The sequence below is a fragment of the Bradyrhizobium sp. USDA 3256 genome (assembly GCF_054058275.1).
Map to the genome: position 1 here is coordinate 2,778,618 of NZ_JBSSAE010000002.1, position 56,604 is coordinate 2,835,221.

At 64.9% G+C, this 56,604-nt stretch carries 54 protein-coding genes (2 of these 54 running past the window's edge); 22 read left to right on the plus strand and 32 right to left on the minus strand.

Annotation, left to right across the window (positions count from 1 at the left end; all coding sequences use genetic code 11):
- The 10 genes from purF to ACVWY5_RS14635 form a co-directional block, all read right to left on the minus strand.
- Positions 1-585, minus strand: partial view of an amidophosphoribosyltransferase gene (gene purF, locus ACVWY5_RS14590; protein ID WP_028335146.1) — the beginning only. Its footprint begins 942 nt before the window's first position; 585 of the gene's 1,527 nt are visible here — the first part of the coding sequence; its start codon is at positions 583-585; its stop codon lies off the left edge, out of view.
- 34 nt (positions 586-619) lie between these two features.
- Complete coding sequence (locus ACVWY5_RS14595) at positions 620-1,255, minus strand: CvpA family protein (protein WP_026192677.1); 636 nt, start codon at positions 1,253-1,255, stop codon at positions 620-622.
- A 204-nt stretch (positions 1,256-1,459) separates the two neighbouring features.
- Complete coding sequence (gene radA, locus ACVWY5_RS14600; protein WP_028335147.1) at positions 1,460-2,929, minus strand: DNA repair protein RadA; 1,470 nt, start codon at positions 2,927-2,929, stop codon at positions 1,460-1,462.
- Between the two features lie 96 nt (positions 2,930-3,025).
- Positions 3,026-3,640 carry a hypothetical protein gene (locus ACVWY5_RS14605; RefSeq protein ID WP_028335148.1) on the minus strand — a complete coding sequence of 205 codons (615 nt, stop codon included), beginning with the start codon at positions 3,638-3,640 and terminating at the stop codon, positions 3,026-3,028.
- A 172-nt stretch (positions 3,641-3,812) separates the two neighbouring features.
- Positions 3,813-4,100: a hypothetical protein gene (locus ACVWY5_RS14610; protein WP_028335149.1), complete on the minus strand. Its 288-nt coding sequence runs from the start codon at positions 4,098-4,100 to the stop codon at positions 3,813-3,815.
- Positions 4,101-4,552: 452 nt separating this feature from the next.
- The gene (locus ACVWY5_RS14615; RefSeq protein WP_028335150.1) at positions 4,553-5,278 is read right to left on the minus strand and encodes a sulfite exporter TauE/SafE family protein; all 726 of its coding nucleotides are present in this window, start codon (positions 5,276-5,278) and stop codon (positions 4,553-4,555) included.
- 285 nt (positions 5,279-5,563) lie between these two features.
- Positions 5,564-6,334 carry an exodeoxyribonuclease III gene (locus tag ACVWY5_RS14620; protein ID WP_028335151.1) on the minus strand — a complete coding sequence of 257 codons (771 nt, stop codon included), beginning with the start codon at positions 6,332-6,334 and terminating at the stop codon, positions 5,564-5,566.
- Between the two features lie 30 nt (positions 6,335-6,364).
- Positions 6,365-7,669, minus strand: coding sequence for an alanine racemase (gene alr / locus ACVWY5_RS14625; RefSeq protein WP_028335152.1), 1,305 nt, complete (start codon positions 7,667-7,669; stop codon positions 6,365-6,367).
- Positions 7,670-7,717: 48 nt separating this feature from the next.
- Positions 7,718-9,220, minus strand: a complete 1,503-nt coding sequence (locus ACVWY5_RS14630; protein WP_028335153.1) for a replicative DNA helicase — start codon at positions 9,218-9,220, stop codon at positions 7,718-7,720.
- Positions 9,221-9,512: 292 nt separating this feature from the next.
- The gene (locus tag ACVWY5_RS14635; RefSeq protein ID WP_321176887.1) at positions 9,513-9,635 is read right to left on the minus strand and encodes a hypothetical protein; all 123 of its coding nucleotides are present in this window, start codon (positions 9,633-9,635) and stop codon (positions 9,513-9,515) included.
- A 184-nt stretch (positions 9,636-9,819) separates the two neighbouring features.
- Here ACVWY5_RS14635 and ACVWY5_RS14640 point away from each other — a divergent pair, with 184 nt between their 5' ends.
- Positions 9,820-9,990: a hypothetical protein gene (locus tag ACVWY5_RS14640; protein WP_321176886.1), complete on the plus strand. Its 171-nt coding sequence runs from the start codon at positions 9,820-9,822 to the stop codon at positions 9,988-9,990.
- 20 nt (positions 9,991-10,010) lie between these two features.
- Here ACVWY5_RS14640 and ACVWY5_RS14645 read toward each other — a convergent pair whose 3' ends face one another.
- On the minus strand, positions 10,011-11,264 hold the full coding sequence (locus ACVWY5_RS14645; RefSeq protein ID WP_028335154.1) for an SAM-dependent methyltransferase: 1,254 nt from the start codon (positions 11,262-11,264) through the stop codon (positions 10,011-10,013).
- A gap of 258 nt (positions 11,265-11,522) precedes the next feature.
- Here ACVWY5_RS14645 and ACVWY5_RS14650 point away from each other — a divergent pair, with 258 nt between their 5' ends.
- The 3 genes from ACVWY5_RS14650 to ACVWY5_RS14660 all read left to right on the plus strand — a co-directional run bounded on the left by ACVWY5_RS14650 (position 11,523) and on the right by ACVWY5_RS14660 (position 13,634).
- On the plus strand, positions 11,523-12,479 hold the full coding sequence (locus ACVWY5_RS14650; RefSeq protein WP_028335155.1) for a hypothetical protein: 957 nt from the start codon (positions 11,523-11,525) through the stop codon (positions 12,477-12,479).
- A 91-nt stretch (positions 12,480-12,570) separates the two neighbouring features.
- Positions 12,571-13,176, plus strand: coding sequence for a TetR/AcrR family transcriptional regulator (locus ACVWY5_RS14655; RefSeq protein ID WP_028335156.1), 606 nt, complete (start codon positions 12,571-12,573; stop codon positions 13,174-13,176).
- Positions 13,173-13,634 carry a PaaI family thioesterase gene (locus tag ACVWY5_RS14660; protein WP_028335157.1) on the plus strand — a complete coding sequence of 154 codons (462 nt, stop codon included), beginning with the start codon at positions 13,173-13,175 and terminating at the stop codon, positions 13,632-13,634. The genes ACVWY5_RS14655 and ACVWY5_RS14660 overlap by 4 nt, the downstream gene beginning before the upstream one ends.
- Before the next feature lie 49 nt (positions 13,635-13,683).
- Here the strand turns inward: ACVWY5_RS14660 and rplI are convergent, their stop codons facing one another.
- The 4 genes from rplI to rpsF all read right to left on the minus strand — a co-directional run bounded on the left by rplI (position 13,684) and on the right by rpsF (position 16,143).
- Positions 13,684-14,286: a 50S ribosomal protein L9 gene (rplI, locus tag ACVWY5_RS14665; protein WP_028335158.1), complete on the minus strand. Its 603-nt coding sequence runs from the start codon at positions 14,284-14,286 to the stop codon at positions 13,684-13,686.
- A 51-nt stretch (positions 14,287-14,337) separates the two neighbouring features.
- Positions 14,338-15,306: a hypothetical protein gene (locus ACVWY5_RS14670; protein WP_028335159.1), complete on the minus strand. Its 969-nt coding sequence runs from the start codon at positions 15,304-15,306 to the stop codon at positions 14,338-14,340.
- Positions 15,307-15,432: 126 nt separating this feature from the next.
- Entirely contained in the window at positions 15,433-15,672 is a 240-nt protein-coding gene (gene rpsR, locus ACVWY5_RS14675) for a 30S ribosomal protein S18 (RefSeq protein ID WP_016844287.1), read from the minus strand.
- A 6-nt stretch (positions 15,673-15,678) separates the two neighbouring features.
- The gene (gene rpsF / locus ACVWY5_RS14680; protein WP_028335160.1) at positions 15,679-16,143 is read right to left on the minus strand and encodes a 30S ribosomal protein S6; all 465 of its coding nucleotides are present in this window, start codon (positions 16,141-16,143) and stop codon (positions 15,679-15,681) included.
- A gap of 338 nt (positions 16,144-16,481) precedes the next feature.
- On the opposite strand from rpsF, the gene ACVWY5_RS14685 reads away from it, so the two are divergent.
- The 9 genes from ACVWY5_RS14685 (at position 16,482) to gmk (ending at position 25,224) form a co-directional block, all read left to right on the plus strand.
- The gene (locus ACVWY5_RS14685; RefSeq protein ID WP_028335161.1) at positions 16,482-17,198 is read left to right on the plus strand and encodes a TetR/AcrR family transcriptional regulator C-terminal domain-containing protein; all 717 of its coding nucleotides are present in this window, start codon (positions 16,482-16,484) and stop codon (positions 17,196-17,198) included.
- Positions 17,195-18,220, plus strand: a complete 1,026-nt coding sequence (locus ACVWY5_RS14690) for a fatty acid desaturase family protein (protein WP_028335162.1) — start codon at positions 17,195-17,197, stop codon at positions 18,218-18,220. The genes ACVWY5_RS14685 and ACVWY5_RS14690 overlap by 4 nt, the downstream gene beginning before the upstream one ends.
- A gap of 265 nt (positions 18,221-18,485) precedes the next feature.
- Complete coding sequence (fabD, locus tag ACVWY5_RS14695) at positions 18,486-19,439, plus strand: ACP S-malonyltransferase (protein WP_028335163.1); 954 nt, start codon at positions 18,486-18,488, stop codon at positions 19,437-19,439.
- A gap of 21 nt (positions 19,440-19,460) precedes the next feature.
- Positions 19,461-20,198 (plus strand): 3-oxoacyl-[acyl-carrier-protein] reductase, encoded by a 738-nt coding sequence (fabG, locus tag ACVWY5_RS14700; protein ID WP_028335164.1) that lies wholly within the window; start codon positions 19,461-19,463, stop codon positions 20,196-20,198.
- A gap of 289 nt (positions 20,199-20,487) precedes the next feature.
- Positions 20,488-20,727, plus strand: coding sequence for an acyl carrier protein (locus tag ACVWY5_RS14705; protein ID WP_002716125.1), 240 nt, complete (start codon positions 20,488-20,490; stop codon positions 20,725-20,727).
- A gap of 96 nt (positions 20,728-20,823) precedes the next feature.
- The gene (gene fabF, locus ACVWY5_RS14710) at positions 20,824-22,089 is read left to right on the plus strand and encodes a beta-ketoacyl-ACP synthase II (protein WP_028335165.1); all 1,266 of its coding nucleotides are present in this window, start codon (positions 20,824-20,826) and stop codon (positions 22,087-22,089) included.
- A gap of 127 nt (positions 22,090-22,216) precedes the next feature.
- The gene (gene mltG, locus ACVWY5_RS14715; protein ID WP_016844279.1) at positions 22,217-23,467 is read left to right on the plus strand and encodes an endolytic transglycosylase MltG; all 1,251 of its coding nucleotides are present in this window, start codon (positions 22,217-22,219) and stop codon (positions 23,465-23,467) included.
- Positions 23,468-23,679: 212 nt separating this feature from the next.
- Positions 23,680-24,567, plus strand: coding sequence for a YicC/YloC family endoribonuclease (locus ACVWY5_RS14720; protein ID WP_028335166.1), 888 nt, complete (start codon positions 23,680-23,682; stop codon positions 24,565-24,567).
- Positions 24,568-24,570: 3 nt separating this feature from the next.
- Positions 24,571-25,224: a guanylate kinase gene (gene gmk / locus ACVWY5_RS14725; RefSeq protein WP_028335167.1), complete on the plus strand. Its 654-nt coding sequence runs from the start codon at positions 24,571-24,573 to the stop codon at positions 25,222-25,224.
- A 59-nt stretch (positions 25,225-25,283) separates the two neighbouring features.
- On the opposite strand, the gene ACVWY5_RS14730 is transcribed toward gmk, so the two are convergent.
- The 8 genes from ACVWY5_RS14730 to lptF form a co-directional block, all read right to left on the minus strand.
- Positions 25,284-26,351 (minus strand): hypothetical protein, encoded by a 1,068-nt coding sequence (locus ACVWY5_RS14730; RefSeq protein WP_051376202.1) that lies wholly within the window; start codon positions 26,349-26,351, stop codon positions 25,284-25,286.
- A 291-nt stretch (positions 26,352-26,642) separates the two neighbouring features.
- On the minus strand, positions 26,643-27,701 hold the full coding sequence (locus tag ACVWY5_RS14735) for an alcohol dehydrogenase (RefSeq protein WP_028335168.1): 1,059 nt from the start codon (positions 27,699-27,701) through the stop codon (positions 26,643-26,645).
- A 19-nt stretch (positions 27,702-27,720) separates the two neighbouring features.
- The gene (gene rsmA / locus ACVWY5_RS14740) at positions 27,721-28,575 is read right to left on the minus strand and encodes a 16S rRNA (adenine(1518)-N(6)/adenine(1519)-N(6))-dimethyltransferase RsmA (protein WP_028335169.1); all 855 of its coding nucleotides are present in this window, start codon (positions 28,573-28,575) and stop codon (positions 27,721-27,723) included.
- Positions 28,576-29,577, minus strand: a complete 1,002-nt coding sequence (pdxA, locus tag ACVWY5_RS14745; protein ID WP_028335170.1) for a 4-hydroxythreonine-4-phosphate dehydrogenase PdxA — start codon at positions 29,575-29,577, stop codon at positions 28,576-28,578. It abuts the gene before it with no gap.
- Between the two features lie 17 nt (positions 29,578-29,594).
- A complete protein-coding gene (locus ACVWY5_RS14750; RefSeq protein ID WP_038377610.1) occupies positions 29,595-30,542 on the minus strand; it encodes a SurA N-terminal domain-containing protein in 948 nt (315 codons plus the stop codon).
- An 82-nt stretch (positions 30,543-30,624) separates the two neighbouring features.
- Complete coding sequence (locus ACVWY5_RS14755; protein ID WP_157346447.1) at positions 30,625-33,048, minus strand: LPS-assembly protein LptD; 2,424 nt, start codon at positions 33,046-33,048, stop codon at positions 30,625-30,627.
- A gap of 77 nt (positions 33,049-33,125) precedes the next feature.
- Entirely contained in the window at positions 33,126-34,223 is a 1,098-nt protein-coding gene (gene lptG / locus ACVWY5_RS14760) for an LPS export ABC transporter permease LptG (protein WP_028335173.1), read from the minus strand.
- The gene (gene lptF, locus ACVWY5_RS14765) at positions 34,220-35,386 is read right to left on the minus strand and encodes an LPS export ABC transporter permease LptF (protein WP_028335174.1); all 1,167 of its coding nucleotides are present in this window, start codon (positions 35,384-35,386) and stop codon (positions 34,220-34,222) included. Before lptF ends, lptG begins: the two co-directional genes overlap by 4 nt.
- A 370-nt stretch (positions 35,387-35,756) precedes the next feature.
- Here lptF and ACVWY5_RS14770 point away from each other — a divergent pair, with 370 nt between their 5' ends.
- The 4 genes from ACVWY5_RS14770 (at position 35,757) to ACVWY5_RS14785 (ending at position 39,406) form a co-directional block, all read left to right on the plus strand.
- The gene (locus ACVWY5_RS14770; RefSeq protein WP_028335175.1) at positions 35,757-37,259 is read left to right on the plus strand and encodes a leucyl aminopeptidase; all 1,503 of its coding nucleotides are present in this window, start codon (positions 35,757-35,759) and stop codon (positions 37,257-37,259) included.
- Between the two features lie 15 nt (positions 37,260-37,274).
- Complete coding sequence (locus ACVWY5_RS14775; RefSeq protein ID WP_028335176.1) at positions 37,275-37,727, plus strand: DNA polymerase III subunit chi; 453 nt, start codon at positions 37,275-37,277, stop codon at positions 37,725-37,727.
- A gap of 101 nt (positions 37,728-37,828) precedes the next feature.
- Complete coding sequence (locus ACVWY5_RS14780; protein ID WP_051376203.1) at positions 37,829-38,383, plus strand: hypothetical protein; 555 nt, start codon at positions 37,829-37,831, stop codon at positions 38,381-38,383.
- Positions 38,384-38,440: 57 nt separating this feature from the next.
- On the plus strand, positions 38,441-39,406 hold the full coding sequence (locus tag ACVWY5_RS14785; protein WP_431014454.1) for an IS481 family transposase: 966 nt from the start codon (positions 38,441-38,443) through the stop codon (positions 39,404-39,406).
- A 132-nt stretch (positions 39,407-39,538) separates the two neighbouring features.
- Here the strand turns inward: ACVWY5_RS14785 and ACVWY5_RS14790 are convergent, their stop codons facing one another.
- From ACVWY5_RS14790 to ACVWY5_RS14800, 3 genes are all read right to left on the minus strand, one after another.
- Positions 39,539-41,401, minus strand: a complete 1,863-nt coding sequence (locus ACVWY5_RS14790) for an ABC-F family ATP-binding cassette domain-containing protein (protein WP_028332363.1) — start codon at positions 41,399-41,401, stop codon at positions 39,539-39,541.
- A 107-nt stretch (positions 41,402-41,508) separates the two neighbouring features.
- On the minus strand, positions 41,509-41,679 hold the full coding sequence (locus ACVWY5_RS14795) for a hypothetical protein (RefSeq protein ID WP_167350433.1): 171 nt from the start codon (positions 41,677-41,679) through the stop codon (positions 41,509-41,511).
- Between the two features lie 223 nt (positions 41,680-41,902).
- A complete protein-coding gene (locus ACVWY5_RS14800) occupies positions 41,903-42,166 on the minus strand; it encodes a hypothetical protein (RefSeq protein WP_018271306.1) in 264 nt (87 codons plus the stop codon).
- Positions 42,167-42,512: 346 nt separating this feature from the next.
- Here ACVWY5_RS14800 and ndk point away from each other — a divergent pair, with 346 nt between their 5' ends.
- Complete coding sequence (gene ndk, locus ACVWY5_RS14805) at positions 42,513-42,935, plus strand: nucleoside-diphosphate kinase (protein ID WP_016847423.1); 423 nt, start codon at positions 42,513-42,515, stop codon at positions 42,933-42,935.
- A gap of 112 nt (positions 42,936-43,047) precedes the next feature.
- The gene (locus ACVWY5_RS14810) at positions 43,048-43,887 is read left to right on the plus strand and encodes a TerC family protein (protein ID WP_028332362.1); all 840 of its coding nucleotides are present in this window, start codon (positions 43,048-43,050) and stop codon (positions 43,885-43,887) included.
- Positions 43,888-43,970: 83 nt separating this feature from the next.
- On the opposite strand, the gene ppx is transcribed toward ACVWY5_RS14810, so the two are convergent.
- The 4 genes from ppx to ACVWY5_RS14830 all read right to left on the minus strand — a co-directional run bounded on the left by ppx (position 43,971) and on the right by ACVWY5_RS14830 (position 49,131).
- A complete protein-coding gene (gene ppx / locus ACVWY5_RS14815; RefSeq protein ID WP_028332361.1) occupies positions 43,971-45,473 on the minus strand; it encodes an exopolyphosphatase in 1,503 nt (500 codons plus the stop codon).
- Between the two features lie 12 nt (positions 45,474-45,485).
- Positions 45,486-47,690, minus strand: a complete 2,205-nt coding sequence (locus ACVWY5_RS14820; protein ID WP_028332360.1) for an RNA degradosome polyphosphate kinase — start codon at positions 47,688-47,690, stop codon at positions 45,486-45,488.
- Positions 47,691-47,822: 132 nt separating this feature from the next.
- On the minus strand, positions 47,823-48,500 hold the full coding sequence (locus ACVWY5_RS14825; RefSeq protein ID WP_028332359.1) for a P-loop NTPase family protein: 678 nt from the start codon (positions 48,498-48,500) through the stop codon (positions 47,823-47,825).
- 88 nt (positions 48,501-48,588) lie between these two features.
- Positions 48,589-49,131 (minus strand): CDP-alcohol phosphatidyltransferase family protein, encoded by a 543-nt coding sequence (locus ACVWY5_RS14830; protein WP_028332358.1) that lies wholly within the window; start codon positions 49,129-49,131, stop codon positions 48,589-48,591.
- Between the two features lie 160 nt (positions 49,132-49,291).
- Between ACVWY5_RS14830 and purM the strand changes: the two genes are divergently transcribed.
- Positions 49,292-50,365, plus strand: a complete 1,074-nt coding sequence (purM, locus tag ACVWY5_RS14835) for a phosphoribosylformylglycinamidine cyclo-ligase (RefSeq protein ID WP_028332357.1) — start codon at positions 49,292-49,294, stop codon at positions 50,363-50,365.
- Entirely contained in the window at positions 50,362-51,012 is a 651-nt protein-coding gene (gene purN / locus ACVWY5_RS14840; RefSeq protein WP_028332356.1) for a phosphoribosylglycinamide formyltransferase, read from the plus strand. The genes purM and purN overlap by 4 nt, the downstream gene beginning before the upstream one ends.
- Before the next feature lie 77 nt (positions 51,013-51,089).
- Here purN and ACVWY5_RS14845 read toward each other — a convergent pair whose 3' ends face one another.
- On the minus strand, positions 51,090-51,293 hold the full coding sequence (locus tag ACVWY5_RS14845; protein WP_016847412.1) for a cold-shock protein: 204 nt from the start codon (positions 51,291-51,293) through the stop codon (positions 51,090-51,092).
- Positions 51,294-51,647: 354 nt separating this feature from the next.
- Positions 51,648-52,796: a ribonuclease D gene (gene rnd, locus ACVWY5_RS14850; protein ID WP_028332355.1), complete on the minus strand. Its 1,149-nt coding sequence runs from the start codon at positions 52,794-52,796 to the stop codon at positions 51,648-51,650.
- 750 nt (positions 52,797-53,546) lie between these two features.
- Between rnd and ACVWY5_RS14855 the strand changes: the two genes are divergently transcribed.
- Positions 53,547-56,604: the 5' portion of an AAA family ATPase gene (locus tag ACVWY5_RS14855; RefSeq protein WP_028352415.1), read on the plus strand. The gene runs 410 nt beyond the window's last position; only the first 3,058 of its 3,468 coding nucleotides appear in the window; its start codon is at positions 53,547-53,549; its stop codon lies beyond the right edge, outside the window.

The window sequence follows — 56,604 nt, forward strand, 5'->3', positions numbered from 1 at the left end:
GGCGCCCTCGATGGTGCGCAGCGCCTCGATGAAGCGATCGATGAAGCGGGTGCGCTTGGACTGCGCCACGAGATGGAGGATCACCTCGGTGTCGGTGGTCGACTGCATCATGGCGCCGCCCTTGACCAGCTCGCGGCGCAGGGTCAGGCCGTTGGTGAGGTTGCCGTTGTGGCCGACCGCGAACCCGCCTGCGCTGAGCTCGGCGAACAGCGGCTGCACGTTGCGCAGGATGGTGCCGCCGGTGGTGGAGTAGCGGACATGGCCGACCGCGGCGTTGCCGGGCAGGCGCTCGATCACCTCGCGGCGGGAAAAGGCGTCGCCGACCAGGCCGAGGCGGCGTTCACTGTGGAAGCGGCTACCGTCGAAGGAGACGATGCCGGCGGCTTCCTGGCCGCGGTGTTGCAGGGCGTGCAGGCCGAGCGCGGTGATCGCGGCGGCCTCGGGATGGCCGAAGACGCCGAACACGCCGCATTCCTCGCGGAGCGTGTCGCCATCGAGATCGGGGTGATATCTGAGAGGGTCTTGCAGTTCGATCGGGCCGAGGTCGAGATCCATTTGGTCGGTATGATCCGAAGGGGTCTGCATCTCGTTCATCGCCTCTCGTAAGGGCCCAAATAGTTTATCGGCCCGCGGGTTTCTCGATCAGCTTCTTCAAGCTGTCACGCGCAGGTTTGCTATAGCCATCGCCCGACGCCGGCGTCGCCTGATCATTGGTATCGGCCGCAGAATCGTCGTCTGGCTTATTCTTCTTGAACTTCTTTAAGATGGTGTTCTCGGGGTCGTCAGGCAAGAGCGACATCAGCCAATCCCCGGTTCCCTGCAGCACTACGCGGGACTTCGCCCCGGTCACCCAATCGGGCCGCTGCTTGTCCGGAACCAGCCAGGTGAAGAACATGAACGCCACGACCACGATCAGGAGGCCGCGGGCGAGCCCGAACAGGAAGCCGAGGGTGCGGTCGAGCGCGCCGATCCGGGAATCCAGGATCATGTCCGAGATCCGCACCGTGACGATCGAGACCACGATCAGCGTGCCGATGAACACACCGGCCACCACGACCACGGCCGCGACCGTGTCGTTGTTGAAGTAGGTCTTGGCGGTCGGCAGAAGCTTCGAGAACGCATACAGCGTGACCAGCGCGGCGGCGCCCCAGGCCGCGATCGACAGGATCTCGCGCATGAAGCCGCGCACCATCGCGAGCAGGCCCGAAATCAGCATCACGCCGAGCAGGACGAGATCAAGTATCGTTATGGGCATCGGCTGGTCAGGTCCGCTGGTACGTTTCGGTACGCTGTTAAGGGCTTACGTTGTTAAGGGCTTACGCTGCTAAGGGCTCTCGCGAATCGGCAAAGTCGGTGCCGTCCTAACTGAGGCGCATTGGGGGCATCCGGCAAGGCCAGAGCGCCACCTGTCCCGCGCGGCGGATGTATAGCGGCGGGGGGCTGATACGTCACGCCCGCTTTAGCTGGTCTCGCGACGGAATCGGGCCGGTGTGGCATTTTTCTCAGCCGCATCAGGGCCTCCGGAGCCGCCCTGGTCGCGCCGGCCGCCCCGGGGCGTGCCGCGTGCCGCAATTTCGGCGACCAGCGTGGTGAGATTGCTGACGCTGTTGAGGGTGAGCCCTGAATCGCCGCCGCTTTCGCCGCGGGCCGATTCGGGCAGGATGGCGCGGGCGAAGCCGAGCTTGAGGGCCTCCTTGAGCCGGGCCGGGGTCTGCGCCACCGGGCGGATCGCGCCCGATAGCGAAATCTCGCCGAAATAGACTGCATCCGTCGGCAACGGCGCATTCACCAGCGAGGAGACCAGCGCGGCCGCCGCGGCAAGGTCCGCGGCCGGTTCCTGGATGCGCAGGCCGCCGGCGACGTTGAGATAGACGTCATGTCCGGACAATTTGACGCCGCAATGCGCTTCGAGCACCGCGAGCACCATCGATAGCCGGCTCGGGTCCCAGCCGACCACGGCGCGGCGCGGCGTGCCGAGCGAGGTCGGTGCCACCAGCGCCTGCAACTCGACCAGCACCGGACGGGTGCCCTCGATGCCGGCGAACACCGCCGTGCCGGGGCTGCCGAGCTCGCGCTCCGAGAGGAACAATTCCGAGGGGTTGGTGACCTCGCGCAGGCCGAGCCCGGTCATCTCGAACACGCCGATCTCGTCGGTCGCGCCAAAACGGTTCTTCACCGAGCGCAGGATGCGGAACTGCTGCGAGCCTTCGCCCTCGAACGACAGCACCGCATCGACCATGTGCTCGACCACGCGGGGGCCGGCGATCTGGCCGTCCTTTGTCACATGGCCGACCAGGATGATCGCCGCGCCGGTCTTTTTGGCAAAGCGAATGAGGGCCTGCGCCGAGGCGCGGACCTGGGTCACCGTGCCGGGCGCCGATTCCACCGTGTCGGTCCACATGGTCTGGATCGAGTCGATCACGATCAGGCGCGGCACTGCGCCTTCCGACAGCGTCGCGACGATGTCCTCGACCGAGGTTTCCGAAGCCAACTGCACCGGCGCGTCCGCGAGCCCGAGCCGTTCGGCGCGCAGCCGCACCTGGGCGACCGCCTCTTCGCCGGAGATATAGACCGCGCGGTGGCCGGCGCGCGCCATCATGCTGGTCGCCTGGGTCAGCAGCGTCGATTTTCCGATGCCGGGATCGCCGCCGACCAGCAGCACCGAGCCGCGGACGAAGCCGCCGCCGGTGACGCGGTCGAGCTCGGCCATCCCGGAGGACAGCCGCGGCGCGTCCTGGGTCTTGCCGGACAGCGATTCCAGCGCAAACGTCCGCCCCTTGCGCTTGCTGCGGATCGAGACCGGCACCGAGCCTGTGGTGTCTTCCTCGGCCAGCGTGTTCCACTCGCCGCAGGAGTCGCACTTGCCCTGCCAGCGATTATACGCCGCGCCGCAGTTCTGGCAGACGAAGGAGAGGGTGGATTTGGCCATGGAGCAGGTGAGTCGCGCTATCGCGCACGATGCATAGCACGGTTCGGCCGCCGCGCACGATCCATCGAAGACGGAGCGCCAGATGGCGGGGCCGGCTCAGCGCGAGAACACCCGCGTTCCGCCCGGCCAGCGCGGCTTGTCGCCGACCGGGCTTGCACCGATTTCCCAGCCGACGCCGCCCCACAGCACGTCGACGGCGCCAAGCTCTCCGGCGCTGTCGCGGACGTAGAACACGTTCGGCTTGGCGTTGACTTCCAGCGGGCCGTTGCTGCCGCTGGACTGTCGCCTCAACGCGCACCAGACGTCGGCCAGCCTGCTCTCGTGGCTCTGACCGAGCTTGGCGAGGATCTCCTTGTCGCTCGAGGCTGCGCTCAGGATGAAGGTCTGCAACGATGCGCCGCCGCTATCGTCCTCGACCTTGTTCGTGAAGCGCTGCGCGAACGTCGCGCCTAACCAGGAAATCCTGACCGGCGCGCTCGAGGCGATGTCCTCCTTGAAATGTTCCCGCGCGACGAATTTTTCGGCGTGGGGAATTGCCGAGGTCGACGACGGATCGGACGGTTCCTCGCTTTTCGGCTGCTGGGAACATGCAACGCGGTCAGCAGCGGCAACGGCACCCGGTTGTCCCGGTCTTGTATCGTCTGCCGCGACGCTCAAACCCTGTGTCGCCAGAACAACGGTCAACCACAGGGTGAGGCTTGGTTGGCGCATGTTTTTGTTGTCCCTGAATCCGCTGTGCTCGCGGAGACAAGGTAAACCGCATCTTGCAGATGTAAATCAAAGATCAGGTTTCTGGTTAAGGATAAAAAGTAAGTTCAACTACAGCGCGAATTTGAATCAAATGCGCTTCGCGCAAGGGAACTGCTCTTGATTGTACGCGCGGTCAAACGTGGAGGTCCCGCCTCGACAGCAGCAGCGGCGGATTCTCGCGCGGCGTCAGACTCGTCGGCAGAGCCCGGCAGCATCTCGCCTGCGCGCGCAACGGATCGCTCCAGCTCCAGCGAACCCGCCACGACGGATTGTTCGCGTAGACCGGAATGCGCCAGACCCAGATCGTCTCGTAGACGCTGTCGCCGAACTGCGCGACATCGGGCCTTGCCGTCGGCCACAACGCCGAGCCGGCAACGGCGAACGTCACAATCGCCGCAGTCGTGATCATCATCTTGCGCATCGCGCGCCTGCCTTTCCCGCCTGTCGTGGGCTTTGACGACCCGCGACTCCAAATGCTTCGACTTGCGATCCCGAATTCGTCAGGCCGACATCGGCGACATCAGGCGCCGGGCTGTGCGCCCGATCTGCACGCCATCTGTCGCTGACTCTTGTCGCCTGAACTCTCGGGACTCGCATCCGGGCCGTCGATCAACCCCGTGATGCCTGCTGGAGCAAAGTTCTTTTCCGCAAACGATCAAGTGCAAGTAATGAGATTGTCATAAACGCAGTGGCTGGACGGTGGCAATCCGGATAACAACGGAAGGTGAGCGCTCAACAAAACTCTTTCGGGGTACACGCCACCCGATGCGCAAAGCCCCGTAGAATTACGACATCATCGGGAGGATGTTTGGTGTTCGTCACGGTGAAATCCGTTTGCCCAAGGCCTGGTCTCACGCAGTCGATGCCGGAATTTTACTGCGTCATTGCAGACCACAGCAACGCCGTGCCCGCCGCCAGCATGATGCCGTCCATGATCAGGCGGAACGACTCCGGCTTCAGCTGCAGCACGAAGCGCTTGGCGATGAAGGCGCCGGCCATCAGCGAGGCGCCGGCGATCAGGCCCTTCAGTGCGATGTCCGGCGTCAGCGCGCCGAAACGCTCGAACGTCACCGACTTGCTGACATAGAGCCCGAGCGAGCTCGCCGCCTCGGTGGCGAGGAACGCGCCCTTGCTGAGACCGTAGAACAGGAACAGCGGCACGCTGAGCGGGCCGGTCGAAGCCACGATGCCGGTGAGGTAGCCGATGAGCGCGCCGCCGATTGCGAGATGCCAGAGATTGGCCTTCAGCCTGTGCCGTGCCAGCCAGTGCCGCACCGGCACCATCGCGATCAGGAATACGCCGATCGCGATATCGACAGCGTGCGAAGGCAGCGCGAGCAGGGTGCGCGCGCCGAGCGCGGCGGCCGGAATGCCGGTGATCGAGTAGGCGATGCAGGCACGCCAGTCGACCTCGCGCCACCAGGCGAGGATGCGCGACAGATTGGCCATCACCGCGGCGACGGCCATGATCGGCACCGCCTGCTTCGGTCCGTACTGATAGACCAGCACCGGCATCAGCATGATCGACGAGCCGGTGCCGACGATGCCGGAAATGGTGCCGGCGACCAGGCCGACGATGAGGACGAAGAGGAAGCCCACCTGCGCGCTCCGGTGAGGTGTGATCGCCCCATACCTCTGAGTTGCCCGATCGCGCAAGCCCCCGCAGCTCGCGCAACAAACTCGATGTCGTCCCGGCGCAGGCCGGGACCCATAGCCACCGAAGGCGATTGTTGCACGACGCTGGGGCCACAGCTTTCCCTACCAAGCCAATTCTGTGGTTATGGGTCCCGGCCTGCGCCGGGACGACGGCGGTGTGTGCGGCATCATCCGATCCACGTCGCGACCACCATCATGCCGATTGTCACGAGGCGTGATGCCGGTGCATCACCTCAGCACCACCCACGCCGGCGCGTGATCGCTGGCGCCGTCTTCGCCGCGGATGGTGCGGTCGACGCCGGCTTTCACGAGCCGCGGCGCCACTGCGGGGCTGAGCAGGAGATGATCGAGCCGCAGGCCTGCATCGCGTGGCCAGCGCTGGCGCTTGTAGTCCCAGAAGGTGAACATCTGATCGTCCGGATGCAGGGTGCGGATCGCATCGCACCAGCCCTGATCGACCAGCGCCTTGAAGGCGGCGCGACTCTTCGGCTGGATCAGCGCATCCTTGTCCCAGGAGTGCGTTGGGTAGATGTCGAACGGCGTCGGCGCGACATTGTAGTCGCCGGCGAGCACCACCGGGACGTCCTCTTTGAGCAGCTTGGCGGCATGGGCGCGCAGCCGCTTGAACCAGGCGAGCTTGTAATCGAATTTCGGCCCGGGCTGCGGATTGCCGTTCGGCAGATAGAGGCTGGTGACGACGATGCCGCGCACCGCGGCTTCGATGTAGCGTGCTTCGTGATCGCCGGCATCGCCGGGCAGGGCGGTGCGGATCAGCACCGGCTCGGCCTTGCGCGCGAGGATGGCGACGCCGTTCCAGGTCTTCTGTCCCTGCCACACCGCGCCGTAGCCGGCCCGCTCGAGCGCGGCCGCGGGAAATTCGGCGTCGCTGGCCTTCAGCTCCTGCAGGCTGACGGTGTCGGGCTTGGCGGTCTTGAGCCAGCGCAACAGGTTGGGCAGGCGGCGGTTGACGTTGTTGATGTTGAAGGTCGCGATCTTCATGCGCACCGGCAATCGCGAACCTTGATCATGTCAGGTGGACGTCGCTGTTGGCTCGGCGGCCGGCAGTGGCGGCGGCGCAGCGGGCGCTGCTGTTGGCAAGGCTGGCGGCGCAGCGGGCGTGGCAGCCGGCTCGCTCGTCTCGGTGTCCGCGTCGCTTCTCGCGGCGACGGCATCGCCGCCCTTGTAGATGCGCACGAAGCGGCGGCCGAGGCTGGTCAGCACCTCGTAGCCGATGGTGCCGAAATGATGCGCGACCTCGTCGACCGTGATGCCTTCGCCGATTAGCGTCACCATGTGGCCGCGCCGCACGGCATTCTTGTCGAGGTCGGTGACATCGACCGCGATCAGGTCCATCGAGACGCGGCCGGCGATCGGGCAGCGCTTGCCGGCGACCACGACCTCGGCGCCGCGGGTGCCGTCATTGGCGCTGGCGGCGCGGAAATAGCCGTCGGCATAGCCGGCGGCGACGATCGCAAGCCGGGTCGGCCGGCGCGCGGTCCAGGTGCCGCCATAGCCGACGGTCTCGCCGCGGTCGATGTTGCGGATCTGCACGATGCGCGCCTTGAGGTCGACCACCTGCTGCATCGGGTTGTCGGCCTCCGGCGTCGGATTGACGCCATAGAGCGCACAGCCCGGCCGCACCATCTCGAACTGGAATTGCGCGCCGAGAAACACGCCGGAAGAATTCGCCAGCGAGGCCGGCACGCCGGTGAACAGGCTCGCGATCTCGCGGAAGCTCGCGAGCTGCTTGGCGTTGGCAGGATTGTTGAGCAATTCGGCGGAGGCGAGGTGGCTCATGACCAGCGTGATGCCGTGGTCGCCGGCGTTGATCCGCGGGATGATGCCCTGCGCCTCGCTGACCGTGAGCCCCAGCCGGTTCATGCCGGTGTCGATATGGATGGCGGCGCCGCCGGACCAGCCGGAGCGGCGGCAGAACACGTCCCATTCGGCGAGCTCGTTGAGATCGCCGATCACCGGCTTGCAGTCGATCCTGGCGTAGGCGTCGCCGGTGTTCTGGAAGAAGCCGCCGAGCGAATACACCGTCGCCTCGGGAGCGGCCGCGCGCACCGCGGCGGCCTCCTCGACGCTGGCGACGAAGAAGGTCTTGCAGCCGGCCTTGGCCAGCGCCCGCGCAACCTGCTCGGCGCCGCAGCCATAGGCGTTGGCCTTGACCACGGCGGCGCACTCGGCCGGCACCGCGGTCTTCTCGAGCTTGCGCCAGTTGGCGATGATGGCGTCGAGGTCGATGGTGAGGATACCGCTGGCGGTCGGGTGGGCCGCCAGCAAACTGGCATCGGGTGTCAGCTGCGATTTCGCGTCAGTCACGATGTTCATGGCTCAGTTTTACGCGGGTGCCTTGCGTCGTTCAACCGAGTCCGGATCTCAGTGGCCGTGATCCGGAACCTGACCATCGGGTGCGAGGTCGCCGAAGCGCGTGACGCTGGCCTCGAAGTGCAGATCGACCGTGCCGGTCGGGCCATGGCGCTGCTTGCCGATGATGACTTCGGCCTTGCCGTGGGCGAGGTCCATGTCCATCTGCCACTTCTCATATTCCGGCGTGCCCGCGCGCGGCTCCTTGTTGGCGAGGTAGTATTCCTCGCGATAGACGAAGATCACGACGTCGGCGTCCTGCTCAATCGAGCCGGATTCACGCAGGTCGGACAGCTGCGGCCGCTTGTCGTCGCGGTTTTCGACCTGACGCGACAGCTGCGACAGCGCGATGATCGGAACGTTCAGTTCCTTGGCCAGCGCCTTCAGGTTGGTGGTGATCTCGGTGATTTCCTGCACGCGGTTGTCGTTGCCGCGTTTGCCCGAGCCCTGCAGCAGCTGGATGTAGTCGATCACGATCAGGTCGAGACCCTTCTGGCGCTTGAGCCGTCGCGCCCGCGCGGTGAGCTGCGAGATCGAGAGACCGCCGGTCTCGTCGACGTAGAAGGGCAGCGATTGCAGCTCGATCGAACAGTCGCGGATCTTCTCGAAATCGAGCTCGGAGATGCCGCCGCGACGGATCGAGCTCGAGGGAATGCCGGTGCGCTCGGCGAGAATACGCGTGGCGAGCTGTTCGCCGCTCATTTCGCAGGAGAAGAAGCCGACACAGCCGCCATTGACTGCCTTGGTGGTGCCGTCCGCCTGGACTTCCGGCACATAGGCTTTGGCGATGTTGTAGGCGATGTTGGTGGCGAGCGATGTCTTGCCCATGCCGGGACGGCCGGCGAGGATGATGAGGTCGGACGGCTGCAGGCCGCCCATCTTGGCGTCGAGGTCGCGCAGACCCGTCGAGATGCCCGAAAGCTTGCCGTCGCGCTGGAACGCCTTCGCCGCCATGTCGACGGCGATCGTCAGTGCCTGTGCGAAGCGCTGGAAGCCGCCGTCATAGCGGCCGGTTTCAGCAAGGCTGTAGAGCTGCCGCTCGGCATCCTCGATCTGGGCGCGCGGCGCGAAGTCGACCGGCGCGTCGTAGGCGACGTTGACGATGTCCTCGCCAATCTGGATCAGGTTGCGGCGCAGGCTGAGATCGTAAACGGTGCGTCCGTAGTCCTGGGCGTTGATGATGGTGGTTGCTTCGGCGGCAAGCCGGGCGAGGTATTGACCGACCGTCATGCCGCCGATGTCGAGCTCGGCCGGCAGGAACGTCTTCAAGGTCACGGGGTTCGCGACCTTGCCCATCCGGATCAGGCTTCCGGCGGTTTCATAGATTTGCTGATGGATGGTTTCGAAGAAGTGCTTCGGCTCCAGGAAATCGGAGACCCGGTAGAAGGCGTCGTTGTTGACCAGGATCGCGCCCAGCAGGCCTTGTTCCGCTTCGATGTTGTGCGGCGCACTTCGGTAGGCCGGGGATGCGGCGTCGGGCGCGAGCTTGTGGACGTTCGAATCAATCAAGGCCATGGACGAGCTTATTCTTCTGATTTCGTCGTTACTGAGATTTTCGGCTGTGGGGCGGCGATGAAGCGCCAGCCCGGCACGAAGCGAAAGGACGGATGTTTCTTATGCACGATTCACACAACGCGAGGTGTGAATCCGAAACAGCCGGATGCATTCCGCTTGACTGGGGTTTTGTCCGAAACCGGGCGGGAGCCGGCCGATCAGCACGGTCGTTGGCAAAAATTGGACGCAGCCTGAACCTTTTGCCAGGCGAGCGGACCCATGGAGAGGCGAGGCGGCTGTTGGCGTCGATTTCTCAGATCAGGATGAGGAAGGCCAGCGCGATCAAGGCGGCCACCACGCCAGTGGCGATCAGGGCGTAGTCGGTCGCGATATCGCGCTGCGGGTCCAACATCGTCTGGTGTGTTTCTCGGGTCATTCCGGACCACTACGACAGCCCGGGACAGACCTCTGTGAAGTAGATCACATGCGCCGCACTTTCTTTGCGGCAGGTTCGCGGGAACGACCCGGCGGATTCCGGGTTGTCTTCGCTCAGGCAAGATACGGCGGCGATGGCTCGAGAGTTTCAGACAGCGCGATCAAGGCTTGGCCGGGCAGATGGCATGGACCGCCGCTGGCTGGCGACGCTTGTCGATGCCATGGAGCAGGCGGCGCGTCCGGAGGTCCGCAACGTTCCCTGCGATGCCAGCTTGATTTCGGCCGCCGCGGCCCATCTGGCGCGTCCGGCGCCGACCTTTGGCCATTGCGGATCGGCCTACAGCCTGCGCAACTAGCAGCACCCGTTCCTTCGGACCTATTCGCCGGCCAGTTGCAGCCGGGGCTTGGCCGCACCGGCCTCCTTCAGCCGCAGGCGGGCTTCTTCGCCGCCGATATAGTCGCGCGTTATCGGGACGATGCCTTGGCGCTTGGTGAGCTGGAGCTGGAAGTTCATCATGTTCTGCACGCGGAACGACATCTCCGAGGCGGCCAGGTAGAATTCCCACATTCGGGCAAAGGTCTCGTCGTAGAGCCGCACGGCCTCCTCGCGTCGCGCCATGAAGCGCTCGCGCCACGCCTTCAGCGTCTCGGCATAGTGCAGGCGAAGGATTTCCATGTCGCAGATCAGCAATCCGGCCTTCTCGATCGCCGGCATGACCTCGGACAGCGCCGGAATGTAGCCGCCGGGGAAGATGTATTTCCGGATCCAGGGGCTGGTGACGTCGGGGCCGGTCGAGCGGCCGATCGAGTGCAGCACCATGACACCGTCGTCGCTGAGCAGTTCGGCGCAGCGCGCGAAGAAGGTTTCATAGTAGGCGACCCCGACATGCTCGAACATGCCGACCGAGACGATGCGGTCGAACGGCCCGGGAATGTCGCGGTAGTCCTGCAGCAGGAAGCGCGCCGATTGCGCGAGGTTCCGCTCCGCCGCCCGGGCGTTGGAAATTTGCAGCTGCTCGGTCGACAGCGTGACGCCGGTGACGTCGGCGCCGCTCATCTCGGCGAGATAGAGCCCAAGGCCACCCCAGCCGGAACCGATGTCGAGGATGCGGTGCCCGGGCTTGATCAGGAGTTTTGCGGCGAGGTGACGCTTCTTGGCGAGTTGGGCATCGTCCAGCGTCGCGTCCGGCGTCTCGAAATAGGCGCAGCTGTATTGCTTGTCCGCGTCGAGGAAGAGGGAATAGAGGCGGCCGTCGAGATCGTAATGACGGGCGACGTTGCTTTTGGACCGGCCGCGTACATTGATCTGCTGGGCGCGGCGTCCGAGGAAGCGTACCCAGGCTTGCAGCCTGGCAAAGTTCGGCAGCATGGCTGCCTGACCCATCAGGACCGCGAGCACGTCGGCGATGGTGCCTTGCTCCACCACGAACGTGCCGTCCATGAAGGCTTCGCCGAGATAAAGTTCGGGATCGACCAGGATGCGGAGTTCCGCTCCTCGCGTCATGAAGCGCACGGCGACCGGTACGCCCGTGCCGTCACCGCAGGTGAACTGAGCGCCGCTTGCGGTCGTGAACGTGATCGAACCGCGGCGGATGAAGCGCCCCAAGAAGTATCGCAACAATCGGTCCATCGAAACACCAACGGAACGGCAAGCTGCACACCGACACCACCGGAGTTAATCACTCCAATGTGTCCCCAACCTCAAGATAGGCAGGGAATTAGATCGCGCTATTGCGTTGTGGTCAAAGCCGATATTCCAAAATGTGACAATTGCGTGGATGCGTCATGGCTGCGCTTCCATTCGCGCGATAATCGGCTAAAAGGTGACCGCCGCGGCCGATCCATCAGGCGCCGGCGGCGATTTTTCCGGAATCTGGAGACTTAAGGAATGTTGAGCCGAGCCCTCAGTCTGGCGACGGTGGCGCTTCTGACTGGCTGCCTGTCAGCCGTATCGGCGCAAGCGCAAAACCTCGAGGCCGGCAAGAGCCCCTCCCAGATCTTCGCAAGCACCTGCACTGCTTGCCACAAGAGCCCGCGCGGCCTGCTGAAGTCGGTTCCGGCCGGTTCGCTGCCGGGATTCCTGCGCCAGCACTACACGACGTCCAGCGACATGGCCGGCGTGCTTGCGTCCTATCTGATTTCGAACGGCGCCAACGACCCGCGCTACCAGGCCAAGGATCAACCCAAGGGCGCCAAGGGCCGGGAAGGCAGGCAGGAGGCCAACCAGTCTCCGGAGCAGCCGTCCGAGCGTCCAGCCCGCCGACGGCACCAGGATGCAGCGCCGCAGGAAAGTGCCAAGGAAGGGGCCAAGCCTGACACCGACGGTTTGAATCCCGAAGGACGTCCAGTTCACCGCGGCAAGCGGATGGCCCGCCCGAGCGAGGCGCCGGAGGGCGCGAAGCCGGACGACGGCCAGACGCCGCAGGCCTTGGGCGAGGGCAAGCCGTCGCGTCAGAAGCACGGCCGTCGCGGCAAGCCCGTCGAGGAGCCGAAGTCCGAGGAGACACCCAAGGGCGCGGCGACCAGCGACGATTCCAAGACATCCACCAGGCATGATGACAAGGGTGAAGCCGAGAAGACCGCGAAGCCTGCTGCCGAGCCCGACACGGCAAAGGTCGACGCACCGAAGAGCAATGGCGGCGGTGAACCGGCTGCCGTGCGATCCGATCCGGTTCCGCAGGTCACACCGGCACCCGCGGCGGCTGCGCCTGCCGCATCCGAGCCGGCCGCAGCCGCATCCCCCGCTCCGGCGCCAGCCGCGCCGCCGGTGACTGCGACGGCGCCGCCGCCACCTCCGCCCACGACGCCAGGCTCCGGCCCGCCGGAAGCCCCGACCTCGAAGTAATCGCCAACGCCGGGCCCCAAGGTCCGGCGTATTCGTTTGACCATCGTTAGAGCAATACTCTAGAGTGTTCATCTAGTTAGGAGAGGACGACTTGAGCACGGCGCGCGAAGATCTGCTGGCGGCAGGACTGGCGGTGTTCGACCGCAACGGGTTTGAGGGCGCGACGGTGGCCGAAATCCGCTCCCGCGCCCGCGCGTCCAACGGCAGCTTCTTCCACTTCTTCACCTCGAAGAAGGAGCTCGCCGGCACCCTGTTCCTGGAAATCCTGCAGGCCTATCACGCCGCCATGATCAGCTCGGTCGACGCCAGCTGCGGGGCGGGCGAGGGCGTTGCGCGGCTGATCCACGCCCATCTCGATTGGGTCGTGAGCAACCGGCGCGAGGCGCGCTTCCTGTTCGAGATTTCGCGCAGCGAGTGGGGCGAGGAGGTGCGCGGCGCGCAGCGCACCGAGAATTCGCGGCTCACCGATGGCATCGAGCGCTGGCGCGCGCCGCTGCTTGCGCGCGGCGAATTGCTGCCGATGAGCGCTGTGCTGTTCTTCAGCCAGATCATCGGGCCGGCGCAGATCTTCTGCCGCGCCTGGCTGTCGGGCCGCCATACCGGCGATCCGCGCGAACAGGTCGAGACGCTGATCGCCTGCGCGATCCGCGCGGTGGTGGCGCCGGGTGCGCCGGAGCGAACAGGAGGGACTTCATGAGCGAGACCGATCCAGACTTTGCACCGATCGCGGCGCGAATTCGCGACAATGTCGGCCGGCAGGGCTTCATGGGTCTTGTCGGTGCCGAAGTGGCCGAGCTGTCGCGCGGCACCTGCACGCTCGCGGTCGACCGCCGGCCGGAGCTGCTGCAGCAGCACGGCCTGTTTCACGGCGGAGTGACGGCGTTTCTGGTCGACAACGCCACCACGATCGCAGCGGCGACGTCGCGCGGGCAGCCGGCGCTGACGGCGGAGTACAAGCTGAATCTGCTGTCGCCGGCGTCGGGCGATCGTCTGATCTGCCGGGCGCGCGTGATCAAGCCGGGACGTCAGGTCGCCGTCGTTGCAGCCGACGTGTTCTGCGTGATCGACGGCAAGGAGAAGCACACCGCGACCGCATTGGCGTCGATCGCCATGCTCGACGACAAGACGGCGGCACGAATCCAAAGCCCGGCCTGATCGAGGCCGGGCTTCGTAGCGTTTAGTCAGTTGGACGATGGCGAGAAGCTTACTTCTCTTCGGCGGCCGGAGCCGGCGCGGCTTCCTCGTCGTGCTGGGCTTCCGGATCGAAGAACTCGCCGGCGGCGGCGAGCGCCTCGGCAGCCGCGTCCTGGTCTTCCTGGCGGGTCGAGATGTCCTCGCCGCGCTTGATCCGCTCGGCCTCTTCAGCGGAGCGGGCGACCGTCACGGTGACGCTGGTCTCGACCTCGGGGTGGACGGCGATCGTCACCTTCTGCGCGCCGATCACCTTGATCGGCGAGTCGAGCCAGACCTGCGGGCGCGAAACCGTCACGCCGTCGGCCGCCAGCGCGGCGACGATGTCGCGCACCGTGACCGAGCCGAACAGCTGGCCGGACTCGGAGGCCTGGCGGATGATGACGATGTCGCGGCCGTCGATCTTCTCGGCAACCTTGGCGGCTTCGCCCTTGGCCTTGATGTTGTTGGCCTCGAGCTCGGCCTTCATGCCGTCATACTTGGCGCGGTTCGCCTCGGTGGCGCGCAGCGCCTTGCCGCGCTTCAGCAAGAAGTTGCGGGCGAACCCGTCCTTGACGCGCACGACTTCGCCCATCTGGCCAAGCTTGGCAACGCGTTCGAGCAGAATGACTTCCATTTTCGTTCTCCTTTAGATGCTAAGTACGGGTTCAAGTGGTTGGATCGAATCTCAAGCCGCTGGCAAAGGCGGCGGTCTTGTCTGCAGATAGCGCTGGCGCAGCCCGAACACGGCGTCGGCGATGCCGAGCGCGAACATCGCCACGATCGGCCAGCCGAACATGACGACGACCGCATAGATGCCACCGAGCCAGAAGCCGCGATTGGTGAGCGACAGCGTCAAGGTGTGCAGAACGGCGAAGCCGACGAGCGCATAGGCGATTACGAGTGCCGCGGTGATGATCTGCGCCAGTAGCGCAAGCATGCCGCCGATGAAGCTGACGCCGACCGCCGCCAGCAGCGCGACCAGCGTCACGGCCGGAAGCGCCGTGGTGCGGAAATCCGGCCACGGCCGATTCAACCGCCCCGAGGTTTGCGCAATCTTGCCGGCGAGCCACAGGCTCAGCGTCAGCGTGACCATCGCGAGGATCGTTGCAGCGAGGGGCGCGAGGATCACCAGCACGTCGACCAATCGTTCGATCTCACCGCTGGGCAACCCTTCGCCGGTGCCGAGCACCTTAAGCAGGCCGCGCCGTAAGGCACCGGTGACTGTGTCGGCATCCGAGCCGAGCGTGAGCAGCGCTGCGGTCGTGGTGATGATGGCGAAGGCTGCGATCCAGAGCAGGATACGGCCGACGGGATACCATTCGAGCGTAGGCGGCTGCTCGGTGGCGCTGTCGCCGGCGGCGTTCTCGATCGGCCGTCCGAGCAGCGCAAGGTGGCCGAGCCACCAGCCGGGCACGGCGACGATCATGGCAAACGCGATGCAATAGGGAAGTCCGAAGATCGCGCCGAGAACGGATGCGGCAGCGACGCCGCCGATGGCCGCGGCAAGCGGTCCCCAAGCGAGTGCCGACACCATCAGCGGCAGCGGCGCAAGAAAGTAAAGCAGCAACGAGATCAGCGCGCCCGAACTGATCGAGGCGAACATCAGCGCCGACGCGGCGCCGGCGGCAAGTGCAACAATGAGTATCCCGATCATCAGCTGTCCCGCCCCCTTCGAGCGGTTAGGGGTCCTGCTTCGAGAACCCCAACCATCGGCGACCGGACGACCCGGAAGCCTTATGAGAATGAGCGGCCGGCGACGTAAGCCGCCGGCCGGAAACGATTACCTGATCACGTAGGGCAGCAAGCCGAGGAAGCGCGCGCGCTTGATGGCGCGGGCGAGCTCACGCTGCTTCTTGGCGGACACGGCCGTGATGCGGCTCGGCACGATCTTGCCGCGCTCGGAGACGTAACGCATCAGCAGCTTGGAATCCTTGTAGTCGATCTTCGGCGCATTCGCGCCCGTGAACGGGCAGGACTTGCGACGACGGAAAAACGGACGGCGGGCACCAGCATCAGCCATGATTCTTTACTCCTCGGTCGCAGCTTCTTCGTCGCGCGGACGGCGCGGACCACGGTCGCCACGGAAGCCACCCTCGCGGTCACCACGGAAACCGCCTTCGCGGTCGCCACGGAAGCCACCACCACGGTCATCGCGCTCGCGATCGCGGTCGGCCTTGCGCATCATCGCGGACGGGCCTTCCTCGTGCTCTTCGACGCGCACGGTGAGGTAACGGATGACGTCTTCGTTGATCCGCTCCTGGCGCTCGATCTCGGTGACGACGGCCGACGGTGCGTCGATGTTCATCAGCACGAAATGCGCCTTGCGGTTCTTGTTCATGCGGTAGGTGAGGGAGCGTACGCCCCAGCTCTCGGTCTTGGTGACCTTGCCGCCGCCCTGTTCGACGATCCCCGTCATCTGGGCCGTCAGTTCATCCACCTGCTGGGTGCTCGCATCCTGACGCGCGAGAAAAACATGCTCGTAAAGAGGCATGGTTGTCCTTTCCTGTGTTGGCGCGGTTTCCGGCGACAAGCCCTTCGAGACCTTCGGAAAGGACTCGAGCTGCTCAGAAGGCGGGAGCACGGGACGACGGGCCGACTGGCCCTGCCACATCAAAATCAACGGGTGAATTTGCTGAGACCGTCCGTTCAGCTCCCGGCCGGAGCCCACGAATGGCGCGCTTATACGGATTTTGGCCGCGAAAGCAAGGGTTCTCGGCCTCCGGATGCGCGAGGCGTCGTAGCCCTCCAGGCCGTTTGACGCAACCTCGGGCGTTTTCCCGTTGATTTCTTTGTTTGTGTGTCATACAAATATCTTTAGGAGGATGAGATATGGGTTCGGAGACCGCCGGCGGCATGTCTGCGCCCGATCCGAAGCACGCGGTCCGCGCGACGCGGTCGGCGGGGCGCAAGATGCGCTCGCTGCTGCTCGATGCCGCCAGCCGCCTGTTCAAGGAGCGCGGGCTCTCGGGCACATCGATCTCCGATATCGCCGCGGCCGCCGACGCCTTTCCGAGCCAGATCACCTATTACTTCCGCACCAAGGAAGCGCTGTTCGTCGAAGCCGCCAGCCGCGACATGCTCTATCTCGCGCGCGCGACCGAGCAGGCCGCCCTGAATGCGCACACCCCGCGGGACTACACCCACGCTTTGGCCGAGACCGTGACCGCGACCGACACGGTCGCCTTCTTCGCGGAGGCCTTGACTCTCACGCGACGCCGGCAGGACCTCGCGCCCCTGGTCGAGCGCACCATCGAACGCCTGCACAGCGAAGGCGCGCGCGCCTATGCGAGCCAGGTCGAGCGGCATGGCTGGCGCTCGCTGCGCGCGCCCGAGGAGAGCTCGCGGCGATTCTGGGCAATCGCGATCGGCGTGATCGTCGAAGGTTTCGCGATGGGCCGCGGCTCCGAGGAAATGTGCCGCGAATTGCTGCGCGCGCTCGGCGAGCAGGCGACATCAACTTCAACGTCGGCCAATGACGGGACGCGTCTGCGGCTGGTCGGCGATCACAGCACTTCATCCTCAACGGACGGGGAGACAAGCACATGACCGCGCTTCGCATGCGAGCCCGTGATTTCCTCACCGAGGACGAACTGGTCGCGGTGCGCGAGCGCACCACGTGGAAGGGCGCAGCCCTGATCGTGCACGCCTGGGCGCTGATCCTGGGCGCGATCGCGCTGGTCGCGTGGTGGCCCAATCCGCTGACCTATCTGCTCGCGGTCGCGATCATCGGCTCGCGCCAGCTCGGGCTCGCGATCCTGATGCATGACGGGGCGCACGGCTGCCTGTCGGCGGACGAGGGGACCAATCTGACGCTGAGCCAGTGGTTCTGCGCCTATCCGATCTTCGCGGAGACCCGCGGCTATCGCCGCTATCATCTGCAGCATCATGCGCGGACGCAGCAGGAGGATGATCCCGATCTCGTGCTGTCGGCGCCGTTTCCGATCACGAAGCTGAGCTACCGCCGCAAGTTCTTCCGCGATATCACCGGGCAGACCGGCTACCAGCAGCGCAAGGCGCAATTGCTCAATGCGATCGGGCCGAAGGAGTGGCCGTTGTCGCGGCGCGCCGCCAACTTCTGGCAGAAGCTCGGGCCGCAATGCGTCACCAATGCGCTGCTGTTCGCGGGCCTCGCCGCCGCCGGCGTGTGGTGGGCCTATCCGCTGTTGTGGCTGGTGCCTCTGCTGACCTGGATGATGGTGATCACGCGTATCCGCAACATTGCCGAACACGCCGTCGTGCCCGACAGCTCCGATCCCCTGCGCAATACCCGCACCACACGGGCCAACGTCCTCGAGCGTCTCTTCATCGCGCCGTACTACGTGAACTATCACCTCGAGCATCATCTGCTGTTCTACGTGCCCTGCTACAACCTGCCGCGCGTCCATCGCATCCTGAGCGAAAGCCGCTATGCCGGCCGGATGGAGGTGCAGCCGGGTTACGCCGCCGTGCTGCGGCTGGCGACCGCCAGGCCCGCCAGCGAGGATCGTCCGGGCCAACTGGTCAACAGCGCACGCCGGGCGAGGGCTGGCGCCGAGGTTAACGCCGACCAGAATGCCGGCGGGTTCTAGCCCGGAGCCGGACCGGCATCCCCAGGGTTCCTCCGGCGCGGCTTGACAGCACCGCCTCCGTCAGTGTCTTACGGCCCGGTCCGGGGCCGGTTGCAAGGCTTGGTTGTCAAGGCTTGGTTGCCAAGGCCTTATTGCCAAGGCTTGGTTGCAAGGGATTGGCCCGGACCCGCTGTGGCGCGTTTTGCGCGACGCGGATACCGTTTTCCCCTGCGGCGGGCGTAAAGCGCCTGCGCGGAGATCACGCTCAACAAGGTAGGGATCGCCGATGACGGCAGCATTTACGTTTCCCGGGCAGGGCTCGCAGGCGGTCGGCATGGGCAAGGCCCTGGCTGACGCCTTTCCGGCGGCCAGGGCGGTGTTCGACGAGGTCGATTCCGCGCTGGGCGAGAAGCTGACCGCGATCATCTGGGATGGTCCCGGCGAGACATTGCAACTCACCGAAAATGCCCAGCCCGCGCTGATGGCGGTGTCGATCGCCACATTGCGCGTGCTCGAGGGCGAAGCCGGCTTTTCGGTCGGCCGCAACGCGGCCTTCGTTGCCGGGCACTCGCTCGGCGAGTATTCGGCGCTGGCCGCCGCCGGGAGCCTCTCCGTCAGCGACACCGCGCGGCTGCTCCGCACCCGCGGGCTCGCGATGCAGAAGGCGGTGCCGGTCGGCGTCGGTGCGATGGCCGCATTGCTCGGTCTCGACTACGAAACCGCCGTGGCGGTCGCCAACGAGGCGGCGCAGGGACAGGTCTGCCAGGCCGCCAACGACAATGGCGGCGGCCAGGTGGTGGTCTCCGGCGACAAGGCCGCCGTCGATCGCGCGGTCGAAATCGCCAAGACCAAGGGCGCCAAGCGCGCCATGCTGCTGCCGGTGTCGGCGCCGTTCCATTGCAAGCTGATGCAACCGGCGGCCGATGCGATGGCAGAGGCGCTGTCGGGCGTGACCATCAAGGCGCCCGCGGCGCCGCTCGTCAGCAACGTGCTGGCTTCCGCCATCACCGATCCCGACGAGATCCGCCGCCGCCTGATCGAGCAGGTCACGGGCACCGTGCGCTGGCGCGAGTCGGTTGCCTATATGGCAGGGCAGGGCGTGACGCGGTTCTTCGAGATCGGCGCCGGCAAGGTGCTGAGCGGCCTTGTCAAGCGCATTGCCGACGGCGCGGTCGGCGTGTCCGTCGGCGGTCCGAACGATATCGCTGCGGCCAAGGACGCGCTCGCAGCTTCGGCTTGAAGCAGCCGGAAGGAGAATTCGATGTTTGATCTGACTGGCAAGACGGCGCTCGTCACGGGCGCAACCGGCGGCATCGGCGGCGCGATCGCGCAGGCGCTGCATGCGCAGGGCGCGACGGTGGCGATCTCGGGGACGCGGCGTGAGGTGCTGGACAGCTTCGCGGCCAAGCTCGGCGAGCGCGTGCACGTGCTGCCGTGCAATCTCTCGAGCAAGGATGATGTCGAGGCGCTGGTGCCGGCAGCGGAAGCTGCGATGGGGCAGGTCGACATCCTGATCGCCAACGCCGGCATCACCCGCGACAACCTGTTCGTGCAGCTGCGCGACGAAGATTGGGACGACGTGATCGCGGTCAACCTGACCGCGACGTTCCGCCTGGCGCGCGCCGCGACCAAGCTGATGATGCGCAAGCGCTTCGGCCGCATCATCGCGATCACCTCGATCGTCGGCGTCACCGGCAATCCGGGGCAGGGCAACTACACCGCGTCGAAGGCCGGCATCATCGGCTTGATCAAGACGCTGGGCGCCGAATACGCCAAGCGCGGCGTGACCGCCAATTGCATCGCGCCGGGTTTCATCAAGACGCCGATGACCGATGCGCTGAACGACAAGCAGCGCGAATCCATCCTGGCGAAGGTTCCTGCGGCTCGGCTCGGAACGCCCGAGGATATCGCTGCTGCGGCGGTCTATCTGGCCTCAAACGAGGCCGCCTACGTCACCGGACAGACGATCCACGTCAACGGCGGGATGGCTATGATTTGAGCTACTGGCCGGCTCTCGCAATGCGGCGAAAAGCCGTTTTCGGGAGCCGGTTCAGGCGTGTAGTCAAGGCTTTGGAAGTATGGTAGCTGAAGCCCCCGTGGATGGGCGAAGAACGCCATTGCAGGATTTTGAAACCCTGTATATTGGCGTGGCGACGCCTGCCGTTCGCCGGGGCTTTAGTCGGCTACGACCGGGCCGAATCAAGACTATGCGCGACTGAGTAATCGAGACGACCACGATGGCTCGTATCGTCTTGGGGTCGGGTCCAATGGAACAACGAGGTTGAACGATGAGTGAGATTGGCGAGCGGGTTAAGAAGATTGTGGTCGAGCACCTTGGTGTCGAACCCGAGAAGGTGGTCGATAGCGCGAGCTTCATCGATGACCTCGGCGCCGACAGCCTCGACACCGTCGAGCTCGTGATGGCATTCGAAGAAGAATTCGGTTGCGAGATTCCCGACGACGCGGCGGAGACGATTCTGACCGTTGGCGACGCGACCAAGTTTCTTGAGAAGAACGCGAAGAGCTGACGCCGATCGCGAAGTTGACGGGGCCGGACGGACCGTGATCGAGCGGTCCCCCGGCTTCTTATTATCAGCCGCGCATTGCTGGCCGGAGACGTGGAAATGAGACGAGTTGTCGTCACGGGGCTGGGCATGCTTACACCGCTCGGCTGCGGCGTTGACGCAACTTGGGCGCGCATCCTCGCCGGAGACAGCGGCGGCAAGAAGATCGACACGTTCGACGTGTCCGACCTGCCGAGCCAGGTCGCCTGCTACATTCCGCGCGGCGACGGCACTGGCGGCACCTTCAATCCCGATCAGTGGATGGAGCCGAAAGACCAGCGCAAGGTCGACGACTTCATCGTCTATGCGATGTGCGCGGCCAAGCAGGCGCTGGACGATGCCGACTGGCATCCGAAGTCGGATGAGGACCAGTTCGCCACCGGCACGATGATCGGCTCCGGCATCGGCGGCCTCACCGGCATTGCCGAGACTGCGGTGCTGCTGAAGGAGCGCGGACCGCGCAGGGTCTCTCCGTTCTTCATTCCGGGCCGCCTGATCAATCTGGCCTCCGGCTACGTCTCGATCGAGCACGGCCTGAAGGGACCCAATCATGCGGTGGTCACGGCGTGCTCGACCGGCGCGCATGCGGTCGGCGACGCAGCGCGGCTGATCGCGCTCGGCGACGCCGAGGTGATGGTCGCGGGCGGCGCCGAATCGCCGATCTCCCGCATCGGCATCGCCGGCTTCTGCGCAGCGCGTGCGCTGTCCACCGGCTTCAACGAGACCCCGGAAAAGGCATCGCGGCCGTACGACAAGGATCGCGACGGCTTCGTGATGGGCGAGGGCGCCGGCGTCCTCGTGCTTGAGGAATACGAGCACGCGAAGCGCCGCGGCGCGAAGATCTATGCCGAGGTCACCGGCTATGGCCTGTCGGGCGATGCCTTCCACATCACCTCGCCGCCGCCGGACGGCAATGGCGGCTTCCGCAGCATGAGCATGGCGCTGAAGCGCGCCGGCCTCGCGGCATCCGACCTCGACTACATCAATGCGCACGGTACCTCGACGCAGGTCGGCGACGAGATCGAGCTCGGCGCGGTCGAGCGTCTGCTCGGCAATGCGGCCTCGAAGGTTTCGATGTCGTCGACCAAGTCCGCGACCGGACATCTGCTCGGTGCGGCCGGCGCGATCGAGGCGATCTTCGCGATCCTGGCGATTCGCGATAACGTGGTGCCGCCGACCATCAATCTCGACAATCCGTCGGTGCAAACGGCGATCGATCTTGTGCCGCATACGTCGCGCAAGCGTGACGTCAATGTGGCGCTGTCCAATTCCTTCGGTTTCGGCGGCACAAACGCTTCCGTGATCGTGCAGCGCGTGACCAATTAGTAGGTCTTTAGAACTAGTCCACCGTTTTGCCGTATTCCGCGGTGACTCCTAATAGCGGGCGTATGCTATTGGCAGGGCAGGGGTTTGTCCGGCCACGATTCAACCGGCAGGATATTGGTTTGCATCGATGAGTGAGAGGCCGCCCATTTCACCGAGGAGTCCACGCGCCGCGCTGGAGCCCGAACAGCTTCCGCCGCCGCCCAAGCGCTCGGATCGCGCCCGCAATCCCTTCGTGATCGTCGGCAATGCCATCTTCACCATCCTGATCATCCTGATGATCGGCGCTGGAGCGACGTACTACTACGGCAAGCAGGCACTGGAATCGCCGGGACCGCTGCAGGAAGACAAGATCGTCAACATCCCGGCGCGCGCCGGCAAGCGTGACATCGCCGACGTGCTCTCGCGTGAGGGCGTGATCAACGTCAATCCGTGGGTCTTCATCGGCGGCGTGTTCGCGCTGAAGGCAAGCTCCGATCTCAAGCCCGGCGAATATTCGTTCCAGAAGAATGCCAGCCTGCGCGACGTCATCGCCACCATCGTCGACGGCAAGGTGGTGCAGCACGCCATCACGATACCGGAAGGCCTGACTTCCGAGCAGATCGTGACGCGGCTCTCCGACAACGACATCTTCACCGGCTCGGTGCGCGAGATCCCGCGCGAGGGCACGCTGCTGCCGGAGACCTACAAGTTCCCGCGCGGCACCACGCGCGACCAGGTGATCCAGCGCCTGCAGCAGGCGCAGAAGCGCGTGCTCGCCGAAATCTGGGAACGCCGCAACACCGACACGCCGCTGAAATCGCCGGACCAGCTGGTGACGCTGGCCTCGATCGTCGAGAAGGAAACCGGCCGCGCCGACGAGCGCAGCCGCGTCGCCGCAGTGTTCGTCAACCGCCTGCGCCAGCGGATGAAGCTGCAGTCCGATCCGACCATCATCTACGGACTGGTGGGCGGCAAGGGAACGCTGGGCCGTCCGATCAAGCGCAGCGAGATCACGCAGCCGTCGCCCTACAACACCTATGTGATCGACGGCCTGCCGCCCGGACCGATCGCCAATCCGGGCCGCGCCTCGCTGGAGGCGACCGCCAACCCGGCGCGCACCCGCGACCTGTTCTTCGTCGCCGATGGAACCGGCGGCCACGCCTTCACCGAAACCTACGACCAGCACGCGAAGAACGTCGCCAAACTGCGCGCGTCGGAAAAGCAGATCCAGAACGACACCGTCGAGCCCGCGGATGATCCGGCGCCCGCCGCCGCGGCGCCCGGCGCCGACACCAATCCCACGGCGACGACGCCGAAGCCCACCAATCAAAAGAAGCCGCCGCGCGGTCGGCAGGGCGCAGCCCAGCAGACCAATTCGCCACCGGTGGTGCAGCGCTAAAGCGCGATCGTCATCGAGCTTTAGCTTCTTGTTTGAGCATGATCTTTCGGAAAACCGCCACACACTTTTCCGGATCATGCTGTAGCTCTGCGTTTCCGGCGGTGGAACGTAATTCCACTTTCACGGAATCCGTTTTAAGGTCGCACCGGCTCCCCACGAGTCTCGCAGGCTCCGGGTGAGTCCCATATCCTTCTGTTGGAGAGTTTCACGCGATGGCGCTGTCGAGCATGACTGGCTTTGCCCGAAGCCATGGCGCAAGCGGTCCCTATACGTTCGAGTGGGAGCTGAAATCGGTCAATGCCAAGGGCTTTGACCTGCGGTTGCGGCTTCCGCCGGGCTGGGACGAACTGGAAGCGCTTGCCAAGAAGCGGGCGGGCGAGCTGCTGTCGCGCGGCACGGTCTACGCCAATCTCATCGTCAAGCGCACCGACGCGGCGCAGACGATCCGCATCAATGAGGACGTGCTTGCCGCCGTGGTGAAGGTCGCCGGCACGCTCGCGCAACGGATCGACGCGGTGGCACCGAGCATCGACGGACTGCTCGGCATCAAGGGCGTCATCGAGGTGGTCGAGCCCGAGAGCAACGAGGACGAGGACAAGGCGGCGCGCGAGGCGGCGGCGATGGCCTTCGAGCAGGCGCTCGGCAGCCTTGTCGAGATGCGCCGCCGCGAGGGCGATGCGCTGGGGCAGATCCTGATGCAGCGGATGGACGAGATCGAGCGGCTTGCCAAGCGTGCCGAGACCGCTCCCGGCCGCAAGCCCGAGGCGATCAAGGCGCGGCTTGCCGAGCAGATCGCGGCCCTGCTCGAGACGTCCGACCGCTTCGATGCCGACCGCCTCAATCAGGAGGCGATCCTGATCGCCACCAAGGCCGACATCCGCGAGGAGCTCGACCGCATCGCCTCGCACATTGCCCAGGCGCGCGAGATAATCGGCAAGGGCGGTCCGGTCGGGCGCCGGCTTGACTTCCTCGCCCAGGAGTTCAATCGCGAGGTGAACACCTGCTGCTCGAAGTCGAACGACGTCGAATTGACCAACACCGGGCTTGAAATGAAGAACGTGGTCGAGCAGTTCCGCGAACAGGTCCAGAATCTGGAGTGAATGATGACGGCGCAGGGTTTTGACGGCGTAGAGCGGCGCGGACTGATGTTCGTCCTGTCGTCGCCGTCGGGCGCCGGCAAGACGACGCTGTCGCGCATGCTGCTGGAGCGCGAGCCGGGCCTGAAGATGTCGGTGTCGGCGACCACGCGGCCGATGCGGCCGGGCGAGGTCGCGGGCCGCGACTACTTCTTCGTCGACAAGAAGAAGTTCGAGAAGATGGTCGAGCACGGTGAACTGCTCGAATGGGCCACCGTATTCGACAACCGCTACGGCACGCCGCGCGCGCCGGTCGAGGCCGCGCTAGCGGTGGGGCAGGATGTTCTGTTCGATATCGACTGGCAGGGCACGCAACAGCTCCACCAGAAAGCCAGCGCCGATGTGGTGCGGGTGTTCATCCTGCCGCCGTCGGCCGCCGATCTCGAGAGGCGGCTGCATACCCGGGCGCAGGATTCGGAAGAGGTCATCCGCGGACGGATGAGCCGCGCCAGTCATGAGCTGAGCCATTGGGCGGAATACGACTACATCGTCGTCAACCAGAACGTCGACGATGCCTTTGCCGAGGTGCAGTCGATCCTGAAGGCCGAGCGCCTCAAGCGCGAGCGCCGCACCGGCCTCACCGAATTCGTGCGCGGCCTGCAGCGTCAGCTCGAGAAGTAGCGCGTTGCGGACGTGATGCGACCGCATCACGTCCGTTCGCATTTTTTCCCAAGCGGACCTTAATTCGTCGCGCTGCGCGCAAGCCGCTGCAGCATTGCGGCGATCTGCTTGTTGTCTTGCTCCCTTTGATCCCGATCACGCGTAGTCTCGCGACGTGGTGCTGGCTTCTCGGCGCGGCGTGGAGCGGGCGTCTCCGCACGGCGCGGAACGGGTGTCTCGGCGCGGCGCGGCGCAGCCTCGGACAGCCGCAGCGGACGGTCCCGGCTGACAACTGCCATCGGGGGCGCCGGCTCGGTGTGCAGCGAATCCCATGGCGCCTGCCACTCATCCTTGGTCTCGTAAGGCGGCGTACGCGTGCGGGTCAGCCGGAACACCAGCGTGCTGACCAGGCCGGCCAGCGCCAGGGCTCCAACCATCACGATCAGCAGCATCTGTGTCGACGACGGTGACTTCTCCACGGATGCCTCGGCCGAGGCGGGCGCAGCAGGCACCGGCGCGGCCGCTTGTTGCGGTGTCGCGTCTGCCTGCGCAACCGCGGTCGGCTGGTCCGCGGCGCGCCGGGTTCCGTTGGTTCCGGCCATGCTCGATGCATCCAGCCATCGGGCGTTCACGTCGGACGGCTGCGCGTTGGCGCCGGCGGGCGTGGCTGCCGGGTCGGGCGTCGCTGCCGTCCCGCCGGCCTGGCCGGCGTCGGCGCTTGGCGCAGGTACGGCTGCGACCTGCGGCGAGGCCCACTCGGCATGGGCATCAGCGACTGATTTGCGCATCGCCGGCTGCTGCGGCGCGGGCTGGCTCTGCGGCGTCGGCTGGCTCTGTGGCGGCGTCGCGTCCGCCGTTGTGGTATCGGGCGCGGCTGCCGCTGGCGGTTGCTGCGTGCTCGTGGTCGCCGTCTTGGCGGCCTTGTTCTTGGCCTCGCCGAGATACCAGCACTTCTTCTTGCTGCGATCGAGATGGTAGAACCAGTGGCTTCCCGCAGGCGCGGTTCCCTTGGGCGCGGACAGACAGGTGTCCGCGGTGTTGGTGCTATTGGCCGTATTGGCGGCGGTCTGGGCCATGGCGCTGCAACTGGCGCCCGCCAGGATGCTGGCGGCAAGCGCCGCAGCGAATTTCGCTGAACGATTTGACATACGCGTCCCCGGTATCTCTTTTTTTACGCAAACGCTGGAGATCTTAATCTCGGCAAAGAGTTGGGTCGCAATGCGCCGCAATTCCGGAACGGGTAGGGCTTAATTGGGGCTCGCGGCGTGCCGCAATTGCGGCGGGCCGAAGGCCGCGGAACACGAACAGAACGATGGCTTCGTTCGACTGTCAGGTTCCATCGGAGCGGCCGCATCCCGCCGGCGGTAGCAGCACCGGCGGGACGTCATGTCTCAGTATGATCTTTCGGAAAACCGCGTCACGCTGTTCCGGATCAAGCTCTAGTTCTTCAGGACGATGCGTCCGACGACCTTGCCGGCGCGCAGCTCGTCGATCCATTTCTGGACGTCGGCCATCGGCTCTTCCTTCATCGGCGTCGGCTTGATCTTGCCGGCGCGGGCGAGCGCCATCAATTCCTGACCTTCGGCCAGCGTGCCGACCATGAAGCCTTCGATGGTCATGCGCTTGTACACCCACTGCACCATCGGCAGCGTGAACTGGCCGCCCATCAGGCCGGACACCACGATCTTGCCGCCGCGCGCGACCGTCGACACCGCAAATGCCATCGACTTCTCGTTGCCGGCAAAGTCGACGACGCCGTCGAAGCCGCCGTCGCTCTCCTTCAGCATGCGCTTGACGACATCGGGCTCTGCCGGGTCATAGGCGGCCGCCGCGCCGTTCTTCAGCGCGGTCTCGCGCGCCGCGGGGCTGAGATCGGCAACCGTGATCGGCTGCTTGAACATCGCCTGCGCGAATGACAGGCCCATCATTCCGACGCCGCCGAGGCCGATCAGCAGCAGATTGCGCTGGCGCGGACGATCGACCAGGCGCTTCAGCGCGCCATAGGCGGTGACGCCGGAGCACATCAGGGTGGCGGCCTGGTTGACCGGCAGCGGATCGTAATCGAGCAGGTATTTCGCGTCGGGCACCAGCACGTGGGTGGCGAAGCCGCCGTCGATCGAGACGCCGAGGAAGCGCTGCTTGACGCACAGGTTCTCGTCGCCGGCGAGGCAGTCGCGGCACTGGCCGCAGCCGATCCAGGGGAAGACGGCCTTCTTCGTCCCGATCAGATCCTTAGGCGCATCGGGGCCGACCTCGTCGACCACGCCCGCGATCTCATGGCCGAGCGTGAAGGGCAGGGTCATGCCGCGGGTGGTGTCGAGCTTCTTGCCGCCGCCGAGATCGGCGTAGCCGTCCTGGATGTGGAGATCGGAATGGCACAGGCCGCAGCGCTCGATGCGAACAAGCACTTCGCGTCCCTGGGGCTGCGGCGTGTCGATGATGGTTTCGCACAGCGGTGCATCGAATTTGACGAGGGATTGGCGAACCATACGCGCCATTACGTTTTCTCCTGTTGTTCTATTTTGTGGCCCGTATATCGGCCAATTCCCGGGCCATGGCAACAAAGCCCGCGACCGGAATGGTTTCGGCGCGCCGTGTCGCGTCGATCCCGGCTGCGGCAGCAAGCCGCGCCGGATCGACCGATAGGGATTTCAGGCTCTGGCGCAGCATCTTGCGGCGCTGGCCGAAGGCGGCGGCCGCGACCTGCTCGAGCATGCGGCGGTCGCACGGCTCGGGCGCGGCGCGCGGTATCAATCGTACCACCGAGGACGTGACCTTCGGTTGCGGCACGAAGGCCGCGGGCGAGATGTCGAACAGGATCTTGGTCTCGGCGCGCCAGTTGGCGAGCACCGCGAGCCGGCCATACGCCTCCTCGTCCTCATGGGCGACGATGCGCTCGGCGACCTCGCGCTGGAACATCAGGACCATCATGTCATACCAGGGCGGCCACGGCTCGATCGACAGCCAGTCGACCAGCAGCTGGGTCGCGATGTTGTAGGGCAGGTTGGCGACGATCTTGGCCTTGGCGCCATCGAGCAAGGGACGCGGGTCAAAGCGCTGCGCGTCGCCATGCACGATCTCGATGCGGCCGGGATAGCGCTTGGCGATATAGTCGAGCGCGGCCAGCGCCCGCTCGTCGCGCTCGATGGCGATCACGCGCTTGGCGCCCAGCGCAAGCAGCGCGCGCGTCAAGCCGCCGGGACCGGGCCCGACCTCGATCACGGTGGAGTCTTCCAGCGGGCCCGCGGCGCGGGCAATGCGCGCGGTGAGATTGAGATCGAGCAGAAAATTCTGGCCCAGCGATTTGCGCGCCGACAGCGAATGCTCGCGAATGACGTCGCGCAGCGGCGGCAGATCGTCGATCGTGCTCACTTAGCTTGATGCCGCGGCCATGCGCGCGGCGAGCCGGAGGGCGGCGATCAGGCTCGATGGATTGGCCTTGCCGGTGCCGGCGATATCGAATGCGGTGCCGTGATCGGGCGACGTCCGGATGAAGGGCAGCCCCAGCGTGACGTTGACGGCGTCCTCGAACGCCACGGTCTTGATCGGGATCAGCGCCTGATCGTGATACATGCAGATCGCGCAGTCATAGGTCTTGCGCGCGGCTGCGTGGAACATGGTGTCGGCCGGCAGCGGACCCCGGACGGCAATGCCATCGCGGCGCAGGATCTCGACCGCGGGCGCGACGATCTCGACGTCTTCCATGCCGAGCGTGCCGTCTTCACCGGCATGCGGATTGAGGCCGGCAATGGCGAGCCGCGGCGCCGCGAGGCCGAACCGCGCCTTCATGTCCGCGACCACGATCCGCGCGGTCGACACGATCAGGTCGGTCGACAATTGTGCCAGCGCTTCGCGGACCGACACATGGATCGTCACCGGGACCACGGCGAGGGCCGGCGACCACAGCATCATCACCGGCTGCGGCGCGTGCCCGCCGCTTGCGGCAAGCTCGGCCAAGAACTCTGTGTGGCCGGGATGCCGGAAGCCGGCGCGGTACAGCACGTTCTTGGCGATCGGATTGGTGACGACGGCGCTGGCCTTGCCGGCGGCGACATCGGCGACGGCCTGCCGGATCGATGCCAGCGCCGCATCGGCACTCGTGCCGTCGGGCTGGCCCGGTCGCGCCGTCGCCGCCTTGCCGGTCGCAACCACGGGGAGGGCGCGTGCGAACGTCGCGGATGCCTCCTCGGCGCTGACCTCGGCCAACTCGACGGCAAGCCCGAGCGCCTTGGCGCGTTCGCCAAGCGAGGCGCGGTCGCCGAGCAGATAGAACGGCGGGAGATCGAGTTCGCGGCGTCGCAGCCATGCGGCGAGCGTGATGTCGGGGCCGATGCCTGCGGGCTCGCCGGATGTCAGTGCGAGGGGTTGAGCCATGCGTCAACGATAGTCGATCATCGCCCGCCTGGATATTCGATCATCGCGGCTTTTCGGACTTCCTGCAGGTAGGCCTTCGACTTCGCCTCGTACTTCTGCACGTACATCTTGTCGCGCATCTCACGCTTCTTCGGCGTGTCGACGGTGGTTGCCTTCCTGCCGCAGAGGGCGACCATTTCAACGCCCTGCTTGGTGACCTCGGGAGGGGTGAGGTGGCCGACCGGGGTCTTGTCCAGGATGTCGCGCAGCGACTGCGGCAGGTCAGCCGAGGTCTTCACGACGATCTCGCGGATCGCGGCGTTGCGCATCGACTTGAAGAAGGTGTTGGCTTCCTCGCAACTGGTGACGCGCTCACGCAGGCTGTCCGCTTCCTTGCGGCGCCCCTCGAACTCCGACTGCGGCGCGCCGCGGGGCACGATCAGAACGACGGGCTGCATCCTGTATTCGAACGCCTCGGCCTCAGCCGCCCCTCCGGTCTCCTTGACCGCGTTGGCCACGTCCTTTTCGCCAACCTGCAGGCTTTCCTTGAAGCGGCCGCGGACCAGGCTGGTCCAGACCATGTCGGCCCTGATGCGTTGCTTCAGCGTGTCCGGGCGGATGCCCTTGCCCTCGAGCACCTTGGTGAGCTGGTCGCCGGAAAGCCGCATCCGCTGCGCCATGCCGCCGAAGGACTGGTCGATATCGCCGGCGGAGGGATCGACGCCGAATTTCTTGGCTTCCTTGATCTTCAGCTTCTCATCGATCAGCTCGTCGAGGACGGTCTTCCGATCAGGCGTCTTGCCGCCGGTCAGGGCGTTCAGCTTGGCACGCTGCTCGATGTCGTAATTGGTGATAGGCTCGCCATTGACCATCACGGCGATGGCCTGGGCATGCAGTCGCGCACCGCCTCCGAGCAGGAGGAAAAGAGCCAGCAGGGAACTCAACACTAGCTGATGGCGGCGCGTTGGCAGGCTAGCGGTCGTCATTATCGTCATGTCAGCCGTTTAAACCAATTCAAGCCAGAGCCCCAGGCCAGCAGGCAATCCAAGCCCCCCGCCAGACCGCTCGCTACTGCATGCCAGCCGAACTGCTGGACGTGGAGGTCTGCGCGATCGTCCGCAGCCCGATCTGGAACATGAACGCGTGGCTGAGGACGGGCGGCGTCGAGCCGGCCTGATAGGTATAGGACGTGACATAGTTGGCGGCCAGCACGAAGCAGTCGTCCACATAGCCCGCGCCGAACGCGTACTGGTTGATTTTGTTCGCTTCAAGGTCCCAGCGCGCCGCGCCCTGAACCACCCAGTTCGCGGCCACCTTGACCGATCCGCTGGCGAGGATGCCTTCGCGGCGCGTCAAATAGCCAAGCTCCGGCTGCGCGGCATAGTCGCCGTACATCAGGCTGACCGACCAGCGGTCGAAGTTCGCGCTGGCCTGGGCCTCGAACCGGTTGATGTTCCAGGTCGCCTCGTCCATCCGCGAGCGGACGCTGAACGTGTAGGTGCGGTTGGGCGAGTAGGCGAGGCTCGCGACATAGTCCGAGCGCGGATTCTGCAGGCCGGAGTCGAGGCCGGTGTTGGTGACGTCCGCGACCGCGAACGAGTTCAACCCGAACATCTGGTAGGACTGTCCGAACATCGCCTTGACGCTGCCGCCGCGATCGAACTGCGTGGTGGCCTGCACGCCGACATTGGCGCGGCTGCCGCCCTCGACGCGGTCGTAGCCGGAGAATTTGTCGACCGCGAACAGGTTCGAGGTATCGAACACCAGGCTCTGCGCATCCTCGTTCGGAAGCCTGCCGGCGTCGGGCTCGTTGGGCCGGATGATGACCTGCGCGATCGGCTCGACGGTCGTCGTGCCCCACGGCTGCACGTTGATGAAGGGGTAGCGGTATTCGAAGCCGACGGTCGGCATCAGGCGAACCGTCTGGGTGTCGCCGACCGGCAGGAAGTTGGAAACGCCCGGCTGGTTCGAGATGTCGGCGTTGATGGCATCGGCGCGGACGCCGACGAACGGCGTCCAGATCTGGCCGAGCGGGTCGGTATAGGATTTGCGCCACTGCGCCTCGGCGGTCAGCCTCGTGTAGGTGCCGGGCATGCCGCGCAGCAGGCACTGCGACGGCGTCCGCGCCATCGGATCAGCGGACGTGGTCGTGCACAACGGGTTAAGGGGGTCGGCGGCCTGTGCCGTGATCGGGTCGAACACCGCGGTTTCGCGGGTCAGGTTGGTGAAGTTCACCTTGTAGCTGAACTCGCCACCGAAGATCGGGCTGTTGATCACGTTGTTGTAGTCGATAACAGGCGCGACCACCGGAACCTGGTTCTGGTTGCCGGAGTAGCTGAGATAATAGATCGCGCGCGCGTCGAAGAAGCTGCGGTTGCCGACGCCGGTCAGATAGAGCTGCGAGATCGCCTCGGTCGGCAGCGACAGGAACGATCCGAACGGGTCCTTGTACTGGGCCAGCCGGTAGTCGGACATGAAGTAGTAGTCGGACAGCAGCACGCCGTCCCAGCCCCAGGTCCATTTGTCGTTCAGCGCGAACTGACCCTTGGTCTCGACGCCGCCGCGGAACTGGCGGTCGCCGGGCTGGCCGGCGAAGGCGCCTTGATCAAGCTGGTCGATGCCGTAGAGCCGGATCTGATAGGCGCCGTTCGACAGGCGCTGACGGAATTCGCCCTGGAACAGCACGCCCTGCTTCGAGGTGATGCGCGGATTGAACGTCGCGTCGAAGTCCGGCGCGAGCGCGAAGTAATAGGGGATTTCGACGCCGACGCCGAACGCCGAATACGTGGTGAAGCCCGGCATCAGGAAGCCGCTCTTGCGCTTCACGGTCGGATCGGGCGTCGAGAAGTAGGGCAGATACGCCATCGGAACGCCGAAGAACTCGAGCTGGGCGTTCTCGAAATAGAGCATCTTCTCGGTCTGGTTATGGATGATGCGCGCGCCCTTGACCTGCCAGAGCGGCGGCTTCTTCGGATCATCCTTACAGGGCGCACAGGCGGTATAAACGCCGTTGTCGAACACCGTGTAATTGCCGCTGGACCGATCGGCGCGGGTCGCCGCCATGCGCGTCTGGTCTTCAGTGTCGACGCGCAGCGAATCGACGAAGCCGTCGCGGTAGTCGTCGCTGAGATCAACGATGTTGGCGTAGGTGATCTTGCCTTCCGCATCGGTCATGCGGATGTTGCCTTCGGCATGAAGACGCTTGGTCTTCTGGTCGTAGATGACCTTGTCGGCCTCGACGCTGGTGCCGTTGTAGAACATCTGGACGTTGCCAACGGCCGAGATGCGCTGGTTGTTGTAGTCGTAATCGACCTCGGTCGCCTGAACCAGCATCTGCCCGTCATTCTTGGCCGGCGGGCGGGGCGGCTTCGGCGGGCGCGGATTATAGGTGAAGGCCTGCGCGGCAGCCGGCGTCGACGCGACAACGTCGAGCGCGCTGACCACGACGAACGCGGCGAGGAGAGCTGAGATCGAAACGCCAAACGCGGCCATGCGGCTCCGTTGACGGCGCAGGACACTGCGCCGCCCGAGAGCAGGCGACCTCAACTGGCGGGCGGCGACGATAGCCACTACCCGTCCTCCTGGTACAGCAAGGCTAAGAAACCGGTGAGGCTGCCCACAACGACAGGCAACCACGCCGCAGCGATGGGATGCATCAACTCAGCCTTGCTCAAATCTTCAGTTACTTTCGACAGCACGTAGAGCAGAAAGCCTGCGCCCACGCCACTCAAAACCATCTTCTGCACGCCGCCCATCCGAAAGAAGCGGAGGCTCACAGAAGCCGCCAACATCACCATCGCAGCCAGCAAAAACGGCTGTGCGATGAGCTTGTGATACTGCAAGCGATAGCCAGCCGTCGCGAACCCTGAGCTCTCCGACGAACGGATGTAGTTCGGCAGTTGCCAAAAGGACACAGTTTCCGGGGTGGAGAAACTGTTGCGCACCTGTGCCGGTGTAAGGGTGGTGGTCAGGTAGAAGGTGTCCTGATCCACCGGAGGCTTGTCGAGGGTGAATCGGCGCACTCCCTTGAACACCCAACGGCCGTCTTCGAGCGCCGCTTCGCGCGCTTCGATTCGCTCCTTGAACTGGAGTGCCGTATCGAATCGGAACACGGTGAGGCCGGTCAGCCGCACGCCCTGCTGTTCGCTGCGGGCCGCATTGATGATCGCCTGACCCTCGTCGTTGATCTGGTTCAGCCAGAAGCCGGACGCGTCCTGTATGCCGCCGCCGGGCGCCGAGCCGAATAGCTCGGCCTCCATCCGTTTGGAGAGCTCACGCAGATTGGCCGATACCGGATTGTAGGCGGTGGTCGCGAAGATGCCGAGCATGATCGCACTGGCGAGCGCCGGCGAGATGAATTGCCAGGCCGAGACGCCGGCGGCGCGGGCGACGACGAGCTCCAGCCGCCGCGACAAGGCGAGGTAGCAAGTCATGGCGCCGATCAGCACGCAGAACGGCATCAGCTTCTCGAGCAGCTGCGGCACCCGGAACAGGGAAGTCTCCGCGACCGTGATCGCGGAGGCCGAGACGAGGCCCGACGTCTTGCGCACCATCTCGATGTAATCGACCAGCACGAGCAGCACGAAGATGCCCGCGAACACGCCCACCGCCGCGACCACGAAGCGGCCGGCGAAATAACGCCCGAGCGTGTTTGTGACCATGCTCATGCGGTTGCCGGCCTCCGGAAGAGGCGCGCAATGCGCTCGTTGTTCCTGTTGATCGCTTCCATCAGCCGCGGCGGCGGTTCGACGACCACGCCGCCGACGATCATCCAGATGCCGACGCCGATGCCGCCGAACAGCATCAGATATTGCACCAGCGCCGCGAGCGGCGTCTTCACCGCCATGACCGAGCAGGCGAACCCGACCATGCGCAGGCCGAACACCGCGAATACCGAGCCGCCGATCGAGAAATTGCGGCTCTGGCGCGTGGTGCGCGGCGCGCCGAGGAAGGCGAAGGTGAGGGCAGCGAACGCAAACGGATAGATCGGCGCCATGAAGCGATCATGCAGCTCCGCGAAGAATTGGCCCGACAGCTGCTGATAGGTCTTGTCTTCCTCGTCCGGCCACATCAGCTCCCAGAGATAGCGCTCGCGAATCCCGAGCGTGACGTCGCGGCCCTGCGAGAATTTCGACATGTCAAAGGCGTAACGGGCAAACGCGACCAGCGCCGGATCGCGCTTGCCAACCTCGAACCGCTGCAGATTGCCGTCATAGAGCACGAGGTATGAACCTCGATCAGTCTTCTGCACGGTGCCGTGGTCGGCGATGATGGTGACGCGCTCCTGCGGATCGCGGCGATCGTCGACGAAGACGCCGCCGAGCACGCCGCCGGGCAGGCGCTCGCGGATCCGGATCGTCAAGTTCTGGTCGAGCTGGGCGAAGCGGCCGGGCTGCAGGATGTTGGTCAGCACGTCGGCGGTGATCTCGGCGTCCCACTGCTTGATTCGGCGCATGCCGTCGGGGGCGAGATAGGCGCCGATGAAGGCGACCAGCGCCGCCACCACGCAGGTGGCAAGGAAGAACGGCCGGAACAGCCGGATCGGCGAGAAGCCCGCCGCGTTCATGACGATGATTTCGGAATCGGTCGCGAGCTTGTTCAGCGTGTGGGAGATCGCGATCATCAGCGCGATCGGGGCGATGATCAGCACCAGGGCGGGAATCACGAGACCGGTGATGCCAAGGAAGGTGAGGATGGTCTGACCCTGGCTGGTCATCAGGTCGATGCCGCGCAGCGCTTGCGTAATCCAGATCACGCCGGTGAGGCTGACCAGGACAAGCGCAAACGACGCCAGCGTCGTTTTAAAGATGTACTTGTCGATCGACCCCATCGCTACCGCACGACCCCCAAGGCCCCCTGCACGCAACCAAACGCACGGCTTTCGACCATCCCCGTCAACCCGGGTTCCCCTATGGTCGAGCCGCGGATCCGTCCGGCTCACTCTCTAGTCACTCTCTCACTACCATCCCTTTGATCCGTCAACAAAATGGCCGGGCCAAGGCGCGCTTAATTTATGGTTAATTAATCGCTTTTGTGGCCTTCCGGCCACTCCGGCGCTTGGCAGCGGCGCAGCCGGCGGGTCATAGTGTATGACAAGCCCGGTCCGGGCCGGTTCCGGACCGCCATCGCAATGCTCACCCCGCGTGCCGGAAGGACCGCCTCAGGTCCGAGCAACACCCTGAGTTCTGGAGGATTTTCCTATGTCCGACGCCGTCAAGGTCGGCTTTGTCCCGTTCTCCGCGTCCGTTCGCGGTATTCTGGTGGTCTTTTGCGACGACCAATTGAAGCTGGGAGCCGCCGCCCGGAAGGCGCTGGGAGCCGCCGCCGAGACGGTCAAGCGGGCTGCGGCCGCCAACCAGTTCAAGGGCAAGAGCGGGGCGGTCCTCGACATCCTGGCGCCGGAGGGAATCAAGGTCGAGCGGCTGATCGTGATCGGCACCGGCAAGGCGGCCGACCTCAAGGAGAAGGATTTTCTCAAGTTTGGCGGCGTGGCGGCCGGCAAGCTCAATGCCGGCAGCGGTTCGATGACCGTGCTCGCGGAACTGCCCGAAGCCGCGATGGCCGCCGGCCAGGCTGCCGCGATCGCCACCGGCATCCGTCTGCGCGCCTACAAGTTCGACCGCTACAAGACCAAGAAGAAGGACGGCGAGGACGGTGCCGTGCGGGCCGACGTCTCGATCGCCGTCGACGATGTTGCCGCCGCCAAGAAGGCCTATGCGCCTGAAGCGTCTGTCGTCGACGGTGTGAATCTGGCGCGTGAGCTCGTCAACGAGCCGCCGAACGTGCTGTATCCCGAGGAATTCGCACGCCGCGCCAGCCAGCTTCGCAAACTCGGCGTCAGCGTCGAGGTGCTCGACGTCAAGGCGATGACCAAGCTCGGCATGGGCGCGCTGCTCGGCGTCGCGCAGGGATCGGCGCGACCCGGCCGCACCGTGATCATGCGCTGGAACGGCGGCAAGAAGAGCGAGGCGCCGGTCGCGTTCGTCGGCAAGGGCGTCTGCTTCGACACCGGCGGTATCTCCATCAAGTCGGCCGGTGGCATGGAGGATATGAAGGGTGACATGGGCGGTGCGGCCTGCGTGGTCGGGCTCATGCACGCGCTGGCGGCGCGCAGGGCCCGCGTCAATGCGGTCGGTGCCATCGGCCTTGTCGAGAACATGCCCGACGGCAATGCGCAGCGTCCGGGCGACATCGTCACCTCGATGTCCGGCCAGACCATCGAAATCATCAACACCGACGCCGAGGGACGCCTCGTGCTCGCCGACGTGCTCTGGTACGTCGCCAAGAAGTTCAAGCCGAAATTCATGGTCGATCTGGCCACGCTGACCGGCGCGATCATGGTCGCGCTCGGCACCGATCACGCCGGCATGTTCTCCAACAACGACGAGCTCGCCGAGCGCCTGGCCAAGGTCGGCCTCGAGACCGGTGAGAAGGTGTGGCGCATGCCGCTCGGTCCCGAATACGACAAGCAGATCGATTCGCAATTCGCCGACATGAAGAACACCGGCGGGCGCAACGGCGGCTCGATCACGGCAGCGCAGTTCCTGCAGCGTTTCGTCGACGGCACGCCGTGGGCGCATCTCGACATCGCCGGCACCGCGATGGGCGCGCCGAAGACCGAGATCAATCAGAGCTGGGGTTCGGGTTATGGCGTCCGGCTGCTCGAGCGGCTGGTCTCCGACTATTATGAAGCCGGGAAATAGAGTGTCGGCTGGCGCATGACCGAGGTTCTGTTCTACCACCTGCAGAACATGACGCTGGAAAGCGTGCTGCCGCCGCTGCTCGAGAAGTCGCTCGAGCGCGGCTGGCGCGTGGTCGTGCAATCGACGTCGCAGGAGCGTGCCGAGACGCTCGACGCGCATCTGTGGACCTACAGCGACGATTCATTCCTGCCGCACGCGACCTCGCGGGTTGCCGACGCGCAGGACCAGCCGATCATCCTGTCGATCGAGGAAGGCAATCCGAATCGGGCCAACGTCCGCTTCCTGGTCGACAATGCGGCGCTGCCGGCCGACTGCGACAGCTACGAGCGGGTGGTCCTCGTGTTCAACGGTGACGACCCCGACGCGGTTGCCTCGGCCAGGGAAAGCTGGACTGCTTGCAAGGCGCGCGGCTTCGAGGTCACCTATTGGCAGACCGACGAGCGGGGACGCTGGCAGCGGCGCCAATAGCGATAGCTACTAATTAATGATAATTCGACGTTTCTTGGGGCGGGCCACGGTCATGCCGCAAAGTGATGTTCGGACAAGCCCTTAGGTAAGGGGTAGGAGCTTTGTCGATCGTGCGGGACGGAACATTCAGTCGGAAGTCGCTGCTGGCCTTGCTGGTGCTTGCACCGGGACTTGCCGGCTGTTCGGGCGCCGGATCCGATTTGTTTTCGCGCGATGCGGAATGGTTCTCGCGTCCCGGGCGGGTGTTCATCCGCAACATCTCGATCGAATCGCCGCCACTGACGCCGGACAAGCCGGTAACGAACGACGATCTCGTCAGTGCCGACGGCAGTTGTCCAGGCATGGCACCGCCGCCGGGCGCCACCGATGCCAACGCGCAGGCCGGCGGTGCACCGCCGCCGCAGCCAACGGGCGGCAGCGTTGCACTCGGCCACACTGAATGCGATGTCGTGCGCGGTATCGGCGCTCCCGACAGCGTCAACCTGTCCAGTGCTCCGGGCGGCGGGCGCGTTGCGGTCGTGACCTGGTCGCGCGGCCCGCGCGCCGGCATCTACACGTTTACCTCGGGGCGCCTGTCGTCCGTCGAGCGCGGCCCGGACGCTGTGCCGGAGCCGAAGCAGGCGAAGCCGAAGAAGAAAAAGACCTCGCACGGCTAGGTGTTTTGTCCCGAGCTTTGATGGTGCATCCTTATCGCACGATTCGAAGGAAGCGCTATGGGACAAGTTTTACACGGCTGCGCCAGGACGACGGAGGCAGTCCGTCGAGCAATACAGAATAGTCAAGAGAGCCTGAGAACACTCGCCAAGCGCTACGGGATCAACCAGAAGACTGTCGCGAAGTGGAAGCAGCGCGACACCGTCGCTGATCTTCCGACTGGCCCAAAGGAAGCCAAGTCGACTACCCTTTCCATCGAGGAGGAGGCGATCATCGTCGCTTTCCGGCGGCATACGCTATTGCCGCTCGACGATTGCCTCTATGCGCTGCAGCCGACCATCCCGCATCTGACGCGATCATCCCTGCATCGCTGCCTCCAGCGCCACGGCATCAGCCGATTGCCGGAGGTCGAAGGCAGCAAGCCTCCGAAGAAAAAGTTCAAGGCTTACCCGATCGGTTATTTCCACATTGACATTGCTGAGCTCCAGACCGCTGAAGGCAAGCTCTACCTCTACGTCGCGATCGATCGCACCAGTAAGTTCGCCTTCGTGCAATTGGTCAGCAAGACGGGAAGGACCTCCGCCGCGGCCTTCCTCAAAGCTCTAATCGCGGCTGTCCCCTACAAGATCCACACGGTTCTCACCGACAATGGGATCCAGTTCACCTTCCCGCCGCGCTACGCAGACGGCCCGACGGCAAGATATGTGACACATATGTTCGATATGCGCTGCCAAGAGAATGGCATCGAACATCGGCTGACTAAGATCAAGCATCCCTGGACCAATGGCCAGGTCGAACGCATGAACCGCACGATCAAGGAAGCGACCGTCCAACGCTATCACTACGATCGACACGATCAGCTCGAAGCTCACCTTGCCGACTTCATCAACGCCTACAACTACGCTCGGCGGCTCAAGACCCTGAAGGGTCTCACTCCTTACGAATACATCTGCAAATCCTGGACTTCCCAGCCAGAACGATTCAAACTCAACCCGCTCCAGAAAATGCCGGGACTAAACACCTAGAGCGTTTTCGCCATAGCGGCAGATCGATGCCTGCATGCGGGCATGACACCGGAAAGAATGAGAGCCCAGGCTCCCTCCACACGTCGTCCCTGCGAAAGCAGGGACGACACCGCTCCGCCCGGTGGGTCAAATCTAATTCGCCGTTTCGTCGAGTTCGGCGCTGGCTTCCAGCCAGTCTTCCTCGGCGCGCTGTAACGCGCTCTCGGCGCCGGCGCGCGCCTTGGTCAGTTGCGCGGCCTGCTTGGGGTCGCGGGTAAAAATATCAGGCAATGCGAGCGCGGTATCGATCTTGGCGATGATGCCGTTGATGCGTTCGATCTCGGCCTCGGCTTGCGCGACCCGCTGCCTGGGTGAAGCACGCTTTTCATTGCGGGCGCGCTCCAGCTTGGCGGGCTCCTTGACGCGCTCGCGCGAAGCCGGCCGGCCGTCATTGGCCGACAGGATCATGCGTCGATACTCGTCGAGATCGCCGTCATAGGCCGTCACGGTCTGGTTCGCCACGACCCACAGGCGGTCGGCGCAGGCCTCGATCAGATAACGATCGTGCGAGACCATCATGACGGCGCCGGGAAATTCGTTGATCGCCTCCGCCAGCGCCGCACGGCTGTCGATATCGAGATGGTTGGTCGGCTCGTCCAGGATGATCATGTTGGGGCCGTAGAACGTCGCAAGCCCGAGCAGCAGCCGCGCCTTCTCGCCGCCCGACAGGCTCCTCACCAGCGTGTCGCCGGCCTTGCCGGAGAAGCCGATCGCACCGACGCGGCCGCGCACCTTGCTCTCCGGCGCCTCCGGCATCAGCTTGCGGATGTGATCATAGGGCGAGCCGTCGAGATTGAGCTCGTCAACCTGGTGCTGGGCGAAATAGCCGACCGACAGCTTGTCGGCCCTCGTGATCCTGCCGGCAAACGGCGCGAGCTTGCCCGCCAGCAGCTTGACCAGCGTCGACTTGCCGTTGCCGTTGGCTCCTAACAGCGCGATGCGGTCGTCGGTGTCGACGCGCAGCGTCACGCGATTGAGCACCGGCTTGCCGGGTTCGTAGCCGACCGAGACGTCGTCGACCGCGATGATCGGCGGCGACAGCAGCTTCTCCGGCGCTGGGAACGAGATCTCATGAACATCCTGGGTCACCAGCGCGGTGATCGGCTTCATCCGCTCCAGCATCTTCACGCGCGACTGCGCCTGCCGCGCCTTCGAGGCCTTGGCTTTGAAGCGGTCGACGAAATCCTGCAGGCGCTTGCGCTCATCGGCCTGCCGCTTGGCGTGCTTGGCGTCGAGCAATTCGCGCGCGGCGCGCTGTTCCTCGAACGAGGAATAGGTGCCCTTGTAGAGCGTCAGTCTGCCGCGATCGAGGTGCAGGATCTGATCGACCGAGGTGTCCAGCAGGTCGCGATCGTGGCTGATCACGATCACCGTGCGCGGATAGTTGGCGAGGTGGTTCTCGAGCCACAACGTGCCTTCGAGATCGAGATAGTTGGTCGGCTCGTCCAGCAGCAGGAGGTCGGGCGCGGAGAACAGCGTCGCCGCCAGCGCCACGCGCATGCGCCAGCCGCCGGAAAATTCCGCACACGGCCGCGCCTGGTCTGATGTCGAGAAGCCGAGGCCGGAGAGGATCGCCGCGGCGCGGGCGGGCGCGGAATGGGCGTCGATGTCGACCAGCCGGGTCTGGATTTCGGCAATCCGGTGCGGATCGTGCGCCGTCTCGGCCTCGCGCAGCAGCGCGTCGCGCTCGAGATCGGCCTTCAGCACGACGTTGATCAGGCTTTCGGGCCCATCGGACGCTTCCTGCGCGAGGCTGCCGATACGCCAGCGCGGCGGAAGCGCGATGCTGCCGCTCTCGGTCGGGATGTCGCCCCGGATGGCGTGAAACAGCGTCGATTTGCCGACGCCGTTGCGGCCGACAAATCCGACGCGGGCTCCGGGTACAATTTGCACCGAACTGTGATCGATCAACAGCCGTCCGGCGATCCGGACCGAGATGTCAGTGATGGAGAGCATGCAGCGTTGTCACCGGACCCGCCGCCAAACGCAACCCCGTCTGTTCGTAAAATCTCTCCCGGGGCTGTTGCAAAAACGCAATTGGGCTGCTGTTCAGCCCTCAACATCTAATGGCGATCGCCTTCCCGTCGTTGCATCTCGTCGAGGAGTTGCTGGAGGCGAGACGAAAGTGCGGGCTCTGGCCGCATGCTTTGCTGAAGCCGTTCGCCTACGGCATCGCAGATGTAACGGCAGGTCTTGTGATCAATCTGATCGGCGTCCTTGTCGATCTTGCTCATTGTCATCGTCATGGCATGTCTCTTGGCGAGTTCCACCTCGCATGTTCGAGTAGCTCCTCGCCATGACAAGTCGCGACCCCGAATTTGGTTTCCGCGCCTCACTCTCGCCTTGAGGTAGTGAGCCCCATCATATGCGCGGGTTCCCCGGCGGACCCGAAAAAAAGCCCCGGCGCGAGGGCCGGGGCGAGAAGCAAGTCAGGGGAGCAGTCGTAGATTCGATGGATCAGTAGCAGCGGTTGACCAGGCGCCAGCGGGGGCCCCACGGGGTCGGCACCACGCGGCGTACGTAGCAGCCGCCGCCGTAGCCATAACCGCCGTAATAGGCCGGGCCGCCGACGATGACGCGCGGACCGCCCCACCAGCCGTGGTGCCATCCACCGTGCCAGCCGCCATGCCAACCACCCCACGCAGAAGCGGAGGTCGGGGCGAGCGCGGCGGCACCGAGCGAAACCGCGGCGACGGCGGCAAGCGAGAGTTTGCGTAACATGATCGTCTCCTCGAGGTATGGGCGCGCGCGACGCGCCCGCGGTGACATTTCCCGAGACGTCCTGTGAGGCTTGCGGATGGGGGGCCAGCAAGGCGTCCGATCGCTGCAGAGCCTATGTGGCTTGAGCTGAACGGCAGCGGCACGGCGCTGACAGAATGGGTTCACGTAGGTGAAATCGCGGTAAGTTGGCCGAGCCGGCCGCTGTCCGGAGGGCGCCCAAACGACGGCTTTCGTCGTGAAAATGCGTCAAAACTAAAGGCTAACGCGTCACAGGGTCGCTTGCCGTTACCCCATCGCGCCGATATAAGCCCCGGCAACTCCCAGCCACGTTTACAAGGACGAAATCATGGCGATTGAACGCACCTTTTCGATCATCAAGCCCGACGCCACCGAGCGCAACCTGACCGGCGCGGTCAATGCGGTGATCGAGAAGGCGGGCCTGCGGGTCGTGGCGCAGAAGCGCATCCGCATGACCCGTGGCCAGGCCGAGACCTTCTACGCCGTCCACAAGGCGCGTCCGTTCTTCGGCGAGCTGGTCGACTTCATGACCTCGGGCCCGGTCGTGGTCCAGGTGCTGGAAGGCGAGGGCGCCATCCTGAAATATCGCGACGTGATGGGCGCGACCGACCCGTCGAAGGCCGCCGAAGGCACCATCCGCAAGCTCTATGCGAAGTCGATCGGCGAGAATTCGGTGCACGGTTCGGATGCGCCGGAGACCGCGGTGATCGAGATCGCGCAGTTCTTCGCCGGCAACGAGATCGTCGGCTGACGCCGTATTGCTGAAAGTGGCGCGGTCTCCCGAGGAGACCGCGTCGAAGTAGAACCGGGGAGCGGCGGACGACCGCCGCCAGGGGCGGCCGCAAGGCCGAATAGGACTCGCTGTGGACTGGCTGTGGCAGATCTTTGATCCGGCGTACATCGGCGCGTTCTTCACCGAATTCAAGAACGAGATGGCGACGCCGACGTTCTGGGTCGCCGTCGGCAAGATCATCTGGATCAACGTCCTGCTGTCGGGCGACAACGCGCTCGTGATCGCGCTCGCCTGCCGCGGGCTCGCGCCGCGCCAGCGCCTGTGGGGCATGATTCTCGGCGCCGCCGCGGCAGTGCTGCTGCGCGTCATCTTCACCGGCATCGTCGCCAGCCTGATGGAGCTTCCCTATTTGAAGCTGGTCGGCGGACTGGCGCTGATCGTGATTGCCGCCAAGCTGCTGGTGCCGGAGCAGGAGGACGAGGACAGCGTGCACGCGGCCGCGCATTTGTGGGCCGCGGTTCAGATCGTCGTCGTCGCCGACATCGTGATGAGCCTCGACAATGTGATCGCGGTGGCCGCCGCCGCCAACGGCAGCGTGCCGCTGCTGGTGCTCGGACTTGCGATCAGCGTTCCCCTGATCGTTGCCGGCGCGGCGCTGATCATGGCGTTGCTCACCAAGCTGCCGGTCCTGGTCTGGGCCGGTGCCGCGCTGCTCGGCTGGATCGCGGGCGACGTCATCGCGACCGATCCCGCCGTGCATCCGAAGCTGGACGCGCTGTTCGCCGGACCGCTCGGTACCAGGCTCGATTCCTGGCTGACGTCGATCGGGATGTCGCCGCAATTCGCCCATGGCGGCAATGGCGGCGAGATCGCACTCGCGGTGCTCGGCATCATCGTGGTGCTGGTCGTAGGGTCGATCTGGCGCCGCCACGCACTCCGCAAGGCCAAGCACGCCGCCAAGGCGGCGTGAGCCCTAAATGGCGATGCGATTGGGTCGAGCTCGTTGTTTGAGCATGATCTTTCCGGAAAACCGCTTCTTTTCCGGATCATGCTTTAGCGCCGCACGATCGAGCCGGCGCGCCCAACCAGCCGCGCCAATTGCTTGAAGCGGCTGCCGACGCGGTCGGCGACCAGATCCACCATCCGGTGCTCGAACACCAGCATCAGCTTGCGGCCCTGGGTGCGGAAATGGGTTGCCGGCAGCACGCCGGTGCGTGCCGCCGTGATCAGATGCGCGACGCGGAATGCGGCGCCGAGCACGCGGGCGCGCTCGTCCATCGCCGGCGTCACCAGCGCGCGGATCTGCGGCGGCGGTTCGTTTTCCTCGCTGAGCCCGGCGTAGCGATAGAACACCGAGAGCGCGACGAAGGCGCGGCCCTGATGCGTGATCGAGCCGAAATTGCCGTTCATGATCAGGCTGAGGGTTTCCTCGCCGCGATGATCGGGATGCACCCGCCAGCCGATGTCGGAGAGCAGGCATGCGACGTGCCGCAGCCTGCGGTCTTCCTCGGTCTCGCGCAGCCTGACGACGCGCACCAGCCGGTCGGTCCACGCCGTCAGCTCCTGGGCGTGACGGGCCGAGCGCGACAGCAATTCGTTGAGGTTCTGCGCGGCGCGGAGCAGTCCGTCCTTGGCGCGTTCGGCCTGCGGCAGCATCTCGTAGAGCAGGCCCTCGCGTACGCCGAAGGTCGAGAACACGATGGTCTTCGGCTGGGCCACGCGGATGATGTATTCGAGCACGAGCGCAGCATAGGCCAATAGCGGCCGCCGCGCATCGGCGACCGACTCGATATTGGCCAGCATGTTGGTGGCCGCCAGCCGTCGCAGCCGCTGCGCGAAGTCGAGTGCATCGGCCGCCGGGATCGAATAGCCGTGCATCACCTTGAGCGGGTAGCCGCTCTGTATGATGTGAATGCGCGCCAGCGCACGCCAGGTGCCGCCGACGGCATAGAAGGTACGGCCACGCCCGGTCTTGAGTTGGGCGACGCCGAGCAGCTCATTCTTGACGATGCGTTCGGCGCGCTTGAGCGATTTGTTGGAGAGGTCCTGCAGCGCGAGGCTGCCGAGCGGCAACGTCACGCCGCTGCGCACGCGGCTGCCCTTGACATCGATCAGTTCAAGCGAGCCGCCGCCGAGATCACCGACGATGCCGTTCGGATTGTGCACCCCCGAGACGACGCCGAGCGCGGACAGCTTCGCCTCGCGCGGTCCGGTGAGGATCTCGATCTCGGCGCCGCAGATGCGCTCGGCCTTGGCGATGAAGTCCGGACCGTTCTTGGCGTCGCGGCAGGCCGCGGTCGCGATCGCGTAGACGCGGCCGACCTGCTGGATCCTGCACAGCGCGCGAAAACGGCGCAGCGCGGTGAGCGCCTTGTTGACGGCATCGGTTGCGAGCAGGCCGGTGCTCTGCACCTCGCGCCCGAGCCCGCACAGCGCCTTCTCGTTGAAGATGGTGATGAGGCTGCGCGCCATCGCCTCGTAAACCACGAGACGAACCGAGTTCGAGCCGATATCGATGACAGCGACGCTGGAAGCGCGCTTCCGCGGCCGCTTCACCGTAAGCCCCCCTTAAGACGATGGCTGCTGACGCTCGTTGCGACGCGTGAGACGGCGCGGTGAAGATTCCTTGAGAGACTTACCACGGCCGGACAGACTCGGATTTGTCATGAAGTAGTCATGCAGATTGAAGGGCTCTTCGCCTTTCGCGGCCTTCATACGCGTTGACGACCCGTCCGGCAACAATTGCCAGCTTTGCTCGGTGTCCTTCAGGTTCGCGACCATGATCTGTTCGAGAACCTGCTGATGCACCGTGGGATTTTGCAGCGGACAGAGAACCTCGACGCGGCGGTCGAGGTTCCGCGGCATCATGTCGGCGGACGAGATATACACAGCAGCTTTTGTGCTCGGCAGGCCCTGGCCCATGCCGAAGCAATAGATTCGGCCGTGTTCCAGGAACCGGCCGATCACCGATTTGACGCGGATGTTCTCCGACAGTCCCGGCAGCCCCGGCCGCAGGCAGCAGATGCCGCGCACCACGAGCTCGACCGAGACGCCGGCCTGCGAGGCCTCGTACAGCGCGTCGATGATATCAGGATCGACCAGCGCGTTCATCTTCATCCAGACCGCGCCGGGGCGGCCGTGCTTGACGTGGGCGATCTCGCCGTGGATGTGCTCGATGATCCGCTTGCGTAGCGTCAGCGGCGACACCGCCATCTTCTCGATGTCGCTCGGCTCGGCATAGCCCGTGATGTAGTTGAAGACCCGCGCGACGTCGCGACCGATGATCGGATCCGAGGTGAAGTAGGAGAGGTCGGTGTAGATGCGCGCGGTGACCGGGTGATAGTTGCCGGTGCCGGTGTGCACATAGGTCGTGAGATTGCCGCCCTCGCGGCGCACCACCATCGACAGCTTGGCATGCGTCTTCAATTCGATGAAGCCGTAGACCACCTGCACGCCGGCGCGTTCGAGGTCGCGGGCCCAGCGGATGTTGGCTTCCTCGTCGAAGCGCGCCTTCAGCTCGATCAGCGCGGTCACCGACTTGCCGGCCTCGGCGGCTTCCGCCAGCGCGCGTACGATCGGCGAGTTGTTCGAGGTGCGATACAGCGTCTGCTTGATCGCGACCACGTCGGGATCGCGTGCCGCCTGCTGCAGGAACTGCACCACGACGTCGAAGGATTCATAGGGGTGATGGACCACGAGGTCCTTCTGGCGGATGGCGGCGAAGATATCGCCGCCATGATCGCGTACCCGCTCGGGATGGCGCGGCACGTAGGGCGGGAATTCGAGGTCGGGGCGATTGAGGCGGGTGAGCTGCGACAGCTCGTTCATCGCCAGCACGCCGTCGACCAGGATCACTTCGTCGTCTGCGGCCGACAAGGCGTGCTGCACGAAGATGCGCAGCTCTTCGGGCATCGTGGCCTCGATCTCGAGCCGGATCACCGACCCGCGGCGGCGGCGCTTGAGCGCGGTCTCGAACAGGCGAACGAGGTCTTCGGCCTCTTCCTCGATTTCGAGTTCGGAGTCCCTGATGATGCGGAATGCGCCCTGGCCCTTGACGGTGTAGCCGGGGAACAGGCGGCCGATGAAGAGACCGGTAGCCTGCTCGAGCGTGATCAGCCGCGCCGGAGCGCCTTCCTTGGTGGAGGGGATGCGGATGAAGCGGTCGATCTTGCCGGGCATGCGGATCAGCGCGTTCATCGCCTTGCCGTCGGAGATGCGCGACAATTGCAGCGCCACCGTGAAGCCGAGATTCGGGATGAACGGGAACGGATGCGCCGGGTCGATCGCCAGCGGGGTCAGCAGCGGGAAGATGTTGTGAAGGAAATGATCCTCGATCCAGCTGCGTTCGGGCTTGGTGACGTCGCGGCCGTCGACCAGCTGGATGCCGACCTTGGAGAGGATATCCCGCAGGTCACTCCAGATCGCCTGCTGATCGGAGGCGAGCTGCGAGACGGTCTTGTTGATCATCACGAGCTGATCGGCCGGCAGCAGGCCGTCCGGGCTGCGCTCGGTAATGCCCTCGCGGACCTGCGCCTTGATGCCGGCGACACGGACCATGAAGAACTCGTCGAGGTTATTCGCCGAAATCGACAGGAAGCGGACCCGCTCCAGCACGGGATGGCCGAGATTGACCGATTCCTCGAGCACCCGCCGGTTGAAGTGCAGCCAGGAGAGCTCCCGGTTAATGAAGCGCTCGGGGCTGGACGCGATTGCGGGAATGGCGGGAAAATCCGCCTCTTTTTCTTTGATTTCAGTAGCTTGTGCCGAGTCCATCAAGTGCTGGTCCAATTCAGGGCAGGGGCCGGGGCGGTCTAGCCGAGAGCCGCAGAGACCATGTGATATTGCGATGACGTTTCGATGACATTGATGTTCCGCTCGCCTGCGCCGTCAAGCCGCGGGGATGGATCAGGCATCGCGCAACAGCTCCGCCGCCAGCGCCCGCGTGACGGGACGGCCGAGCCGGAGTGCCTCGGTATCCAGGAGCTCGACCGCCTGCCGGACGGCAACGTAGGAACGCTCGATCCGGTTGCTCAGATAGCTGACCAGCGGTTCGTCCACGCTCATCTGGCGGTCGGCGCAGAACTTGACGATCAGGCCGCGGAACAGCTGGTCGTCCGGTGGCAGCAGCGTCACGGTCGGCACCGCGCGGAGCCGCGACCGCAGGTCGCGCAATTCGATCTCGAACGCCGACGGCGGAACGCGTGCCGTGATCAGCACGTAGGCATCGTCCTGGCGCGCCAGATTCATCAGATGAAACATCGCGCGCTCGTCGAAATCCGACGGCCTCAGGTCCTCGACCACCAGCGCACCGGTCGCAAGCGCGGTCGGCACCGTGTCGGCGGTCAGCGCATGCGCCGCGGTCGAGCGCGCGCCGGCGCTCTCGGCCCAGATCGCGGCGAGGTGACTTTTGCCGGAGCCGTCAGGCCCGACCAGCAGCATGATTCGGTTCGGCCAGTCCGGCCAGCCGTCGATCAGCGCCAGCGCCGCCTCATTGGCAGGGCCCTCGAGGAAATCGTCGCGGGTCAGCTTCTCCTCGTGCGGCAGGGCCAAGGCCAATTGACGAGGTTGAACGCTACTGGCCACACAAGTCTCCAAACCACTTCATTATAGCCATGCGCAAACGCGTCGCGTTTGTCGCGGGAAAACCGGCTTCCACTTTTCCGGATCCCGCCTACCGAGCTTCGATCGTGCTCATGTGCCGCACCCACTCCACGAGATAGAGGGACACCGAACCCAAAGTAAAGATCGTGACCAAGCCCATCAGGATCAGGTCGTAAGGGTGCGGCTGAAAGCCGAAGCCGAGCGAGGCCAGCACCAGTGCCGCGAACGCGACCTGCGCCACCGTGTTGAGCTTCGACACCATCAGCGGCTTCATCTCGACCGGCTTGTCGAACAGCCATGACACGATCACGGCGGAGACGATCATGATGTCGCGCGACACCACGAGAATCACGATCCAGCGCGGCACCGCGCCCCAGATTCCGAGCGCGACATAGATCGACACCAGGAGCGCCTTGTCGGCGAGCGGATCGAGCAGGGCGCCGAGTTCGCTCGTCATGTTGAAGCGCTTGGCGAGGAAACCGTCGACCGCGTCCGAGACGCCGGCGATCACGAAGATCGCGAACGCGATCTCCATCTGGCTGGACACGATGGCCCAGACGATCACCGGCACCAGGATGATGCGGCCGAGGGTGATGATGTTCGGAATGCTCAACTTGGGTCGCTTCCCGGCTAGGAGCCTGATTTTACTCGATATCCGGCCCTTTTGCGCAGTGGCCTTGTGTTATCTACATAGTATCGCGGCAGCAGCGCCGCGAGCCATTGCGCGGCGGCGGAATTCCTCGTAACCAGCCCCTGATCATCTGGAATTGGGCATGACCGAGCGCAAAAACGGGCTCACTTACGCGGATTCGGGTGTCGATATCGACGCCGGCAATCGATTGGTCGATCTGATCAAGCCGATGGTGCGGGCCACCGCGCGGCCTGGCGCGGACGCCGAGATCGGCGGTTTCGGCGGGCTGTTCGACCTCAAGGCCGCCGGCTTCAAGGATCCGGTCCTGGTGGCCGCGACCGATGGCGTCGGCACCAAGCTGAAGATCGCGATCGAGACCGGCATTCATGGCGGCATCGGCATCGATCTGGTCGCGATGTCGGTCAACGACCTCGTCGTGCAGGGCGCGGAACCGCTGTTCTTCCTCGACTATTTCGCCTGCGGCAAGCTCCATCCGGAGGCCACCGCGCAGATCGTCGCCGGCATCGCCGAGGGCTGCCGGGAATCCGGCTGCGCGCTGATCGGCGGCGAAACCGCCGAGATGCCCGGGCTCTACAAGGATGGCGATTACGACCTCGGGGGCTTCGCGGTCGGCGCGGCCGAGCGCGGCACGCTGCTGCCGACCGCGGATATCGCGGCGGGCGATGCCGTGATCGGGCTGGGTTCCTCCGGCGTGCACTCCAACGGCTATTCGCTGGTGCGCAAGATCGTCGAGCAGTCCGGCGTTGCCTATGACGCGCCGGCGCCGTTCGCGCCGGTCATGACGCTTGGCGCGGCGCTGCTGACGCCGACCAGGCTCTATGTGAAATCCTGCCTGCGCGCGATCCGCGACACCGGCGCGGTGAAGGGCCTCGCCCACATCACCGGCGGCGGCTTCACCGACAACATTCCGCGCGTGCTGCCGAAGCATCTCGGCGTCGGCATCGATCTGGCGCGGCTGCCGGTGCTGCCGGTGTTCAAATGGCTGGCCGAGCAGGGCGGCATCGCCGAGCTCGAGCTGCTGCGCACCTTCAACTGCGGCATCGGCATGATCGCGATCGTCAAGGCTGATGCGGTCGACGCCGTGACCGAGGCGTTCACCGCCGGCGGCGAGACCGCGACGCTGCTCGGCGAGGTGATCGAGGCCAAGGGCGAGCATCGCGTGGTCTATAACGGTCATCTCGATCTCTCGCGATGAAGCGCCGCGTCGCCATCCTGATCTCCGGCCGCGGCTCCAACATGGCCGCGCTGATCGAGGCTGCGAAGGCTGCGGATTTCCCAGCCGAGATCGTCGCCGTGATATCCAACCGCGCCGATGCTGCCGGGCTCGAAAAGGCGGCCGCGAGCGGCATTGCGACCATCGTCATCGAGAGCAAGCCGTTCGGCAAGGACCGCGCCGGCTTCGAGGCCGTGCTGCAGCGCGCGCTCGATGACAGGCAGGTCGAGCTGATCTGCCTCGGCGGCTTCATGCGGCTGTTCACCGCCGAGTTCGCGCGGCACTGGTACGGGCGGATGCTCAACATCCATCCCTCGCTGCTGCCCTGTTTTCCGGGCCTCGATCCGCACGGCCAGGCGTTGCGTGCAGGGGTCAAGCTGTCCGGAGCGACGGTGCATTTCGTGATCCCGGAGACCGACGCCGGACCGATCGTGATGCAGGGCGCGGTCACGGTCGCTGACGACGACACCGCCGAGACGCTCGCCGCGCGCGTGATCAGCATCGAGCATCGCATCTATCCGGAGGCGCTGCGGCTGCTGGCAAGCGGCCGGCTCAAGCTCGAAGGCGATCTCTGCAAGACCGCGGGCAGCGGCGCAACCGACGATACGCTGATCGCGCCGGCGCCCTAGCGCGCGGTTGCAGGAGACATCCCCCGGGGTGATGCGGCCGGGGGAGGCATCAGGATGAATTCCGCTGGCAGCGGCGTTCAGTGAACCTTGAGGTTCTCTGCCGACGCCTTGCCGCGGTTCTCCACCAGCTCGTACTCGACGGACTGGTTCTCGTTCAATGTGCTGAGGCCCGCGCGCTCGACCGCCGAGATGTGGACGAACACGTCCTTGTCGCCGACGGCTGGCTTGATGAACCCGTAACCTTTGGTCGGGTTGAACCATTTGACGGTACCCTTCGGCATCGTCTCTCTCCCAGTTTAGACATAAAAAAGACGCGGCCACGTTTTCCACGTGCCACGCCACAAGCGGACTTTGCGCTGTCTGTTCACTTTCCGGGTCGTCAGATCCAAAGTCTTCAAGTCCGAAGTTTCGCCTCTCGAAGCCTGTACATCGAAGCCTTGGATATCAACGTCGCGAAACGCACAGTCGAACGGCCGCAATCCGATTGTGAAGGGATTGCAACACGAAAATTGCGCCTTAGCAAGCGCGGTGGTTTTGCGTGACGCAACCTCAGCCTGTGCCGGTCGAACTCCGGGGTAACGCGTTCGGCCACTGGCCGACTGCCGGCGGAACCCGGCGCGCACCAGGCGAACGCGCTAACTCCGGTCCACCCGCACCACGCGGCCCTTGTCGATCGCGAGCGCGAGCTGGCCGTGCTTGAGCTTGAGCGCGGCCTCGCCGAACAGTTCGCGGCGCCAGCCGTGCAGGGCGCCGACCTCGGCCTGATCGCTGGCCGCGATCTGCTCGAGGTCGTCGACGGTGGCGATCACCTTGCTGGCGACGCCGTGCCGCTCCGAGGTCATGCGCAGCAGCACCTTCAACAGTTCGACGGTCGCCGCACCGTTGGAATTGTTTCTCGGCTTTTCCAGCTTGGGCAGCGTCGCCTGGTCGCGGGCGAGCCCGCGCTGCACGGCGGCAATGATGTCGGCGCCCCATTTCGAGCGCTCAAAGCCCTTCGGCAGCGAGCGCAGATTGCCGAGCTTCTCCAGCGAGGTCGGCGCATGGGTGGCGATATCGCCGACCGCATCGTCCTTGAGCACGCGCGAACGCGGCACGTCGCGGCTCTGCGCCTCCTGCTCGCGCCAGGCCGCGACCTCGATCAGCACCGCGAGCTCGCGCGGCTTGCGCACGCGGGTCTTGAGCCGCTCCCAGGCACGCTCCGGATGGAAGTCGTAGGTCTTCGGCGAGGTCAGGACCTCCATCTCCTCGCTGACCCAGTCGCTGCGGTCGCGCTTCTTCAGATCGGCATCGAGGGCTGCGAACACTTCGCGCAGATGGGTGACGTCGGAGACGGCGTAATGCAGCTGCTCGTCGGTCAGTGGGCGGCGCGACCAGTCGGTGAAGCGATGGGTCTTGTCGGGGCGGTGGCCGGTGACGCGGTCGACGAGCTGGTCATAGGCGATGCTGTCGCCATAGCCGAGCACCATGGCGGCGACCTGGGTATCGAAGATCGGATGCGGGATCGTGCCGGAGAGGTGCCAGACGATTTCGATGTCCTGCCGCGCGGCGTGGAATACCTTGAGCACGGCCTCGTTCGACATCAGGTCGAAGAACGGCTTGAGGTCGATGCCGGGTGCCAGCGCGTCGACCACGACCGCTTCGTCCGCGCTCGCCATCTGCACGACGCAGAGCAGCGGATAGTAGGTCGTCTCCCGCAGGAACTCGGTGTCGACAGTGATGACCTTGTGTTTGGCGAGCCGGTCGCAGGCGGCGGCGAGGTCGGAGGTCGTGCTAATCAAATCCATGAAGTGTCCATAACGGCTTGACCCCACGCGTTCTGCCGAAAGGGCAGCTATGTCAAGGGTCTTGCAGGGATTTTGGCCCTGCTTGGGGCGAGGGACAGGGTATTTTTGAATTGATTGGGCGTGATTCGAGGGTGTTTTCGGCCCGGTCGTGCCGACAATTCGTCGGTCGTGCGGGCGAAAGGCGTGACCCGTAGCCGCCGGAATTCGTAGGTCGGGCGATCGCGGCCCCGGCGGCGCGCGGCAATGGGCATTGGGGGTGACGGGTCGTGGCTCCCGTGCGCAATTGCGCACGGGAGCAGGGACCCATAACCACAGGGATCTGTTGTTGAAGAGGGCTGTGGCCCGGCGCCGCGCAACAACTTGCATTTGTGGTTATGGGTCCCGGGTCAAGCCCGGGACGACACTGAGTTTGTTGCGCCTCTTGTGAGTCATGCTTCCGCATTCTCGCGACATGAGTTGCCCGAGTCTTGCTGTTCGTTTCGCGCTCTCTCAGAGGGCGCAGGGAAAGCCGGGTGCCGATCGCACCCATGGGCCCCGAGCAATGGGTAGCAAGCTCGGGGCGACCACGGCCAAAATACCGGCCCGTGCGCCATCTCGAATATCTGAGCGACCGAGGGCAGAGTGCGTCTTCGATCGGCCTGCTCCTTGTTTTCGCACTTTGTGAACGCGTCCAGTCTGGGGTAAACAAGCCGCTTGGCATCGTCGAACGAGGCCCATTGCCGCCAATGGCCCGCAGTCGGACGGATCACAATGCCGGAGAAACAGCCAAGCGCCGATATGGAGGCTGCTCTCAAGCACTGGCTCGAAACCGTTGATCTCGGCCAGTACAGCGACCTCTTTGTACTGCATCGCATCGGCTTGGACATCCTGCCCGATTTGACCGAGCAGGATCTGGTCGAGCTTGGACTTCCGCTGGGAGACCGCAAGCGCTTGCAGCGCGCGGTTGCTTCCCTGACCCGTTCGGCAGAAGGTCCCGCCGGCGGTAGGAGCGTCGCGGAAGGCGCGGCGGTGAGCGCCGAGCGGCGCCAGCTGACCGTGATGTTCTGCGACATGGTCGGTTCGACCTCGCTGTCCGAACAGTTCGATCCCGAAGACGTCCGCGACATGATCGCGAGCTTCAGGGAAAAGTGCGTCAGCGTGGTCAAGCGGTATGAAGGCTTCGCGGCCCGCTACCTCGGGGACGGCATTCTGGTCTATTTTGGCTATCCGAATGCCCATGAGGATGACGCCGAGCGGTCGGTGCGTGCGGCGCTCGAAATTGTACGGAGCCTGTCGTCGGCGAGAGCGAGTGACGCCCGCGACGTTACAAGTCATGGGCCCAGTGTGCGCATCGGGATTGCGACCGGCCTTGTTGTCGTCGGAGACCTGGTTGGACAGGATACCGAGGAGCACGATTCCGCAGTCGGCGAGACGCCAAATCTGGCTGCCCGTCTGCAGGCCTTGGCGCCTCCGGACGGCGTCGTCATTGCGTCTTCGACGCAATCCCTGCTGAGAGGAAAGTTCGACTACCAGGACTTCGGATTTCACGCGCTGAAGGGGATATCCGCGAAGGCCCAGGCCTGGCTCGTGGTTCGGCCCTGCCGCGCCGAGACGCGATTTGCCGCAGCCATGGGCTCCAGATTGACGCCGCTGGTCAACCGCACCGAAGAGGTGGCTTTGCTGCTCACGCGTTGGCAGCAAGCGAAAGCCCATGAGGGGCAGGTCGTGGTGCTGACGGGCGAGCCGGGAATTGGAAAGTCCAGGATCGTTCAGGAATTGCGGGAGCGGATCGCAGGTGATCAGCACGGACAAGTTTCGTTCCAGTGCTCTCCCTATTACAGCAGCACCGCTTTTCATCCCTTCATCGAGCATCTCAAATTCGCGCTCGGCCTTGACGGCGAGAACGCGTCTGCGCTTTGGCTGACAAAGCTTGAAGCTGGTGTCGCCGCTTCGAACGGCGAGGCGGACACAGTGGTCCCGATCCTTGCGGCGTTGCTTTCAATTCCCATCGGGGACCGCTACGCGGCCCTGGATCTCTCGCCGCAGCAGCTGAAGGATGCGACGATTTCCACGCTCGTCAACCGTCTGCTCGCGCAAGCACGCGGGCAGACGCTCCTGATCGATTTTGAGGACGTACATTGGATCGATCCCACCTCGCGGGCCGTGCTCGATCTGCTGGTGGAGAACGTTCGCAACAAGTCGATCCTCGTCGTGATCACCTGTCGTCCGGAGTTTCAGCCGGGCTGGAAGGATCACGCGCACACCATCAGTGCGAACCTCAAGCGTCTCGGCCGACAGGTCCGCACGATATTGGTTGAACGTGTGGCTGGAGAAAAGGAGCTTCCCAGAGAGGTGATTGAGGACATCATTGTCAAAACCGATGGTGTGCCGCTCTTCCTTGAAGAGCTGACCAAGGCCGTTCTCGAATCCGACGTCTTGACTGAACAACATGGACGTTACGTCTTGTCCGGTCCGTGGCATCAGCTCGCTATTCCCGCGACATTGAACGATTCCCTGATGGCCCGCCTCGACCGGATGGGATCATTCAAGAAAATCGCGCAGATCGGCGCCACCATCGGCCGCGAGTTCTCCTATGAGATCCTTCGCGAGGTTGCCGAGGCGCCGGCGGACCAGATCGAAGCCGCCCTGAACCATCTGGAGGCAGCCGGATTGATCGTCCGCTTCGGCTTTCTGCCGGAGGCGCTGTACTCGTTCAAGCACGTGATGATCCAGAATGCGGCGCATGAAAGCTTGTTGCACAGGGAAAGAAGGACGCTGCACTCCAAGATCGCACGCGTGCTCGCCGAAAAATATCCGGAAAAGATCGAACGCGAACCGGAGCTTCTCGCCTACCATCTGACCGAGTCTGGCCAAAGCGAGCCGGCTGCGGGTTTCTGGCTCAAGGCCGGAAAGCAGGCCGCGATGAAGGGTGCGACTCTGGAGGCGATCGGTCATTTGCGTCGTGGGCTCGGGGTTCTGCAAGCCTCACCCGGCATGCTGGGCCGAAACGAGTCCGAGCTTGAGCTTCGCATCGCCCTGGGCACTGCCCTGATCGCGGCAAAGGGATACGCCGTGCAGGAAGTCGAGGAGAACTATGTTCGCGCGCTCGAACTCGGCCGGAATCTTGGCAACATGGCGAAGGTCTTTGCGGCGACGCGCGGACTTTGGGTGTGCCATTTTATCCGCGGCGATCTCGCGCGGGCGCATGAGCTGAGCGCGGAGCTCCTGCAGTTCGCAAGGCGCGAGGCATCGAACCAAAGTTCGTCCGCGACGCAACAGACGGGATATCTGATCGAGGCGCATCGGGCGATCGCGATGACCATGCTGTACCGCGGGCGGTTTGTCGCCGCCGAACATCACCTTCATCGCTTCAGGAATCTGTATCGTCCCGATCTACACGGCGCCCTGACGGCAACGCATGGCATCCATCCTGGGATCGTCTCGCTCTCGTATCTCGGGTACGTGTCGTGGTTTCTGGGCCGCCCTGACGCGGCGCGCCGATATAGCCAGCAGGCTATTTCGGAAGCGGAAGACCTTCGCCACCCCTTCACGCTGTCGTTTGCACTGACATTCGGCGCTTACGTTTGCCAGCATCTACGCGATGTCGAAGGGACCCACGACTATACCAACAGGGCACTGGCTCTCTCATCGGAACACGGCTTCCTGCATTGGAAGCATCAGACAACCATCCTGCGAGGATGGGCGATGACCGAGCTTGGGAATGTCGATGAGGGATTGAACCAGATGCGAATGGCTATCGACGGTTACGAGGGCATGAGTGCCCGGCTCGCCAGTTGCTGGTTCAGGAGCCTGCTCGCGAAGGCCTATG

Coding starts and splice junctions, on each gene's coding strand:
- ACVWY5_RS14595 (WP_026192677.1), bottom strand. CDS start 1,255: ATGCCCATAACGATACTTGATCTCGTCCTGCTCGGCGTGATGCTGATT.
- radA (WP_028335147.1), bottom strand. CDS start 2,929: ATGGCCAAATCCACCCTCTCCTTCGTCTGCCAGAACTGCGGCGCGGCG.
- ACVWY5_RS14605 (WP_028335148.1), bottom strand. CDS start 3,640: ATGCGCCAACCAAGCCTCACCCTGTGGTTGACCGTTGTTCTGGCGACA.
- ACVWY5_RS14610 (WP_028335149.1), bottom strand. CDS start 4,100: ATGCGCAAGATGATGATCACGACTGCGGCGATTGTGACGTTCGCCGTT.
- ACVWY5_RS14620 (WP_028335151.1), bottom strand. CDS start 6,334: ATGAAGATCGCGACCTTCAACATCAACAACGTCAACCGCCGCCTGCCC.
- alr (WP_028335152.1), bottom strand. CDS start 7,669: ATGAACATCGTGACTGACGCGAAATCGCAGCTGACACCCGATGCCAGT.
- ACVWY5_RS14630 (WP_028335153.1), bottom strand. CDS start 9,220: ATGGCCTTGATTGATTCGAACGTCCACAAGCTCGCGCCCGACGCCGCA.
- ACVWY5_RS14635 (WP_321176887.1), bottom strand. CDS start 9,635: ATGACCCGAGAAACACACCAGACGATGTTGGACCCGCAGCGCGATATC.
- ACVWY5_RS14640 (WP_321176886.1), top strand. CDS start 9,820: ATGGACCGCCGCTGGCTGGCGACGCTTGTCGATGCCATGGAGCAGGCG.
- ACVWY5_RS14645 (WP_028335154.1), bottom strand. CDS start 11,264: ATGGACCGATTGTTGCGATACTTCTTGGGGCGCTTCATCCGCCGCGGT.
- ACVWY5_RS14650 (WP_028335155.1), top strand. CDS start 11,523: ATGTTGAGCCGAGCCCTCAGTCTGGCGACGGTGGCGCTTCTGACTGGC.
- ACVWY5_RS14660 (WP_028335157.1), top strand. CDS start 13,173: ATGAGCGAGACCGATCCAGACTTTGCACCGATCGCGGCGCGAATTCGC.
- rplI (WP_028335158.1), bottom strand. CDS start 14,286: ATGGAAGTCATTCTGCTCGAACGCGTTGCCAAGCTTGGCCAGATGGGC.
- ACVWY5_RS14670 (WP_028335159.1), bottom strand. CDS start 15,306: ATGATCGGGATACTCATTGTTGCACTTGCCGCCGGCGCCGCGTCGGCG.
- rpsR (WP_016844287.1), bottom strand. CDS start 15,672: ATGGCTGATGCTGGTGCCCGCCGTCCGTTTTTCCGTCGTCGCAAGTCC.
- rpsF (WP_028335160.1), bottom strand. CDS start 16,143: ATGCCTCTTTACGAGCATGTTTTTCTCGCGCGTCAGGATGCGAGCACC.
- ACVWY5_RS14685 (WP_028335161.1), top strand. CDS start 16,482: ATGGGTTCGGAGACCGCCGGCGGCATGTCTGCGCCCGATCCGAAGCAC.
- ACVWY5_RS14690 (WP_028335162.1), top strand. CDS start 17,195: ATGACCGCGCTTCGCATGCGAGCCCGTGATTTCCTCACCGAGGACGAA.
- fabD (WP_028335163.1), top strand. CDS start 18,486: ATGACGGCAGCATTTACGTTTCCCGGGCAGGGCTCGCAGGCGGTCGGC.
- fabG (WP_028335164.1), top strand. CDS start 19,461: ATGTTTGATCTGACTGGCAAGACGGCGCTCGTCACGGGCGCAACCGGC.
- ACVWY5_RS14705 (WP_002716125.1), top strand. CDS start 20,488: ATGAGTGAGATTGGCGAGCGGGTTAAGAAGATTGTGGTCGAGCACCTT.
- fabF (WP_028335165.1), top strand. CDS start 20,824: ATGAGACGAGTTGTCGTCACGGGGCTGGGCATGCTTACACCGCTCGGC.
- mltG (WP_016844279.1), top strand. CDS start 22,217: ATGAGTGAGAGGCCGCCCATTTCACCGAGGAGTCCACGCGCCGCGCTG.
- ACVWY5_RS14720 (WP_028335166.1), top strand. CDS start 23,680: ATGGCGCTGTCGAGCATGACTGGCTTTGCCCGAAGCCATGGCGCAAGC.
- gmk (WP_028335167.1), top strand. CDS start 24,571: ATGACGGCGCAGGGTTTTGACGGCGTAGAGCGGCGCGGACTGATGTTC.
- ACVWY5_RS14730 (WP_051376202.1), bottom strand. CDS start 26,351: ATGTCAAATCGTTCAGCGAAATTCGCTGCGGCGCTTGCCGCCAGCATC.
- ACVWY5_RS14735 (WP_028335168.1), bottom strand. CDS start 27,701: ATGGCGCGTATGGTTCGCCAATCCCTCGTCAAATTCGATGCACCGCTG.
- pdxA (WP_028335170.1), bottom strand. CDS start 29,577: ATGGCTCAACCCCTCGCACTGACATCCGGCGAGCCCGCAGGCATCGGC.
- ACVWY5_RS14750 (WP_038377610.1), bottom strand. CDS start 30,542: ATGACGACCGCTAGCCTGCCAACGCGCCGCCATCAGCTAGTGTTGAGT.
- ACVWY5_RS14755 (WP_157346447.1), bottom strand. CDS start 33,048: ATGGCCGCGTTTGGCGTTTCGATCTCAGCTCTCCTCGCCGCGTTCGTC.
- lptG (WP_028335173.1), bottom strand. CDS start 34,223: ATGAGCATGGTCACAAACACGCTCGGGCGTTATTTCGCCGGCCGCTTC.
- lptF (WP_028335174.1), bottom strand. CDS start 35,386: ATGGGGTCGATCGACAAGTACATCTTTAAAACGACGCTGGCGTCGTTT.
- ACVWY5_RS14770 (WP_028335175.1), top strand. CDS start 35,757: ATGTCCGACGCCGTCAAGGTCGGCTTTGTCCCGTTCTCCGCGTCCGTT.
- ACVWY5_RS14775 (WP_028335176.1), top strand. CDS start 37,275: ATGACCGAGGTTCTGTTCTACCACCTGCAGAACATGACGCTGGAAAGC.
- ACVWY5_RS14785 (WP_431014454.1), top strand. CDS start 38,441: ATGGGACAAGTTTTACACGGCTGCGCCAGGACGACGGAGGCAGTCCGT.
- ACVWY5_RS14790 (WP_028332363.1), bottom strand. CDS start 41,401: ATGCTCTCCATCACTGACATCTCGGTCCGGATCGCCGGACGGCTGTTG.
- ACVWY5_RS14795 (WP_167350433.1), bottom strand. CDS start 41,679: ATGAGCAAGATCGACAAGGACGCCGATCAGATTGATCACAAGACCTGC.
- ACVWY5_RS14800 (WP_018271306.1), bottom strand. CDS start 42,166: ATGTTACGCAAACTCTCGCTTGCCGCCGTCGCCGCGGTTTCGCTCGGT.
- ndk (WP_016847423.1), top strand. CDS start 42,513: ATGGCGATTGAACGCACCTTTTCGATCATCAAGCCCGACGCCACCGAG.
- ACVWY5_RS14820 (WP_028332360.1), bottom strand. CDS start 47,690: ATGGACTCGGCACAAGCTACTGAAATCAAAGAAAAAGAGGCGGATTTT.
- purM (WP_028332357.1), top strand. CDS start 49,292: ATGACCGAGCGCAAAAACGGGCTCACTTACGCGGATTCGGGTGTCGAT.
- purN (WP_028332356.1), top strand. CDS start 50,362: ATGAAGCGCCGCGTCGCCATCCTGATCTCCGGCCGCGGCTCCAACATG.
- ACVWY5_RS14845 (WP_016847412.1), bottom strand. CDS start 51,293: ATGCCGAAGGGTACCGTCAAATGGTTCAACCCGACCAAAGGTTACGGG.
- rnd (WP_028332355.1), bottom strand. CDS start 52,796: ATGGATTTGATTAGCACGACCTCCGACCTCGCCGCCGCCTGCGACCGG.